This window comes from Deinococcus phoenicis (assembly GCF_000599865.1).
Lineage (GTDB): Bacteria > Deinococcota > Deinococci > Deinococcales > Deinococcaceae > Deinococcus > Deinococcus phoenicis.
The window spans coordinates 54,958-111,233 of record NZ_JHAC01000033.1; the positions used below are offsets into that span (position 1 = coordinate 54,958).

At 70.1% G+C, this 56,276-nt stretch carries 54 protein-coding genes and 1 riboswitch (2 of these 55 only partly in view); of the genes, 24 read left to right on the plus strand and 30 right to left on the minus strand.

The features are described 5' to 3' along the window. On the minus strand, positions 1 to 70 hold the 5' portion of the coding sequence (locus tag DEIPH_RS11020) for a tetratricopeptide repeat protein (RefSeq protein ID WP_034357924.1). The gene continues 779 nt to the left of window position 1, outside the view; only the first 70 of its 849 coding nucleotides appear in the window; it begins with the start codon at positions 68 to 70; its stop codon lies off the left edge, out of view. 87 nt (positions 71 to 157) lie between these two features. Between DEIPH_RS11020 and rsmA the strand changes: the two genes are divergently transcribed. The 3 genes from rsmA (at position 158) to DEIPH_RS11035 (ending at position 3,861) form a co-directional block, all read left to right on the plus strand. Then, positions 158 to 1,039, plus strand: coding sequence for a 16S rRNA (adenine(1518)-N(6)/adenine(1519)-N(6))-dimethyltransferase RsmA (gene rsmA, locus DEIPH_RS11025; RefSeq protein WP_034357925.1), 882 nt, complete (start codon positions 158 to 160; stop codon positions 1,037 to 1,039). Positions 1,040 to 1,136: 97 nt separating this feature from the next. Beyond that, complete coding sequence (locus DEIPH_RS11030) at positions 1,137 to 2,069, plus strand: carbohydrate kinase family protein (RefSeq protein WP_034357926.1); 933 nt, start codon at positions 1,137 to 1,139, stop codon at positions 2,067 to 2,069. Positions 2,070 to 2,322: 253 nt separating this feature from the next. Further along, a complete protein-coding gene (locus DEIPH_RS11035) occupies positions 2,323 to 3,861 on the plus strand; it encodes a gamma-glutamyltransferase family protein (protein ID WP_081790894.1) in 1,539 nt (512 codons plus the stop codon). Positions 3,862 to 4,105: 244 nt separating this feature from the next. Here the strand turns inward: DEIPH_RS11035 and DEIPH_RS11040 are convergent, their stop codons facing one another. From DEIPH_RS11040 to gap, 12 genes are all read right to left on the minus strand, one after another. Continuing rightward, positions 4,106 to 4,930, minus strand: a complete 825-nt coding sequence (locus tag DEIPH_RS11040; protein WP_034357929.1) for an SDR family oxidoreductase — start codon at positions 4,928 to 4,930, stop codon at positions 4,106 to 4,108. A 201-nt stretch (positions 4,931 to 5,131) separates the two neighbouring features. Further along, on the minus strand, positions 5,132 to 7,480 hold the full coding sequence (gene recG, locus DEIPH_RS11045; protein ID WP_034357931.1) for an ATP-dependent DNA helicase RecG: 2,349 nt from the start codon (positions 7,478 to 7,480) through the stop codon (positions 5,132 to 5,134). Between the two features lie 121 nt (positions 7,481 to 7,601). Further along, a complete protein-coding gene (locus DEIPH_RS11050; protein WP_034357933.1) occupies positions 7,602 to 8,540 on the minus strand; it encodes a DUF808 domain-containing protein in 939 nt (312 codons plus the stop codon). Positions 8,541 to 8,676: 136 nt separating this feature from the next. Beyond that, positions 8,677 to 9,471, minus strand: coding sequence for a Cof-type HAD-IIB family hydrolase (locus tag DEIPH_RS11055; protein ID WP_034357935.1), 795 nt, complete (start codon positions 9,469 to 9,471; stop codon positions 8,677 to 8,679). 20 nt (positions 9,472 to 9,491) lie between these two features. Next, positions 9,492 to 10,217 (minus strand): 2-phosphosulfolactate phosphatase, encoded by a 726-nt coding sequence (locus tag DEIPH_RS11060; protein ID WP_034357936.1) that lies wholly within the window; start codon positions 10,215 to 10,217, stop codon positions 9,492 to 9,494. A gap of 3 nt (positions 10,218 to 10,220) precedes the next feature. Next, complete coding sequence (locus tag DEIPH_RS11065) at positions 10,221 to 10,811, minus strand: hypothetical protein (protein ID WP_034357939.1); 591 nt, start codon at positions 10,809 to 10,811, stop codon at positions 10,221 to 10,223. A 62-nt stretch (positions 10,812 to 10,873) separates the two neighbouring features. Next, the gene (locus DEIPH_RS11070) at positions 10,874 to 11,362 is read right to left on the minus strand and encodes a hypothetical protein (protein WP_051517321.1); all 489 of its coding nucleotides are present in this window, start codon (positions 11,360 to 11,362) and stop codon (positions 10,874 to 10,876) included. 68 nt (positions 11,363 to 11,430) lie between these two features. After that, positions 11,431 to 11,515, minus strand: a riboswitch (cyclic di-GMP riboswitch). Positions 11,516 to 11,570: 55 nt separating this feature from the next. After that, positions 11,571 to 12,458 carry a PhzF family phenazine biosynthesis isomerase gene (locus DEIPH_RS11075; RefSeq protein WP_034357941.1) on the minus strand — a complete coding sequence of 296 codons (888 nt, stop codon included), beginning with the start codon at positions 12,456 to 12,458 and terminating at the stop codon, positions 11,571 to 11,573. Between the two features lie 134 nt (positions 12,459 to 12,592). Further along, positions 12,593 to 13,939: an asparagine--tRNA ligase gene (asnS, locus tag DEIPH_RS11080; protein WP_051517322.1), complete on the minus strand. Its 1,347-nt coding sequence runs from the start codon at positions 13,937 to 13,939 to the stop codon at positions 12,593 to 12,595. Between the two features lie 143 nt (positions 13,940 to 14,082). Then, positions 14,083 to 14,829, minus strand: coding sequence for a triose-phosphate isomerase (gene tpiA / locus DEIPH_RS11085; RefSeq protein WP_034357943.1), 747 nt, complete (start codon positions 14,827 to 14,829; stop codon positions 14,083 to 14,085). Next, a complete protein-coding gene (locus DEIPH_RS11090; protein ID WP_034357946.1) occupies positions 14,826 to 15,995 on the minus strand; it encodes a phosphoglycerate kinase in 1,170 nt (389 codons plus the stop codon). Before DEIPH_RS11090 ends, tpiA begins: the two co-directional genes overlap by 4 nt. 82 nt (positions 15,996 to 16,077) lie before the next feature. Then, a complete protein-coding gene (gap, locus tag DEIPH_RS11095) occupies positions 16,078 to 17,073 on the minus strand; it encodes a type I glyceraldehyde-3-phosphate dehydrogenase (protein ID WP_034357947.1) in 996 nt (331 codons plus the stop codon). A 198-nt stretch (positions 17,074 to 17,271) separates the two neighbouring features. On the opposite strand from gap, the gene DEIPH_RS19840 reads away from it, so the two are divergent. The 6 genes from DEIPH_RS19840 (at position 17,272) to DEIPH_RS11125 (ending at position 22,001) form a co-directional block, all read left to right on the plus strand. Beyond that, positions 17,272 to 17,613, plus strand: a complete 342-nt coding sequence (locus DEIPH_RS19840; protein WP_034358142.1) for a hypothetical protein — start codon at positions 17,272 to 17,274, stop codon at positions 17,611 to 17,613. Between the two features lie 83 nt (positions 17,614 to 17,696). Continuing rightward, positions 17,697 to 18,146, plus strand: coding sequence for a DUF1775 domain-containing protein (locus tag DEIPH_RS11105; RefSeq protein ID WP_034357949.1), 450 nt, complete (start codon positions 17,697 to 17,699; stop codon positions 18,144 to 18,146). 139 nt (positions 18,147 to 18,285) lie between these two features. Further along, positions 18,286 to 18,684 (plus strand): copper resistance CopC family protein, encoded by a 399-nt coding sequence (locus DEIPH_RS11110; RefSeq protein ID WP_034357951.1) that lies wholly within the window; start codon positions 18,286 to 18,288, stop codon positions 18,682 to 18,684. 3 nt (positions 18,685 to 18,687) lie between these two features. Next, entirely contained in the window at positions 18,688 to 19,494 is an 807-nt protein-coding gene (locus DEIPH_RS11115) for a CopD family protein (protein WP_034357953.1), read from the plus strand. Positions 19,495 to 19,570: 76 nt separating this feature from the next. Beyond that, positions 19,571 to 20,983, plus strand: a complete 1,413-nt coding sequence (locus DEIPH_RS11120; protein ID WP_034357955.1) for an aspartate kinase — start codon at positions 19,571 to 19,573, stop codon at positions 20,981 to 20,983. A 7-nt stretch (positions 20,984 to 20,990) separates the two neighbouring features. Further along, on the plus strand, positions 20,991 to 22,001 hold the full coding sequence (locus DEIPH_RS11125) for a PIG-L deacetylase family protein (RefSeq protein ID WP_051517323.1): 1,011 nt from the start codon (positions 20,991 to 20,993) through the stop codon (positions 21,999 to 22,001). A gap of 51 nt (positions 22,002 to 22,052) precedes the next feature. Here DEIPH_RS11125 and DEIPH_RS11130 read toward each other — a convergent pair whose 3' ends face one another. Continuing rightward, a complete protein-coding gene (locus DEIPH_RS11130) occupies positions 22,053 to 22,736 on the minus strand; it encodes a GNAT family N-acetyltransferase (protein WP_235183230.1) in 684 nt (227 codons plus the stop codon). A 175-nt stretch (positions 22,737 to 22,911) separates the two neighbouring features. Continuing rightward, positions 22,912 to 23,583 carry a phosphatase PAP2 family protein gene (locus DEIPH_RS11135; RefSeq protein WP_034357957.1) on the minus strand — a complete coding sequence of 224 codons (672 nt, stop codon included), beginning with the start codon at positions 23,581 to 23,583 and terminating at the stop codon, positions 22,912 to 22,914. 184 nt (positions 23,584 to 23,767) lie between these two features. Here DEIPH_RS11135 and DEIPH_RS20195 point away from each other — a divergent pair, with 184 nt between their 5' ends. After that, positions 23,768 to 23,929 carry a hypothetical protein gene (locus tag DEIPH_RS20195; RefSeq protein ID WP_161636062.1) on the plus strand — a complete coding sequence of 54 codons (162 nt, stop codon included), beginning with the start codon at positions 23,768 to 23,770 and terminating at the stop codon, positions 23,927 to 23,929. Between the two features lie 320 nt (positions 23,930 to 24,249). Here DEIPH_RS20195 and uvrC read toward each other — a convergent pair whose 3' ends face one another. The 3 genes from uvrC to DEIPH_RS11150 are packed head-to-tail and all read right to left on the minus strand — an operon-like array spanning position 24,250 to position 27,782. Further along, a complete protein-coding gene (gene uvrC / locus DEIPH_RS11140) occupies positions 24,250 to 26,100 on the minus strand; it encodes an excinuclease ABC subunit UvrC (RefSeq protein ID WP_034357959.1) in 1,851 nt (616 codons plus the stop codon). A 3-nt stretch (positions 26,101 to 26,103) separates the two neighbouring features. Further along, positions 26,104 to 26,748, minus strand: coding sequence for a hypothetical protein (locus tag DEIPH_RS11145; protein WP_034357961.1), 645 nt, complete (start codon positions 26,746 to 26,748; stop codon positions 26,104 to 26,106). Next, the gene (locus tag DEIPH_RS11150; protein WP_081790883.1) at positions 26,748 to 27,782 is read right to left on the minus strand and encodes a fatty acid desaturase family protein; all 1,035 of its coding nucleotides are present in this window, start codon (positions 27,780 to 27,782) and stop codon (positions 26,748 to 26,750) included. The genes DEIPH_RS11145 and DEIPH_RS11150 overlap by 1 nt, the downstream gene beginning before the upstream one ends. 53 nt (positions 27,783 to 27,835) lie before the next feature. Between DEIPH_RS11150 and DEIPH_RS11155 the strand changes: the two genes are divergently transcribed. After that, positions 27,836 to 28,447, plus strand: coding sequence for a histidine phosphatase family protein (locus DEIPH_RS11155; RefSeq protein ID WP_051517325.1), 612 nt, complete (start codon positions 27,836 to 27,838; stop codon positions 28,445 to 28,447). 193 nt (positions 28,448 to 28,640) lie between these two features. Continuing rightward, positions 28,641 to 29,798, plus strand: coding sequence for an alanine--glyoxylate aminotransferase family protein (locus DEIPH_RS11160; RefSeq protein ID WP_034357966.1), 1,158 nt, complete (start codon positions 28,641 to 28,643; stop codon positions 29,796 to 29,798). Between the two features lie 40 nt (positions 29,799 to 29,838). Here DEIPH_RS11160 and DEIPH_RS11165 read toward each other — a convergent pair whose 3' ends face one another. After that, positions 29,839 to 30,543 carry a metallophosphoesterase family protein gene (locus tag DEIPH_RS11165; protein ID WP_034357968.1) on the minus strand — a complete coding sequence of 235 codons (705 nt, stop codon included), beginning with the start codon at positions 30,541 to 30,543 and terminating at the stop codon, positions 29,839 to 29,841. An 83-nt stretch (positions 30,544 to 30,626) separates the two neighbouring features. Between DEIPH_RS11165 and lnt the strand changes: the two genes are divergently transcribed. Next, positions 30,627 to 32,090 carry an apolipoprotein N-acyltransferase gene (gene lnt, locus DEIPH_RS11170; RefSeq protein ID WP_034357971.1) on the plus strand — a complete coding sequence of 488 codons (1,464 nt, stop codon included), beginning with the start codon at positions 30,627 to 30,629 and terminating at the stop codon, positions 32,088 to 32,090. Positions 32,091 to 32,106: 16 nt separating this feature from the next. Here the strand turns inward: lnt and DEIPH_RS11175 are convergent, their stop codons facing one another. Both DEIPH_RS11175 and DEIPH_RS11180 read right to left on the minus strand, forming a co-directional pair. Then, positions 32,107 to 33,171: a tyrosine-type recombinase/integrase gene (locus DEIPH_RS11175; RefSeq protein ID WP_051517326.1), complete on the minus strand. Its 1,065-nt coding sequence runs from the start codon at positions 33,169 to 33,171 to the stop codon at positions 32,107 to 32,109. A 479-nt stretch (positions 33,172 to 33,650) separates the two neighbouring features. Then, the gene (locus tag DEIPH_RS11180; protein WP_081790884.1) at positions 33,651 to 34,631 is read right to left on the minus strand and encodes a diacylglycerol/lipid kinase family protein; all 981 of its coding nucleotides are present in this window, start codon (positions 34,629 to 34,631) and stop codon (positions 33,651 to 33,653) included. 38 nt (positions 34,632 to 34,669) lie between these two features. Between DEIPH_RS11180 and DEIPH_RS11185 the strand changes: the two genes are divergently transcribed. The 8 genes from DEIPH_RS11185 to DEIPH_RS11220 all read left to right on the plus strand — a co-directional run bounded on the left by DEIPH_RS11185 (position 34,670) and on the right by DEIPH_RS11220 (position 43,114). Then, positions 34,670 to 35,035: an IPT/TIG domain-containing protein gene (locus DEIPH_RS11185; protein WP_034357973.1), complete on the plus strand. Its 366-nt coding sequence runs from the start codon at positions 34,670 to 34,672 to the stop codon at positions 35,033 to 35,035. A 108-nt stretch (positions 35,036 to 35,143) separates the two neighbouring features. Beyond that, positions 35,144 to 36,448: a histidine--tRNA ligase gene (gene hisS / locus DEIPH_RS11190; RefSeq protein ID WP_034357976.1), complete on the plus strand. Its 1,305-nt coding sequence runs from the start codon at positions 35,144 to 35,146 to the stop codon at positions 36,446 to 36,448. After that, positions 36,445 to 38,178, plus strand: coding sequence for an aspartate--tRNA ligase (gene aspS, locus DEIPH_RS11195; RefSeq protein WP_034357979.1), 1,734 nt, complete (start codon positions 36,445 to 36,447; stop codon positions 38,176 to 38,178). Before hisS ends, aspS begins: the two co-directional genes overlap by 4 nt. Before the next feature lie 129 nt (positions 38,179 to 38,307). After that, a complete protein-coding gene (locus tag DEIPH_RS11200) occupies positions 38,308 to 38,994 on the plus strand; it encodes an HAD family hydrolase (RefSeq protein WP_034357981.1) in 687 nt (228 codons plus the stop codon). Further along, complete coding sequence (locus DEIPH_RS11205) at positions 38,991 to 39,992, plus strand: dipeptidase (protein ID WP_051517327.1); 1,002 nt, start codon at positions 38,991 to 38,993, stop codon at positions 39,990 to 39,992. The genes DEIPH_RS11200 and DEIPH_RS11205 overlap by 4 nt, the downstream gene beginning before the upstream one ends. 22 nt (positions 39,993 to 40,014) lie before the next feature. After that, the gene (locus tag DEIPH_RS11210) at positions 40,015 to 40,896 is read left to right on the plus strand and encodes a C40 family peptidase (RefSeq protein ID WP_034357985.1); all 882 of its coding nucleotides are present in this window, start codon (positions 40,015 to 40,017) and stop codon (positions 40,894 to 40,896) included. Next, positions 40,884 to 41,912, plus strand: coding sequence for a dipeptide epimerase (locus DEIPH_RS11215; protein ID WP_051517328.1), 1,029 nt, complete (start codon positions 40,884 to 40,886; stop codon positions 41,910 to 41,912). The genes DEIPH_RS11210 and DEIPH_RS11215 overlap by 13 nt, the downstream gene beginning before the upstream one ends. Then, the gene (locus tag DEIPH_RS11220; protein ID WP_034358163.1) at positions 41,909 to 43,114 is read left to right on the plus strand and encodes a Gfo/Idh/MocA family protein; all 1,206 of its coding nucleotides are present in this window, start codon (positions 41,909 to 41,911) and stop codon (positions 43,112 to 43,114) included. The genes DEIPH_RS11215 and DEIPH_RS11220 overlap by 4 nt, the downstream gene beginning before the upstream one ends. Before the next feature lie 69 nt (positions 43,115 to 43,183). On the opposite strand, the gene DEIPH_RS11225 is transcribed toward DEIPH_RS11220, so the two are convergent. The 8 genes from DEIPH_RS11225 to fsa all read right to left on the minus strand — a co-directional run bounded on the left by DEIPH_RS11225 (position 43,184) and on the right by fsa (position 50,279). Then, positions 43,184 to 43,924, minus strand: coding sequence for an alpha/beta fold hydrolase (locus DEIPH_RS11225; RefSeq protein ID WP_034357987.1), 741 nt, complete (start codon positions 43,922 to 43,924; stop codon positions 43,184 to 43,186). Beyond that, positions 43,921 to 44,658 carry an alpha/beta fold hydrolase gene (locus tag DEIPH_RS11230; protein WP_034357990.1) on the minus strand — a complete coding sequence of 246 codons (738 nt, stop codon included), beginning with the start codon at positions 44,656 to 44,658 and terminating at the stop codon, positions 43,921 to 43,923. Before DEIPH_RS11230 ends, DEIPH_RS11225 begins: the two co-directional genes overlap by 4 nt. 60 nt (positions 44,659 to 44,718) lie before the next feature. Continuing rightward, positions 44,719 to 45,327 (minus strand): pyridoxal 5'-phosphate synthase glutaminase subunit PdxT, encoded by a 609-nt coding sequence (gene pdxT, locus DEIPH_RS11235; protein WP_034357993.1) that lies wholly within the window; start codon positions 45,325 to 45,327, stop codon positions 44,719 to 44,721. 18 nt (positions 45,328 to 45,345) lie between these two features. After that, complete coding sequence (gene pdxS / locus DEIPH_RS11240) at positions 45,346 to 46,239, minus strand: pyridoxal 5'-phosphate synthase lyase subunit PdxS (RefSeq protein ID WP_034357996.1); 894 nt, start codon at positions 46,237 to 46,239, stop codon at positions 45,346 to 45,348. A 66-nt stretch (positions 46,240 to 46,305) separates the two neighbouring features. Further along, the gene (locus DEIPH_RS11245) at positions 46,306 to 46,704 is read right to left on the minus strand and encodes a response regulator (RefSeq protein ID WP_034357999.1); all 399 of its coding nucleotides are present in this window, start codon (positions 46,702 to 46,704) and stop codon (positions 46,306 to 46,308) included. Next, positions 46,701 to 48,113: a peptidoglycan DD-metalloendopeptidase family protein gene (locus DEIPH_RS11250; protein ID WP_051517329.1), complete on the minus strand. Its 1,413-nt coding sequence runs from the start codon at positions 48,111 to 48,113 to the stop codon at positions 46,701 to 46,703. Before DEIPH_RS11250 ends, DEIPH_RS11245 begins: the two co-directional genes overlap by 4 nt. Positions 48,114 to 48,264: 151 nt before the next feature. Then, complete coding sequence (gene rho / locus DEIPH_RS11255) at positions 48,265 to 49,542, minus strand: transcription termination factor Rho (protein ID WP_034358002.1); 1,278 nt, start codon at positions 49,540 to 49,542, stop codon at positions 48,265 to 48,267. Beyond that, positions 49,539 to 50,279, minus strand: coding sequence for a fructose-6-phosphate aldolase (gene fsa / locus DEIPH_RS11260; protein ID WP_034358005.1), 741 nt, complete (start codon positions 50,277 to 50,279; stop codon positions 49,539 to 49,541). Before fsa ends, rho begins: the two co-directional genes overlap by 4 nt. Before the next feature lie 559 nt (positions 50,280 to 50,838). Here fsa and ileS point away from each other — a divergent pair. The 3 genes from ileS to DEIPH_RS11275 all read left to right on the plus strand — a co-directional run bounded on the left by ileS (position 50,839) and on the right by DEIPH_RS11275 (position 55,330). Then, on the plus strand, positions 50,839 to 54,138 hold the full coding sequence (gene ileS, locus DEIPH_RS11265) for an isoleucine--tRNA ligase (RefSeq protein ID WP_034358008.1): 3,300 nt from the start codon (positions 50,839 to 50,841) through the stop codon (positions 54,136 to 54,138). A 119-nt stretch (positions 54,139 to 54,257) separates the two neighbouring features. Next, positions 54,258 to 54,446, plus strand: coding sequence for a ChaB family protein (locus DEIPH_RS11270; protein ID WP_034358011.1), 189 nt, complete (start codon positions 54,258 to 54,260; stop codon positions 54,444 to 54,446). 116 nt (positions 54,447 to 54,562) lie between these two features. Next, positions 54,563 to 55,330: a methyltransferase domain-containing protein gene (locus tag DEIPH_RS11275; protein WP_034358012.1), complete on the plus strand. Its 768-nt coding sequence runs from the start codon at positions 54,563 to 54,565 to the stop codon at positions 55,328 to 55,330. A gap of 101 nt (positions 55,331 to 55,431) precedes the next feature. On the opposite strand, the gene DEIPH_RS11280 is transcribed toward DEIPH_RS11275, so the two are convergent. Then, a protein-coding gene (locus tag DEIPH_RS11280; RefSeq protein ID WP_034358015.1) for a DegV family protein crosses the window boundary here: on the minus strand, positions 55,432 to 56,276 show its 3' portion. It continues 1 nt past the right edge of the window; 845 of the gene's 846 nt are visible here — the last part of the coding sequence; its start codon straddles the right edge of the window (only 2 of its three bases are visible, at positions 56,275 to 56,276); its stop codon occupies positions 55,432 to 55,434.

Below are 56,276 nucleotides of genomic sequence, written 5' to 3' on the forward strand. Positions count from 1 at the left end.
CCCGGGCGAAGGTGCCCCAGTCGGGGGGAGCGTCGAGCGGTGGGCTGGGGGAACGGCCGGGGTCGGTCATGCGCGGAGTATACTGACGCGCCCGCGCGCCCTGCCGTCCCGCTTTTCCCGGAGCCGTGGACACCGGGCCGCGCCGCCCGAGGACCCCTTGACCCAGCCCGAAGCCACCCCCGCCACCGACCCGACCGCCACCCTCCCGCTGTACTCGCCCGCCCGCGTGCGCGAGCTGCTCACGCGCCACGGGCTGCGCCCCACCAAGAGCCTCGGGCAGAACTTCCTGATCGACGGCAACATCCTGCGCGCCATCGCGGAGGCGGGGGGGGCGGCACGCGGCGTGCCCGTGCTGGAGGTCGGTCCCGGGCTGGGCGTCCTGACCCGCGAGATCGCCTCGCGCGGCGCGCAGGTCACGGCGCTGGAAAAGGACGAGCGCCTGAAGCCGGTACTGACCGAGACGCTGGCCGGGCAGGACGTGAACGTGATCTGGGGCGACGCCCTGGAGTTCGACTACGCCGCGCTTCCTGCCGGTACCCGCGTTATCGCCAACCTGCCCTACTACATCACCGGCGTCCTGCTGTCGCGCTTCATGCACGCGCCGAACGTCCTCTCTGCGACCGTGCTGGTGCAAAAGGAGGTGGCGCAGCGCCTCGCCGCCCACCCCGGCGAGGACAACTACGGCTTCCTGAGCGCCCTGGCCGCCCTGCACGGCACCGTCCGCCACGTGCGCGACGTGCCGAGGGGGGCTTTCCTGCCCGCCCCCGATGTGACCAGCAGCGTCGTGCGGCTGGACTTCGACCGGTCGCGCCCCCTGCCCGACCCGGCTTTCTTGAAGTTCGTGGAGGCGGCCCTGCACCACCGCCGCAAGACCCTGCGCAACAACCTGCGGCTGGCCGGATACGCGGGCGAGGCCGTGGGCGCCGCCCTGGAGGCCGCCGGTCTGCGCGCCGACGTGCGTGCGGAGGACGTGCCGCTGGCCGACCTGCACAACGTCGCGGAGCGGCTGGGTGTGACCGGGCCGGGCGTGATACGTTAGGAGCCGCGTTTCAAACGCCAACTTGTTGACCCAGCGTCCCCGTTCCCCGGAACGCGGTGCATTCAAGGGCTGCCCGACCTGGCCCGGAGGTTCCCACGTGAAGTTTTTCGTTATCGGTGACGTCACCGTCGATCACCTCTACCACCTCGACCACCTGCCCACGCCGGGCGAGGAAGTCGTGCCCGCGCGCGCCACCATGAAACCCGGCGGGGCGGGCGGCACCATCAGCGTGACCCTGGCGCGCCTGGGCCACGCGGTGACGCTGGCCGCCCGCGTCGGCCATGACCCTTTCGCCGAATATGCCCTGAGCAGCGTGCGCGAGAGTGGTGTTTCCCAGACCGCCATCCAGCAGGACGCCGACCACCTCACCAGCACCATCACGGTCATGCAGACCCCTGACGGGCAGCGCGCCATGATCAGCGACGGGGCCGCCAACCGCCAGCTCGACCCCGCCAAGCTCAAGAAAAAGGACATCGAGGGGGCCGACGCGGTGATCGTCAGCGCCTACAGCCTCACCGAGGGGCCGCAGCGCGACTACACCCTGAAGGCCATCGAGACGGCCCAGAAGGCGAAGAAGCCGGTGCCCGTCTTTATCGACCTCGGCACCGGGGCCGTCAACAAGGTCGGCACCGACCTGATCGAGAACGTGATCGGCGCCGATTACCTGACCCTGAATCAACACGAACTGCTCGCCCTGACCGATACCACCAGCATCAGCGCCGCCCTGGCCCAGCTGGGCGACGCCGGGGCGCGGCGGGTGGTCGTGAAGGTGGGCCGCATGGGCAGCATCGTCTGGACACCCACCGAGACGGAACTGGTGGACGCGATCAAGCCCGAGGGCAAGGTCGTGGACTCCACGGGCGCGGGCGACACCTTTACCGCCGCCTTCGCCCACGCGGTCCTGACCGGCCAGTCGCTGGCCCAGGCAGCCCGCACCGCCAACGCTGCCGGGGCGCTCGCCGCCACCCGCGTCGGTGCGCAGGCCCGCCCCATCACGCCCGCCGACCTGGAAGCCGCTCTGGCACGGTAGTGAAGCGTGTTAGTCAGCGCCCCGGCCCCTGGTGGTCGGGGCGCTGGTCTTTCCAGGCGTCTCCCTAGAATATATACAAGGCACTTTGGTGATGCAGCAAGATGAGGGAAGGCAAAGAAGCTAACCCCACCCGACGATCGGACACCTGTTCCTGGCGGGAAGGCAGCCCAGCCCCATTTGCCTTAGCCTGTCTTCCGTGACCTTCCAACCTGATACCCCCACCGTCCGGCAGCCCGTGTATGCCCAGCGGGGCATGGTCGCCACCAGTCAGCCCCTCGCCGCGCAGGCCGGGCTGAGGACGCTGCAAGCCGGGGGCAACGCCGTGGACGCCGCCATCGCCACCGCCGCCGCCCTGACGGTCACCGAACCCACCAGCAACGGCCTCGGCGGTGACCTGTTCGCACTGGTGTGGGCGGGGGGGCAGCTGCACGGCCTGAACGCCAGCGGCGCGGCCCCCGCCGCCCTGACCCTCGATGTCCTGGCGGGCGGCGACATGCCGAAGCATGGCTGGACGCCCGTCACCGTCCCCGGCGCGGTGCGCGGCTGGGCCGACCTGCACGCCCGCTTTGGCCGCCTGCCTTTCGCGGACGTGCTGGCCCCTGCCATCAGCTATGCCCGGGGGGGCTACCCCCTCTCGCCCGTCCTGGCGGCGAACTGGGCACGGGCCATCCGCAGCTACCGGAGCCTGGGCCTCCCGCTGCTGGAAGAGTGGTTCCGGGTGTTCGCGCCGGAAGGCTTCGTGCCCGCCCCCGGCGCCCTGTGGCGCAGCGAGGCCCACGCCCGCACGCTGGAAAGAATCGCGCAGACACACGGGGCCGCCTTTTACGAGGGCGAACTGGCCGGGAGCATCGACGCCCACGCCCGCGCGACGGGTGGCCTGCTGCGCGCCGCCGACCTCGCCGCCCACCGCTCCGAGTGGGTCACCCCCATTCACGCCCGCTACGGCGATCACCTCGTCCATGAGATTCCGCCGAACGGGCAGGGCATCGCCGCGCTGATCGCGCTGAACGTGCTGCACGGCCTGGACCTCCCCGACCGCCGCGACGATCCCCAGGGACTGCACCTCCAGATCGAGGCGATGAAACGCGGCTTTACCGACGCACATGCCCAGGTGGGCGACCCCCGGCACGTCCCGGTGGACGTGGAACGGCTCCTCTCGGACGGCAATGCCGCCGCGCACCGCCGTTTCCTGGGGGAGACGGCCCACGATCCCGCCACCCGCGCCCCCAGCACAGGCGGCACGGTGTACCTCGCGGCGGCAGACGACCAGGGGCAGATGGTCAGCCTGATCCAGAGCAACTACATGGGCTTCGGCAGCGGCGTGGTGGTGCCCGGCACCGGCATCGCGCTGCACAACCGGGGCCACAACTTCCACCTCGACCCCGCGCATCCCAACGCCCTCGCGCCCGGCAAGCGGCCCTATCACACCATCATCCCCGGTTTCCTGTCGCGCGTGGACGGCACGCCGGTCGGCCCCTTCGGCGTGATGGGGGGCTTCATGCAGCCCCAGGGCCACATCCAGGTCGTGCTGAACACGCTGCGCTACGGCATGAATCCCCAGCAGGCCCTCGACGCGCCCCGCTGGCAGTGGCTCCAGGGCCGGGCGGTGGAGGTCGAGCACGCGCTGGGCGCGCAGATATCACGTGCCCTGGCCGCGCGGGGCCACGACGTGAGGGTGCAGCTCGACCCCGGCTCCTTCGGACGCGGCCAGATCATCTGGCGTCGGCCCGAAACGGGCGTGCTGGAAGGCGGCACGGAAAGCCGGGCAGACGGACACATCGCGGTGTACTGATCCCGACTGGCTTTGATTCCAGAACATCCGGACAAACCATCAGAGGGCGGTGCTCAGAAAGGTTGCCGCGCCCCTTCTGAGCCAAACGGCGCGAGAAACCGTGATGAGGGCGGCGTGCCGTGAAGTTGCCGCCGTGACATGCGGCGACGTAACAGAACGCCGCACTGGGGTCTTCCATCGCCGCCAGCCGGTCTTTTCTTATTCTCGCCTCTCGTCTTCGACTCCTCTTAAGTCCGCCTGAGAGCTACCGCTCCCCGACCTGCGCCTCGCTGAGCTGCCATAACCTCAGGGCCGCGCCGTCGTCGAGGGCGCGCGGAGCGGGCCGCACTTCCCGCCCGGCGCTGAAGTACCGCCCGCTGACCGTCAGCTCAGGGGCGCTGGCGAGCAGCACGCTCGTCCGCGCGCCCTCCTCCGGCGTGATGCCGAAGCGGTCCACCAGGCGCCACAGGCGGCTGATGCCCCCGCCGTTGTTGTGCGCGAAGCCCGAGCGGACCAGGCCCGGATGCAGGCTGTTGCTTTTGACGCCGGGTTCGCGCCGCGCGAGTTCCCGGGCAAACAGGATATTCGCCAGCTTGCTCTGGCTGTACGCCGCCCAGCCCCGGTAGCCGCGCCGGAACTCCGGATCGTCCAGGCGAAGCCGCCCGCTCCGGTGCGCGTCCGAGGCGACCGTCACCACCCGCGCGTCAGCGGACGCCCGCAGCAGCGGCAGCAGCTCCCGCGTCAGCAGAAAGGGAGCGAGGTGATTCAAGGCCCAGGTGCGTTCGGTCCCCTCCTGCGTCTCCTGCCGCTTGCCGAAAAAGGCCCCCGCATTGTTCACCAACACGTCGAGCTGTCCCACCCGCTCGCGGAACTCGGCGGCGGCGCGGCGCACCTGTGCGAGTTCCGACAGGTCGGCCACCAGCGTCTCCGCCGCGCCGATCTCCCGCGCCACCCACGCCGTCTTCTCCGCGTCGCGGCCCACGATCACCACCCGCGCGCCCGCCCGCGCCAGTTCCCGCGCCGTCACCTGCCCGATGCCGTTCGTCGCGCCCGTGACCAGCACGGTCTTGCCACTCATGTCCTGCGTCATCCCGCCAGCATAGAGGGACCTCGCGGGCGGCGGCCCTGGAGCCAAAAGGCAAGGCTGACCCACGTGGAGTCAGCCTCCCGGCGCGCGGACTTCACCCGGCCCGCATATGTAGCTTGCGCTGATGCCCTCAGTCTAGGGGCACGCTGTCACAACACTATGACGCTGTCCTCAACCGGACCTCACCGGAATGAACGGGCAGCCTCAAATCACCTCACGGAAGGCTACGCTCTGGCTGCGGCTCTGCAACTCGCTCTTCAGGTATTGCAGCCGGGGATGCTCCAGCCGGGGATCGTGCGCGAGGATGTACTTGGCGAGTTCGCGCGCCCGCTCGATGACCTCCACGTCGCTGGCGAGGTCGCCCAGCCGCAAATCCGGGATGCCGCTCTGGCGGGTGCCGCGAATCTCGCCGGGGCCACGCAGCTTCAGGTCGGCCTCCGCGATCACGAAGCCGTCGGTGCTGCCCTCGATGATCTTGAGGCGCTGCCGCGTCTTCTTGCTGTGCTCCCCCGCGATCAGCACGCAGTAGCTCTGCGCGCTGCCGCGTCCCACCCGGCCCCGCAGCTGGTGCAGCTGCGCGAGGCCGAAGCGTTCGGCGTTCTCGATCACCATCACGCTGGCGTTGGGCACGTCCACCCCGACCTCGATCACGGTGGTGCTGACCAGAATGTCGAACGCACGGGCGCGGAACCGGTCCATGACATGGTCCTTTTCTGCCGCCGTCATCTTGCCGTGCAGCAGCTCGATCCGCGCTTCCGGCAGGATCACTTTCAGATCGTCCGCGAGCTGGGTGGCCGCCAGCAACTCCAGATTCTCGTTTTCCTCGATCAGGGCCGTGACCACGAACGCCTGCCGCCCCTCCCGGATCTGCCGCATCACGAAGCCGTAGGCCTGCTGCCGGTGCGTGTCCTGGATCAGTTTGGTTTCGATCGGCGTGCGCCCCGGCGGCAGCTCGTCGATGACCGACAGTTCGAGGTCGCCGTACGCCGTCAGCGCCAGGCTGCGCGGAATCGGCGTGGCACTCATCACCAGCACGTCCGGGCGCCCCGCGAGCAATTTGCGCCGCTGCATCACGCCGAAGCGGTGTTCCTCGTCCACCACCGCCAGCCCCAGGTTGTCGAAGCGCACGTTTTCCTGAATCAGCGCCTGCGTGCCCACGACCACGTCCACCTCGCCCTCCGCGATGCGCGTCTGCATCTCCAGTTTGGCTCTCGGCGTCATCGCGCCGATCAGAAGGCCCACCCGCACGTCCAGCTTACCCAGGTACCCGACCAGATTCGCGTAGTGCTGCCGCGCCAGAATCTCGGTCGGGGCCATCAGCGCGCCCTGATAGCCGTCCCGAACGGCGAGGTACAGCGCGCAGGCCGCCACCGCCGTCTTGCCACTCCCCACGTCCCCCTGCACCAGCCGCGCCATCTGCCGCTCACTGCGCATGTCGTCGGTGATCTCCAGCAGCACCCGCCGCTGCGCCCCGGTGAGCTGGAAGGGGAGAGCTGCCTCGAAGGTGGCGATATCGTGCCCGGTCGCCTGGAAGCGTTTGCCCAGCAGCACCACGTCCTCGCCTTGCAGCAGCACGCGCAGTTCCAAAAAGAGGTACTCGTCGAAGCGCAGGCGGGCAAAAGCGCGTTCGAGCTGCGCCTCGTCGTGCGGGAAGTGCATGCCGTGCAGCGCGTCGCCCAGGTCCGTCAGCCCGTATTTCTGCCGCCAGTGTGCGGGCAGGTAATCGTCCAGCGGCACCGCCTGAAGCGCCCGGAACGCCGTCCGCCGCAAGAATTCCTGGCTGATGCCGTCCTTGCTGTCGTACACGCCCACGATCCGCCCGGTGCTGAGGCTGCCCTGCGCGTCCTCCACCGTTTCCAGATGTTCCACCCCGAGCTGCACGCTGCGCCCGAACGTTTTGACCCGGCCCGTCAGCACCAGCCGCGCGCCCTCCTTCAGCTGCCGCTCGACCCAGGGCTGGTTGAACCAGCTGGCCTTGACCCGCCCGCCCGAGGGCGTTTCCAGCGTCACGTCCAGAATCAGCATGTTGGGTTTGGGCTTGCGCCTCGACTTGGCGATGACGGTGCCTTCCACCGTGACCTTCTGGCCTTCTTCCACCTCCGAGAGATCCGGCAGGGCGCGGCGGTCCTCGTGACGGTGCGGGTAGGCGTGCAGCACGTCGCGCAGGGTCCGCAGGCCCAGCGACTGGAGCTTGCGCGCGCCGCCCGGCCCGCTGTCCAGCCGCGTGACCTCCGCGTCCGGGGGGAGCCGCTCACCGGGCGCCGCCGTCGGAACTGCCGGTTTTGCGGCGGGCCGGGCCGGTCGGGGCGCGCTCGCCGCCTGGTCCTGGCCGTCCAGCAGCGCCAGCGCCGCCCGGAGGGCCTCGGCGCGGCCCGCCTCGTCGTGGCCCGCGTAGCCGCGCAGCGCCTCGCGCACGCCCGGAAAGGGATTTGCCAGCGGCGAGGCCAGCAGCCGTTCCACGCCGCCCGCCACCACCCGGTCGGCACACCCCGCCGCGAGTTCCGCCGCGAGTGGCCGCCGTAACCTTTCCCGCATCTCCGCGACCGTCGCCATACCAGGGGGCAGGCTAACAGACGCGCGGCGGGCGCTTGGTGTCCTGTTGCGCCCGGCCCAGCTCAAGGGGCCGCGCTTTACCCCGCCGTGTCCCCCTGAAGCTGTTCTGGGGCCACCGCGTTCAGTGGGCGTGCTGGCGGGGCACGAGGTGCATCACCGCCACGATGACCGCGCCGATCAGCATGCCGATCATGGCCGAGCCGAGCGTCTCCACCAGCCACGCCACCACGCCCGCCGCGAAGGGCAGCGCGTGGCCCGCGGCCACGGCGTCGTGGTGCAGCGCGTGGGCCAGGCTGCCCAGGCCGAAGGTCTCCAGCCCGGCCAGGATGATGTGGCCACCCACCCACAGCATGGCGACCGTGCCGATGACGGACAGCGCCGACATCAGGACCGGCATCCCCCTCACCAGCCCGCGTCCCAGCGCGCGCGAGGCGCCTGCGCCGCTCCGGGCGAGCCGCAGGCCCAGGTCGTCCATCTTCACGATCAGCCCGACCACGCCGTACACCAGCGCGGTGATCAGCAGCGCGACGATCACCAGAATCACCGCCCGCAGGAAAAAGGTCTGATCGGTCACCTCGGCCAGCGCGATCGCCATGATCTCCGCCGAGAGGATGAAGTCGGTGCGGATCGCCCCCGTGACCATCTGCTGCTCGTGCGCCTGGCTGGTCAGCTTGTCCGTTTCGGCCTGGGGGGTGTCGGGGTGGCCCGCTGCCGCCTCGTACAGTTTCTCGGCCCCCTCGTAGCAGAGGTAGGCCCCGCCCAGCATCAGCAGCGGCGTGATCGCCCAGGGGAGGAACTGGCTCAGCAGCAGCGCGGCCGGCAGGATAAACACCACCTTGTTCCGCAGCGATCCCCGGGCGATGCGCCAGATGATCGGCAGTTCACGGTCCGGCGTGAAGCCCGTCACGTAACGCGGCGTGACCGCCGTGTCGTCGACGACGACCCCGATGGCCTTGACGCCCGCCTTGCCGGCAGCCGCGCCGATATCGTCGATGGAGGCGGCCGCCAGCCGGGCAATGGCCGCGACATCGTCCAGCAGGGCGACCAGTCCGCCGCTCATCGGTCATTCCTGGGCGAGCGGTGGCGTGTCGTGGGGACAGTGGGCGCGGTGTCGGAGCCTGGGCGCGAGGTCATCAGGCCCACAGCCTAGCAATGCCGCCCGGAGCTTGCGCCGCCTGCCCCCCCGGGAGCCGCCGCTACAGCCTCAGCGCCAGCCCCACCGCCTCGGCCAGCCCGCCCGCGTCCACGTGCCCGACATGGGTGCGGGCGGCGGCGCGGGCCTCGGCATCGGCGTTGCCCATCGCCACCGGGTACCCGACCACCCGCATGGCCGAGACGTCGTTGTGGCCGTCTCCGACCATCATGACGCGCTCCAGCGGCACGCCGTAGGCCGCCGCGATCCGGGTGACGGCGCTGCCCTTGCTCACGCCCGCGCGGGTCACGCTGATGAACATCACGTCCGGCATGGCCGGGCTGCCCGCCGGGTGCAGGTCCAGCCCCGCGTGGGGTTCGGCCTGCACCGCCTCCGACTGCGCCGTGGGCACCACCCACTGCGCCCGGACGCGTGTGCCGGTCAGCGCCTCCGGGTCGCGGGGCACGTAGGGGATGCCCAGCAGCTCCGCGTGTCGCCGCGCCAGGTCGCCGGGCTGCGTGACCCCGTAGGTGTCGTCGGTATAGACCTCCAGCAGCCGCCCCGTCTCCTGCGCGCGGGCCAGCAGCGCCGCCAGCGGGTCTGGCGGCAGCGCCTCGGACAGGCTTTCCCCGGTCGCCACGTTCACCACGGACGCGCCGTTCTGAAAGACGTGCCAGCCCTGCGGGTCGAGCCGCCGCGCATAGGCCAGCGCGTTGCCGAAAGCAGGCCGCCCGCTGCACAGCGCGAGGCGGACACCACGCGCCCGCGCGTCCGCCAGGGCGGCCCAGACGTCCTCCCGGACGGTGTTGTCGGTGCCGATCAGCGTGCCGTCCACGTCCACACAGATGAGTCCCAGCATCCGGGCAGTGTACGCCGCCCTCAGTGCGCCGCGTCCACGAAGGCCCCGCCCCGCAAGAGCGGCACGCTGCGGCTCACGTTCAGCTCCGCTGCCAGCGTCAGGTCCTCCGGAAAGCCCCGCTCCGTCAGCTCTGTGCCGGACGAGCAGGCCGCCAGCACCCCGGGCAGCCGCTCCCGCAGCGCCCGGAACACGGCCCGCGCGCCCTCCGCCTCCGGGGAAGGGGAGAGGCCCAGCGCATTGACCACCGCGCCCGCGCCCAGCAGGTCCTCCAGCGCGGGCCGCAACGTGCCGTCCGGCCAGCGTTCCCCCGCCGGGACGACCAGCACCCGCGAACAGCGTTCACGGAGCCACGCTCCCACCGCCGCCGCATTCCTCAGGCACGCCGCGAAGACCGCCGCCCCACCTGCCTCCTGCGCCAGTGCGCACAGCGTCCCGCCGTTCGGCGAGGGCAGCACCAGCCGCGATCCCGGCGCGAGGCTCAGCAGCGAGGCGGGCGACAGCGACGGTCCACCGACTGACCTCTCGCCCGCCAGCCACGCCCCCCGTTCTGCCGCAAACGCCGCCGCCCGCGCATCCCGCCAGCGGAACGGCAACACCGCCGCGCCACGCGAGACACCCACGTCCACACAGGTCGAAAAGGACAGCACGTCCACGATCACCACGGCGTCAGCCAGGGGCGCGAGGTGCCGCACGCCTGCCTCGCCCCATTCCAGCCTGACCCCGAACCCGGTCTGCTCCCCGAACACGCGTTACCAGCTCACATTGAGGCCCACGCTCCCGCCCACCTTGCCCTCGTTCGGCCTCACGTTCAGGTTGACGTTCATGCTCCAGCGCGGGTCCAGCGGCGACTGCGGATTTCCCGACACCGAGTAGCTGAGCGCCCCCTGATTGTTGCCCGGCGTGTAATAGAGAGACATGCTCTGATTCAGTGTCTTCGCCGGAGCCACCGTGTAAGGCACCGTTTCCAGCACCCGGCCTTCGCGGTTGCTGACGCTGATGGTGCCGCTGTGCGCCCCCAGCGCCACGAAATTGACGCTCTGGAGGGTATAGGCGTTCAGCCTCAGCATGCCGTTCTCGCTGCCCCGGAACACCAGGCGCGGGTCACTGGCCTTCAGCACGACTTCGGTGTTGACCTCGCTGAAGAGGGTAAAGTTCAGGGTACCTGTGGTGTAGCCGGTTTGCAGCCGGGTTTCCAGTTTGGAGGGCTGCACGAGGACTTTGTGGGCAACTTCCAGCGGCGCGGGTTGGGCGGTGGTGGGAGTGATGCTGATGCCCGGAGCAGTGAACTGTGCGTGAGCAAATCCCAGCAGCCCCAAAAGCAAGAAGAGAACGCGCTTCATTCAGGCTCCTATGCGAGCAGGACGAGCGGGGCGGCTCGTCCTGTTGGAAAGGATGGGGGAGATTATTTGCCGAAAGTCAAGTCTTTTTCGGGGCCGTCATCCGCCGTCGCGGTAACAGTGAACGTGACGGAGACATCGCCCGTATAGACCGCCTCCCCCGGTACTGCATCGGCAAACTTGAAGGTAAAGGTCAGGTCGCCTTTTCCTCCGGCTGTGATGGGAACATTGCTCGCTGCGACGGGTGTAACAGTTAGTTTGCTGGCAAGGTCGCCAGTCTTTTTGCTCTCAACACCGCTTACGTTGATCTTGCGGTTGGTAGTGGGGTTGCTAACGGGAACCGTTACGGTAAAGGTTGCGCCGGGGCGAACCTGAGCGGCAGGAATGGTCAGGGTTGTCTGCGCGATAGTAAATTTGACGGCGTCGAGGGGCGTCCCGCTGGTCGTCAGTTCCATCGACGCGTTGTTGTGATCGGTATTCGTGCTGTCGTCCGCGAACGCCCCGCCGCCAACCATCAGAGCCGTAACCAGCGCCAGAGTCTTGAAGTAACGCATTATAAACTCCTCCCCGAAAAGCTATCTTTCCGGTGAATCAAAGCCGACCGCATCTGCAAAGGCGGCGGAAAACGAAAAGCCGGTCGCATCACTGGCTCACCCTGTCCGAGATGCCCGATTTACAGGACAGAATTCAACGCCTCTCTTCGTTAGAGGAAGTTCTCTTAACGAAGTGCATTCAATTTACTGCGGAGCACATACAGAAGTCTTACTTTTCCCAGGTCCAGGAGCCTTCACGGTCCAAGGCGGCGCGGCCTCCCACCCGGACTTCCTGCACCGTCTGCCCGGCGAGCGTGACCTCGACTTCCACCTCGCCGGGCGTGCCCAGCGCGTGGCCCTGGTACACCACGCCCCCGGCCCGATCACCGCGCACCGGCAGGCGGCCTTCCCGCGCCAGCAGCGCCAGGAGTGCCCCGGCGGCGCTGCCGGTCACCGGGTCCTCGGGAATGCCGACGGCCGGGGCAAAGTCCCGCGCGGCAAAGCGGTTCACACCCACTGGGGCATAGGCATACACGCTGACGACGCCCAGCGCGTCACTCAGCGCATGGATGCGGGGCAGGTCGGGTTCCAGGCCGTCCAGAATCATGCTGTCGAGCAGCGGCACGAAGACGCTCCACAGGCCGGTGCTGGCCGACGCGAGCGGCAGGCCCCGGTGGATCATGCGCTCATCCAGCCCCAGCGCCTCCGCGAGGTCCCGGCGCAGCCCCAGCGCGACCGGGCGGGTCTCCAGACCCCGCTGGCCCATCCAAACCCGTGCCGGCACGCCCGCCTCCGCTTCCAGCGTCAGGGGAATACGGCCCACCAGCGTTTCCAGCACCAGTGGCCCACCCGTCCAGTGCCCCGCCTGCGCCAGCCTCAGGCCCAGCGCGACCGTCGCGTGTCCACAGAAGTCGATCTCCTGCGTGGGGGTGAAGTACCGCACCCGCACCGCGCCGTCCTGCATCCGGGTCACGAAGACCGTCTCGGGTGCGTCCAGAAAGGCGGCCAGCGCCTGCATCTCGGCTTCGGACAGCGCCCCGGCCTCCAGCACCACGCCCGCCCGGTTGCCCTGCCCGGGCGTATCGGTGAACGCGCTCACCTCGCAATACGCGATCATGACGGCACTCTAGCGTATGCGTTAAAAAGCCAAGCAACAAAAGAATCACGAGCAGATTTATCGTGAATAAAATCACTTAATAACAGAAGGAAAAGCCGGGCATGCCCGGCCCTTTCCAGCAGAAGGGGAAAGCCTCAGGGCACCATGCGCGTCAGCATCCGGGGGAAGGGAATCGCCTCGCGGATGTGGTCGATGCCCGTGATCCAGGCCACGGCGCGCTCCAGCCCCATGCCGAAGCCCGCGTGCGGCACGCTGCCGAAGCGCCGCAGGTCGAGGTACCACTCGAACGCCGAAAGGGGCAGGCCCTCGTGCTCGATGCGTGCGCGAAGCAGTTCGTAGTCGTGGATACGCTCCGAGCCGCCGATGATCTCGCCGTAGCCTTCCGGGGCGATCATGTCGTCGCACAGCGCCAGCTGGGGGTCTTCCGGGTCGGGCTGCATGTAGAAGGCCTTGATGGCCGCCGGGTACTTCTCGACGATCACGGGGCGGTCGAAGTGGTAGCCCAGGATCGTCTCGTGCGGCGCGCCCAGGTCGTCGCCCCATTCGACCGGTTGCACGTCCGCCTGCACGTTCGGGGGCAAGTCGCCCTCCTCGATGTGCTTCCGGATGATCTCCAGCGCCCCGGTGTACGTGACGCGCGGATAGTTCCCTGAAGCGGCGGGCCGCAGCTTCTCCAGGTCGCGCCCCAGCACCTCCAGCTCGGTCTGGCATTCCTCCAGCGCGCGGCGCACCAGGAAGCTGACGAACCGTTCCTGGAGGGCCATGTTGTCCGTATGGGTGGCGGGCGCGACCTCCGGCTCGATCATCCAGAACTCCAGCAGGTGCCGCCGCGTCTTGCTCTTCTCGGCGCGGAAGGTCGGCCCGAAGGTGTACACCTTGCCGAACGCGAGCGCGCCCGCCTCGGCGTGCAGCTGCCCGGTCTGCGAGAGGTACGCCTTGTCTTCCCCGAAGAGGTCGATCTCGAACAGTTCGGTGGTCCCCTCGGCGGCGTTCGGCGTGAAGAAGGGCGCGTCGAAGCGCACGAAGCCTTCCTGATGGAAGAAATCGGTGACGGCCCGCTGCACGCAGTCGCGCACCCGCAGAATCGCCCAGGGCCGCCGGTGCCGCAGCCACACGTGCCGGTGGTCGAGCAGGAACTCGATGCCGTGTTCCTTGGGCGTGATCGGGTACTCGCCCGCGTTCTCCGCATAGGGCGAGAGGTCGCGCACCGCCAGCTCCACGCCGCCCGGCGCCCGTTCGTCCGCACGAACCTCGCCGGTCACGCGCACCGCCTGCTCCTGCGACAGCCGTCTGGCCGCCTCGAACACTTCTTCGGTCACGTCGTTCTTGAACACGGTCGCCTGCACGAAGCCGCTGCCGTCACGCAGCTTCAGAAACTGGATCTTGCCTTTGCCGCTCTTGTCGGTCAGCCACGCGGTCAGCGTCACCGTCTCGCCCACGTGCGCTTTCAGATCATGAATAGGAGTGCTGGTTGAAGTCACGAGCGGAATTATAGGGGGAAGGGGAAAATCTTCCAGCGAAAGCGGCAAAAAAGTCACGAGCAAACTATATCGTGAATCTATTCACTTGCCCTGACAAACCATTGCCCCCACCCATTCCAGCAGTGGGGGAGAGGTTCAGCGCCCTACTTCAGCGCGTCGTTCAGGCCGATCACGTCGGTGACCTTCAGGCTCGCGCCGCCGACCAGCGCGCCGTCCACGTTGGGCCGGGCACACAGGGAGGCGATGTTGTCCGGCTTGACGCTGCCGCCGTACAGCACGCGGAAGTCCCTGGCGGTGTAGAGGCCCTCCAGCGCCCCGCGAATCGCGGCGGCCATCTCCTCGGCATCGTCCGCAGTGGCGGTCCGGCCGGTGCCGATGGCCCAGACGGGTTCGTAGGCGACGATCAGGTTCTCGCCCACGCCCTCGGTGCTGGCACGCAGCTGGTCCAGCGTGAAGTCCACGTGTTCGCCGCGTTCGCGCACGTCCAGGCGCTCGCCCACGCAGACGATGGGCGTGAGGCCGCCCGCCTGCGCCTGCCGGGCCTTGGCGGCCACGACCGCGTCCGTCTCGCTGTGGTACTCGCGGCGCTCGCTGTGGCCCACGATCACGTAGGTCGCGCCCACGTTGCGCAGCATCGCCGCGCTGATCTCGCCGGTGTACGCGCCCGCGCCGTGTCGCGAAACGTCCTGCCCGCCGTAGGCCACGCCCGGCGGCAGGCCCGCCGCCAGGGCCGGGAGGTCGATCGCCGGGGCCAGCACGGCCAGTTCGGCGGCCCCCGGCGTCAGAGCCGCAGCGAGATCCGCCGCCCAGGCCGCCGCCTCGGCGGGCGTCTTGTTCAGTTTCCAGTTGAGGGCCAGTAGGGGACGCGGCCGGGAAACAGGCGTGGTCATTTCATCGCCTCCACGCCCGGCAGCTTCTGGCCTTCGAGCAGTTCCAGGCTGGCCCCGCCGCCCGTGCTGATGTGGCTGACCTTCTCCGCCTGCCCGCTCTTGTTGATGGCGCTGACCGAATCACCGCCGCCCACGACCGTATACGCCCCGTCCCCCAGGTCCGCGACCGCCTGCGCCACCGCGTTCGTGCCCGCCGCGAAGGCCGGGAACTCGAAGACGCCCATCGGGCCGTTCCAGAACACGGTCCGCGCGCCCTTCAGGGCGTCCGCGTAGGCCCGCTGCGTCTCCGGGCCGATGTCCAGGCCCATCCAGCCGTCGGGAATCCGGCCCGCAGGCACAACCTGCGTCCGGGCATCCGCCGCAAAGTTGTCGGCAGCCACCGCGTCGGTCGGGAGCATCAGCTTATCGCCGTACTGCGAGAGCAGCTGCCCGGCGTAGGCCACCTGATCTTCCTCGACCAGGCTGTTCCCGATCTGGCCGCCCTGCGCCTTGAGGAACGTGAACATCATCCCGCCGCCGATCAGCATCCGGTCCACCTTGGGCAGCAGGTTCTCGATCACCTTGATCTTGTCGCTGACCTTGGCCCCGCCGATGATGACGACGTAGGGCCGCGCCGGGTCCGAAAGCAGCCTTGAAAGCGCGTCCACTTCACGCTGAAGCAGCAGCCCCGCCGCGTGCGGCAGCCGTTCGGCCACGCCGCTCACCGACGCGTGTGCCCGGTGCGCGCTGCCGAACGCGTCCAGCACGAAGGCGTCGCCCAGGCGCGCGAGCTTGCCAGACAGCTCGGGGTCGTTCTTCTCCTCGCCCGGCTCGAAGCGCACGTTTTCCAGCAAGGCCACCTCACCCGGCTGGAGGGCCTGCACTTCCCGCAGCGTCTCCTCACTGGAAGGCAGCGACCCGATAAAGCGCACGTCACGCTTCAGGGCCTTTTCCAGCACGTCGGCCACCGGCCGGAGGCTGTATTTCTCCTCCGGTCCGTTTTTGGGGCGGCCCAGGTGGCTCATCAGCACCAGCGAGGCCCCCCGCGAGAGCAGCTTTTGCAGCGTCGGCAGGCTGGCGGTGACCCGCGTGTCATCCTGCACGACGCCGTCTTTGAGCGGCACGTTGTAATCTACGCGCACCAGCACGCGCTTACCGTTCACGTCCAGTTGGTCGAGGGTTTGCATGGTTCCTCCTTGGGAGACGTTAGGAGTTAGGGATTAGGAATTAGGAAAAACCTAACGCCTAACCCCTAACTCCTAAAACCTTTTAAGCGCCCTTCGCCTGCACCAGCTGCACCAGATCGGCAATCCGGTTGCTGTAGCCCCACTCGTTATCGTACCAGCTGAAAAACTTCACCAGGTTGCCCATCGCCATCGTGAGGCCGCCGTCGATGATCGCGGAGTGCGGGTCGCCCACGATGTCTTGCAGCACGATGGGGTCCTCGGTGTACTTGATGATGTTCTTGAGCTTGCCCTCCGCGGCCTCGCGGAACACCGCGTTGACCTCGTCGGCGGTCACGTCGCGGCCCAGGATCACGACCACGTCGCTGATCGAGCCGACCGGCGTGGGCACGCGCAGCGAGGTGCCGTCGAACTTGCCCTTGAGCTTGGGGTACACCTGCGAGACGGCCTTGGCCGCGCCCGTGCTGGTGGGGATGATGTTCACGGCGGCGGCGCGCGCGCGGCGCAGGTCCTTGTGCGGCAGGTCCAGCACGCGCTGGTCGTTGGTGTAGGAGTGGACGGTGGTCATGATCGCCTTCTCGATGCCGAAGGCCTCGTCCAGCACCTTCATCGGCGCGCCCAGGCTGTTGGTGGTGCAGCTCGCGTTGCTGATGATGTGGTGCTTGGCGGGGTCGTACTCCTGCTCGTTCACGCCCAGCACGACGCTGAGGTCCTCGTTCTTGGCGGGCGCGGTGATGATGACCTTCTTCGCGCCGCCCTGGAGGTGCTTGCTGGCGCCTTCGCGGTCGGTGAAGATGCCGGTGGACTCGATCACCACGTCCACGCCCAGCTCACCCCACTTGATGTTGGCGGGATCGCGCTCGGCCAGCACCGCGACGCGCTGTCCGTTCACGGTGATGCTGCTGTCGTCGTATTCCACGGTACCCGGAAAGCGCCCGGCGGTGGAGTCGTACTTCAGGAGGGTGGCCAGCGTCTTGGTGTCGGTCAGGTCGTTGATGGCCTCGACGTCCACACCACGCTCGACCAGATTGCGGAACACCAGACGCCCGATGCGGCCAAAGCCGTTGATGCCTACTTTCATACTGCCTCCTTCAACGCTCTACGTGAACTGTGAGAACTGCTCCGAGGCGGAACCTGCCCCACGCACCAGCGAGTGTAACCCACCTTCCCGCCCGCCCATGTCCCTGTGTCCTGAACAGCGGAAGAACGTGCACCGCGTCCAAGCCGGCCTGCCGGTGCAGGACACCTGCGCCCGGGGGTGAGCTTTACAGTGGACCCCGTGCCGTCCCGGAGACCCGTCCTGCCCGTCCGCCTGCTGGCGGCGCTGCTGACGATCCTGGCCGGATTCGCCTACCCGCTGCGCACCCTGCCGGTAGGTGTTTTTCCGCAGAGCCACGCCCACCACCACGCCCCCCACGGCAAGCCGGCCACCCCCACCGAGGGTGGCCACGGGCCGCACTGCCTGTTCTGCCTGACCGGCGCGTTTTCCGCCGATCCCACCCCCGGGCCGAGTCTCCCGGTCCGGGTCGGGCGACTGCCCCCCGCCCCCGCCCCGGTCCCGCGCGCGGCCCACGTCTTTGCCCTTCACCCGGATGCCCGCGCCCCACCGCCGCTGGCCTGAAGCGTTTCCCACTCCCTTCACCCGGAGGACGCCCCGCTCAGCTCCGGGCGCCATCTCCCGTCTGCCCCTGTTCAGGAGACTCCATGCCCCACCCACGTGCCCTCCCCCTGCTTCTCGCCCTGCTGCTGCCCGTCGCCGCCGCGCACGCCACCGTCCGCACCGAGGCGGGCCTCACCGAATCCGCTGCCGGAAAAAGCGAGACCTACCGCCTGAACGTGCCCACCGAGAAGAACATCGGCACCACCCAAGTGCGGCTGCTGGTTCCGGCCGGCGTGACGATCACCCGCTTTCAGGTCACGCCCGGCTTTACCCGCAGCGTGCGGCTGAATGGCGCGGGCCTGGTGACCGAGGTGATCTGGAAGGGCCGCATCGCGCCGCTGGAATACGCGCGCTTCTTCTTCCAGGCGCGCAACCCCGACCAGCCCGCCGCCCTCAGCTGGAAGGTCTACCAGACCTACGCCGACGGCTCGGTCGTCGCCTGGGACGACACCGACGCGGAAAAAGCGCCCGCCAGCCAGACGACCGTCAAGTAATGACGAACCCGGGTGGAATCGTTGACGGAGTGATTCCATCTGAGCCGACGCGAGAAGAAGAAAAGACGGGTTCCGGCCCTGTCCCGGAAGTCGGGCCAGCTCCCGGAATCCGTCTCCCTCCCCACCGAAAGGACCTTTGATGCGCTTCCTGCTTTCCCTGCTCGCCGCCCTGACCCTCGCCTCTGCGCTCGCGCACACCGAGGTCACGGGCATCACGCCCGCCGCCGGTGCCCGCGTCGTGGCCCCGAAAACCGTCACCCTGACCTTTGGTGAACCGGTCAATCTGCGCTTTTCCACCTTCAAGGTGGTCCCGCTGCCTGCCGGGGCGGACGCCGCGCAAACGGCGGCGGCGGCCCTCGCCCGCAAGGACGACGCGAAGCTGCGCGCGGATACCGCCCCGGTCCTGACCGGCATGGCCGCCCGGGTGACCCTGCCGCTGCACAGCGGACTGAAGCCGGGCACCTACCTGATTCTCTGGCGCCTCCTCTCGGAAGACGGGCATCCCGTGACCGGGCATTCCACCTTCCAGGTGCGGTAGCGGGTGATTCTCGTCCTGGCCGCCGCCCAGGCCCTGACCTTCCTGGGCAGTCTGCTGCTGCTCGGCGGCACCTTCGCCCGCCGCGCCCTGACCCCCGCGCACCCCGCGCCGCGCTGGCTGGGCCTGGGAGGGGTGCTGCTCGCGCTGGGGGCGGCGCTGGAGGTGGGCGGGACCCTGGCCGGCCTCGGCTTCCTGACGCCCACAGATACCCTCGCGTATCTGACGGACACCGGACCGGGCCGCGCCGCCCTGACGCGCGTGATGGGGGCCGCCCTGCTGCTGGCCGCCGAGCTGTCCGGCTGGCCGGTCCTGTTCCCGGTGCTGGCGTCGGGCGTGCTGCTGTGGGGCGAGGCGGGCGGGGGCCACGGCGGCGCGCACGGCCTCGCCACCCGTGCCCTGACCGCCCTGCACGCGGGCGGGATGGGCGTCTGGCTGGGCGGCGTCCTGGCCCTCCTCACCCACCCCGCCCCCACACCGGCCCTCGCGCGGCGCTTCACGCCGGTCGCGCTGGGCGGCGTGGCCCTGCTGGCGGGCACCGGCCTGCTCCTCACCCTCGCGCACGCCGGGAACCTCCTGACCCTGCCCGGCAGCGCCTATGGCCGCACGCTGCTGCTCAAACTGGCGTGCGTGGCGCTGGCCCTCCTCGCCGCCGTGGTCGTTCGCCGCGCCTTCGCCCACTCGTCGAACGTCCGCCCCCACCTCGCCCTGGAAGCCCTGCTGCTGCTGGCCGTGCTGGGCGTGACCGCCGCCCTGGTGACCACGCCCCCGCCCACGCACGTGCACCCACAGGCCCGGCTCTCCCGGCCCTGACCCCTCCTGTCCAGCCCATTCCTGCCCAGACGCCCGCCCGCGCCCCCCGCGAGGCGGGCCGTATCATGCCGGGCATATGGCGCACCCCCTCCTCGTGATGAAGTTCGGCGGCACCAACATGCAGGATGCCCAGGCCATTCGCCACAGCGCCACGCTCGCGGCGCGCAGCATCCGCGAAGGCGTGAAGGTGGTCGTGGTGGTCTCCGCGATGGCGGGCGTGACCAACCAGCTTTTGCGGCTGGCCGACGCCGCGCAGGGCGGCGACATCGCGGCGGCCAACGACGAGATCGCCCTGATGCGGACCCGGCACTTCACGGCGGCGCAGGACCTCGGCGCGGCCCCCGACTCGGACACGGTGCGTGAGATCCGCGAGCTGCACGAGACGCTGCGCCAGTCCATCTACGGCGTCTACCTGCTGCGCGAACTGACCCCCCGCAGCCGCGACCTGATCGTGGCCTTCGGGGAGCGCCTCAGCGCGCCGCTGATGGCCCTGGCGCTGGAAGGTCAGGGCCTGCGCGCCCACCACCTCACCGGCGGGCAGGCGGGCATCATGACCGACGCGCACTTCGGCAACGCCCGGCCCCTCCCCGGCAGCTACGAGCGCATCAGCGACCGCCTGGGCGGCCTGCTCGGCGCGGGCGTCACGCCGGTCGTCGCGGGCTTCATGGGCGAGACGGAGGAGGGGGCCATCACCACCCTGGGGCGCGGCGGCACCGACTTTTCCGCCACCATCATCGGCAAGGCGCTGGACGCGGACGAGGTCTGGGCCTGGAAGGACGTGGACGGCGTGATGAGCGCCGATCCCCGCGTGGTGGGGGACGCGCGCAACATCGAGGTGCTCAGCTACGGCGAGGTGATGGAGCTGGCCTACTTCGGCGCGAAGGTGCTGCACCCGCTGGCGGTCACGCCCCTCCAGGAAAGCGGCATCCCGCTGCGCGTCAAGAGCGCCGCCGACCCCGACTTTCCCGGCACGCTGGTCCAGGAAGCCCCCCACAACGAGGCCGGGCAGCCGGTCAAGGCCGTGACCGCGATCCGCCGCGTCAGCGTGATCAACGTGACCGGCGCGGGCGTGCTGGGCGTGCCCGAGGTGGTCGCCAGCCTCTTCGACGCCATCGCCCGCGAGAACATCACCCTCCTGATGGTGTCGCAGAGCAGCTCCATGAGCAACGTGTCGCTGGCGGTGCAGAGCGCCGACGCGGCCCGCACCCTCGCCGCGCTGCGCCGCACCGTGACCGGCGAACTCCGCATCGAGGAGCAGCCCGGCGTGGCCGTCCTCGCCATCGTGGGGGCGGGCATGCGCGGCCAGAAGGGTGTCGCGGCGCGGCTGTTCGGCGCGCTGGCCGGGGACGACGTGAACATCCTGATGATCAGCCAGGGGTCGAGCGAGCTGAACATCAGCGTCGCCATCGAGGACGCGCAGGTCGAGGGGGCCACCCGCGCCGTCCACGCCGCCTTCCGGCTGGGTGAACCGGCAGCGGCGGCGAACTGAGCGGGCCGTGCCGCGCCGCCTGCGCCCCGCCGTCCTGACCGCTGCTCTGCTGCTGCTGCTGGCCTTCGTCATCAACACCACGGGTGCCCTGCGGCTCTTCTACCCGCGTGCGGCGGCGGTGGTGGACAGCCTGCCCGCCGCCGCGCCCTACCACGCTGGGCAGCGCGTCCTGATCGTCTCGCCCCACCCCGACGACGAGACCCTGTGCTGCGCGGGCAGCATTCAGCAGGCGCAGGCGGCGGGTGCCCAGGTGTGGGTGGTGTGGCTGACCAGCGGCGACGGCTTCGAACTCGACGCGGTGGTGCTGGGCCGCTCGCCCCGGCCCAGCAGCGCGCAGCTCGCCGGGCTGGGCCAGCGCCGCATCGGGGAGGCCAGGCGCGCCATGCACGTCCTGAACGTGCCGCAAAGCCGCCTGATCTTTCTGGGGTATCCCGACGGCGGCCTGCTGCACCTCTTTCTGGAGCACTACGCCCAGCCGTTCACGTCCCGCTACACGCACGCCACCCATGTCCCGTATCCGCAGGCGCTCTCGCCCGGCGCGCCCTACACGGGCGAGAGCGTCGAGCACGACCTGCGCCGGGTCCTGGACCGCGTGCAGCCGGACGTGGTGCTGGCCCCCAGCACCCAGGACGCGCACCCCGACCACCGCGCCGCGAGCTATTTCGTCACGCGCCTGCTGGCCCAGCGCGGTGAGGCGGGCCGCCTGCGCTTCTGGATCGTGCACGGCGGCCTGGAATACCCGCTGCCCAAGGGACTGCACGAACGCTTTCCGCTGCTGATCCCGCCGCGTGGCCGCCACCTCGCCTGGGAGCGGCTCGACCTCACCCCCGAGCAGGAGGACGCCAAACTGAGCGCCCTGCGCGAACACCGCTCGCAGATGGACCTGATGAGCCGCTTCCTGCTCGCCTTCGTGCGCGAAAACGAACTCCTGACGCCCCAGCCCGCCCCCGACCGGCCCCTGCCCTGGCGGCCCGGCCCGCCTCCCGTGCCCGCCCCGGAGAGGTCGCCCGGACGCTGAGCCACGCGGCCCCGGACCTTTTGCAGACGGCGCGAGCGACCGGAATCCAGGTCACTCCGGCGGGCCGCCCAGCCTCCGCGTCATCACGAGGTGGATGGCCGGGCGGCCCAGCCAGGGCTGCCACAGCGCACTCTCGCGGGCGCTCCAGACGGTCAGGCCACGCCGCTCGTACAGCGCCACCGCCGAGCGGTTCTCCCGCGTGGTGGAGAGTTGCAGGCCCGGGACGCCCCGCGCTCTCAGCGCCCCCAGATAGGCGTCCAGCAGCGCCCCGCCCAGGCCCAGCCCCCGGCTTTCCGGCAGCAGGTTCAGGTGCAGGTGGGCCGGGTACTGCGCTTCCGGCGCGTGCAGCCCCGTGTACCGCACCAGCCGCAGCAGATAGGGCAGCGACCCCGGCAGCGCCGGATAGCCACCCCGCAGCGCCCGGGCGAGAATGCCCGGCAAGGTCCGCGCGAACGCCCGCCGGTACGTGCCCCAGTCCGGCGTGCCTACCACGTACCCCAGCAGCTCGCCCCCCCGCTCGGCGGCGAACCCGAACGGGGCACCCACGAAATAGGGCCGCACCCACAGGTCCCCGAACAGCCCCCGGTCCGGGAAGGAGCGCGTGGCCGGTGCCCCGAAGAACCCGGTGGCGTAGGCGACCCGCGCCACCTCCGCAAAGTCCGCCGCCCGCAGCGCCCGCACCGTGACGGCCTCTCCCGGCGGGAGGCGGGGCGGAAGCTGCGGACCGGTCGGCACCGGCTCAGCGTAGCAGCCCGCGGCCCCTGGGGAAGCGCTAGAGCGCTTGGGAGAATGAAGCCGTTGGAGCCGCTTTCCCTGGTTCACGCGCTGGCCTGGGCATCGTCGTGAACGGACGCGCATGAGCCAGCCTGCCCCGCTCGGTCATAAAGCAGGTCCCTTTCTGACCCCTGCTCTAGCGGTCCGCCGGGGCCTGCCGCAGCCTGCGCCAGCGCTGCCCCAGGATCAGGTACAGGCCCGCCACCCAGACCACCGACGCTGCGAAGCCCGCCAGCACGTCGCTGGGGTAATGCACGCCCAGATAATTGCGGCTCGCGCCCACGGCGAGCGCCCAGGCGATGCCCAGCACCGCGACCGGCCAGCGCCCCCGCGTATGCCAGAACACCAGCGCCAGCGCAAAGCCGAAGGCCATATTCGCCATCGCGTGGCCGCTGGGAAAGGAAAAGCCCGGCTCGACCAGCACCGCCCCCAGGTCCGTGGGGCGGGGCCGCTGGAAGATGACCTTCGCCAGCACGTTCAGCAGCGCCGCGCCCGCGACCGCCCCCGCCAGAAACCAGGCGTGCGCCCGCGCCCCGGCGCGCGCCAGCCCCAGCACCAGGGCCGCCGCCACCAGTGGCAGGACCCCCAGCCCACCCAGCACCGCGAGCGCCTCGCAGACGCGGGTCAGCCCCGGCGTGCGGTGCGCCGCGTACCACGCCAGAATCGTCCGGTCCCAGGTGAAGCCGCCCCCCCGGAACACGTCTTCGGTCAGGTCGGCCAGCAGCAGCAGCGGCACCAGCACGCCCAGCAGCAGCAGGGCCAGCTGTGTCCAGTGGCGTACGGGCAGCTCGGGCAGATCACGGTGCATCCCTCCACTGTAGGCAGGCCCGCCCGGAAACGCCGCACGGCAAACATTCAGAAATGCCTGCCCCACCCTGAGCCATTCGGCGCACCCGCCCTGCGCCGCCCTGCGGATGCCCCGGCGGGGCTGACCGGCGCACCATGGGGGCAGCCGGGAAGCGAGCGCGCCGAGCGGCGGAAAGGAAGCCCAGATGTACCTCGATCTCCAGCTCAACTGTGACCGTGCCCAGGCCCTGCGTGCCGAAGCCCAGCGCGACCGCGACGCCCGCGCGGCCCGGCCCGCACCGCCCGCCCAGCCCCGCCTCGCCGCCCTCCTGAGCGCCCTGCACCTGCGCCCCGTCCGGCCCGCATGACACCGGCCCGACCCACCTCAGATGAAGCGCCCCCTCAGTTTCAGAGGGGGCGCTTCACGTGGCTGACTAGGGCGGCGCTCCGTTGCGTTGCCGCGCGTCCTAGTGGATGACCACAGGCAAGGGCATCCTTATTTTTCTGGGAGGCCTTGCCCGTTCACCCCCTCCCGGCCTCCCCCCTCAAGGGGGAGGAGCAAAAGGAAATGCCTCCACATCGCTGTGGTCATCCACTAGGCGTCCACTCCACTGCGCGCCGCCCTTTTTGCGCTTCTCGCTTCGCTCGGAAAGGTTGCCAAAAGGCGGCAACCTTTCTGCGCCCCGCCCTAGGCCGGCGTGCGGCTGGCCCGCTGCATCAGGAAGTCTTTCACGCTCTGCGCGGCCCTGAGGTTCATGCCCGGCACCCGCGCGATCTGCTCGACCGGGGCGGCGGCCAGGTCCTCCAGGCTGGTGAACTGCTCCAGCAGCGCGTCCCGGCGCTTCTGCCCGATGCCCGGCAGGTCGTCGAACACGCTGCGGAGCATGTCCTGGCCGCGCAGTTTCCGGTGGTAGCTCACCGCGTAGTGGTGCACCTCGTCGCGCACGCCGATCAACACGCGCAGGGCCGGGTGCGCGTGCGGCAGCAGCAGCTCACGGTCCACGCCCACCTCGCTGCCCGTCTCCAGCCACCACTGCGCCCCGTATCTCCCCGGCAGGATGATCCGTTCCTCGCGCTTGGCCAGGCCCACCACCGGCACCCGCACGCCCGCCTCCTTCAACGCGTCGAGTGCGGCGTTCACCTGCCCGCGCCCGCCGTCGATCAGCACCAGGTCGGGGAGGGGCAGTTTGTCGGCCAGTGACCCGGTAAAGCGGCGCGAGATGGTCTGCTTCATCGCCGTGTAGTCGTCCGGGTGCTCCAGCCCCCGCACCTTGAAGCGGCGATGCTCGCCCCGCCGCGCGCGCCCGCCCTCGAACACCACCATCCCCGAGACGATGTTGGTGCCGAAGAGGTTGGAATTGTCGTAGCCCTCGATGCGCCAGGGCCGCTCGGGCAGCGCCAGCACCTCGCGCAGCGCGTCCAGGCCGGGATGGTCGCCCCGGCGCTCCAGCAGCGCCAGTTCGGACTCCAGGCCCGTCTGCGCGTTGCGCTGCGCCATGTCCACCAGGTCCACCTTGTCCCCGCGTTTGGGGGTGCGCATCTCCACCCTGCGCCCGGCCTTTTCACTCAGAAAGGCGCTCCAGACCGGCGCGTCCTCGAAGTCGGCGGGCAGCAGGATCAGCGGCGGCACGTGCGTCGCCTGGGTGTAGTAGTCCTGCACGAAGGCCTCGACAATTTCCCCCAGGTTGCTCTCGCCGCCCTCCGCGTCGGTCAGGAAGCGCTTGTCGCGGCCCACCACTCGCCCGCCGCGCAGCCGGAACAGCTGCACCATCGCGTACTCGCCCGCCTGCGCCGCGCCCAGAAAATCCAGCTCGGTCTCGTCGCTGACGTAAGCGTGCTGCTCGGTCCCGAACAGCTTCTCGACCGCCTGCACCCGGTCCCGCAGCCGGGCCGCCTGCTCGAAGTCCTGCCCGCGCGCGGCCCCCTGCATGTCGCCTTTCAGCCGGGCGATGACCGGGGCGGCGCGGCCTTCCAGCAGCGCCTTGACATCCTCGACGGTCCGTCCGTAGGCTTCCGGGTCCGCCGCGCCGATGCACGGCCCCAGGCAGCGGCCCATGTGGTAATTCAGGCACGGGCGCGGCTTTTTCTGAAGGGGCAACCCCGAGTTCTTGCGCAGCGGGAACATCGTGTCGATCAGGTGCTTGACCCGCCGCACCGCGCCCGCGTCCGGGTACGGCCCGTAATAACTCCCCCCGTCCTTCAGCACCCGCCGGGTGACCACCAGCATCGGAAAGGCCTCGTTCGTCAGCTTCAGGAACGGGTAGTGCTTGTCGTCCTTGAGCAACACGTTGTAGTGCGGGCGGTGCTGCTTGATCAGGTTGGCTTCCAGCACCAGCGCCTCGACCTCGTTGCGGGTAGTAATGAACTCCAGCTGGTCGGCCAGCGCCGTGAATTTGCCGCTCTTGCCGCCCGCCTTGAAATGCTGCGCCACCCGCGAGCGCAGGTTCACCGCCTTGCCGATATAAATCGGCGTCCCCCCCTTGCGGAAGAGGTACACGCCGGGCGAGGCGGGCAGCACGGGCAGATCGTCGAAATGCACGGCTCAGGATAGGACGGCGGGCGCGGCGGGACCGGATGGAACGTCACCAGCGCCGGCGGCCCGTGCCAGATACCGGCTCAGCGGGGGCCGCGCCCGCGCCGCCTGATAGGCCCCCACCGTCAGCAGGTGAAGCTCCGACGTGATCGCCACCCCCTGATACGTCTCCGCCAGCGTGCCCACCGGCACGAAGCCCGCCGCCCCCAGGAAGGGCAGCATCGCCCGGTTCGGCACGGGCCGCAACACGGTGGCCGCGCCGATCAGGTCGTGCCCGCGCAGGGCCAGTTCCAGCGTCGCCAGCGCCAGGCCGCCCGCGTGTGCCCGCGCCCCCGGCCGCACCGCCAGCTGGTCCACCAGCGCGAGCCGTTGCCCGGACAGCAGCGCCCCGGCGTCCACGTCCAGCCTCGCCCCCGCCAGCGTGTCCAGCACCCCGGCCGCGCGCAGCCAGGCGTCGTCCAGCGTCACGCTGAAGCCCTGCACGCCCGCCGGGCTGTCCAGCACCCGCACCCGGCCCGCTGCCACCAGCCGGGCATATTCCGTGAGACTCGACCCCAGCAGAAAGCCGCCGCTGCTCCCGGCGCGCAGCGGAAGCGCGGCCTTGATCTCCAGCACGGCGGGTACGTCCGCCAGGGTCGCCGCCCGGACGCGCATCAGTCCTCCCACCGCACGAAGAGGTGCGGGACCGGGTTGGGGCCGTCCCGGCGGAGGATGGTCGGGCCGCGCCACTGCTGCCACACGGCCCGCCAGAAGGGGAGCCGCTCGTTCACGGCCTGGTAGGCGGGCGGCAGTTCGGCGCGGCGTTCCTGCAAGGCGTACCAGGGAATATTTGGGTACATGTGGTGCGTGGCGTGTTCGTGAAAATCCAGCAGCAGCCACGACCAGAAGGGGTCGCGCCGCACGCTGCGGGTGTTGAAGCGCGCCTGCGGCCCGATGCTGGTGTGAAAGTGGAACATGTACATCAGCAGGGACCACACCCAGGCGAAGACCAGCATCGGGAACCCCAGCGCCAGCACCCACGCCCAGGTCCCGAATACGGCGGCGAACCCCACGTGAAAGGCCACGCACGCCAGAAACTGCCCCCAGGCCCGCCGCCGCTCCCGCGCGCCCCACTTGCGGAAGGCCGGACTCAGCCGCAGCGCCAGCCGCGTCGGCAGACACAGGAACACGACCACGCTCGCCACGCTGTGCAGGTAGAACCCGCCCGCGAACACGCCCAGCAGCCACAGCGTGTGGAAGTAGGCCCGCTTGAGCGGCGTGATCTCCCCGCGCGTCACGAACACGTCCAGCGCGCTGGTGTGCTCGTCCTTGCGGTTGAACCCGTGGTGAAAGTCGTGGACGCAGCGGTACACCGCCACCGGAATCAGGGTGGGCAGCGTCAGCCCCTGCCCCACCGCGTCGTTCCAGCCCAGGTGGCCGGGAATCAGCTTGCGGTGCGCCACCTCGTGCCCCACGATGTACATCCGCTGAAGCATCAGCCCCTGCATGACGGCCAGCCCCACCGCCAGCCCCGTGACCCACGGGCTGCCCCCCTGCCGCGAGAGCCACACGCCCAGCGCACACAGCGCCCCGGACAGCACCACCGTCTCGACCCCCACGCGCCACGCTTCCCGCGTGTGCCTGCGGGCGTTCACCTGGGTGCGGGTGCCCCTTTTGAGGACGGGTGGCCGTGTTCTCGTGGTCGTCATGCCTCCAGCCTAGCGGCTGTTTCAGGCAGTCGTTCAGGCAGTAGCCTGCCCGCATGCCCGCCGACCGCCTGTTCCTGCTTCGCCACGCCCGGACCGCCAGCAACGTCGCCCAGACCCTCGGCGCGGGCCACGACGACCCGCTCGACGCGGTGGGGGAGGCGCAGGCCCGCGCCGTCGCGGCCCACCTCGCGGCCCTGGACCTGTCCGCCCCGCGCGTGTATTCCAGTTCCTACCGCCGCGCCCGCCAGACCGCTGAAGCCGTCGCGGACGCCCTCGGCGTGGCCCCGGCAGTGCTCGACGGGGTGCAGGAGTTCCACACGGGAACATGGGCCGGCCGGCCCTACGCCCACCTGCACACCCATCTCCACGAGTGGCGGCACGAGGACGGCACCCCCGGCTTTCCGGGTGGTGAGAGCCTGGGCGGTGTCGCGGCACGTTTCCTCGCCGCCCTGGAAAGGACCACCGGGCTGGAGGGAACCCCGATCATTGTTTCGCACGGCGGCGCACTGTCGGCCGCACTGGCCCGCCTCCTGCGCGCCGACCCCGCGCAGAGCTGGCGCGAGGGGCGGTTTACCCACGGCAACACGGCGGTCACGGAACTACTGGCGGATCAGGGCCAGTGGCGTGCCTGCCGGGTCGCGGATAGCTCGCATCTGAATGACTAAAAAAGTCACGAATAGATCTATCGTGAATAGTTTCACTTAAGAGTCTACCGCTTCATCCCTCCAGAGCTTCAAGCGACCCTTGCGAGTCCAGATCGAGAGAGGAGAGCAACCTTATTGCTTCACAAGTGCAATTTAGACAGGCGTCAGCAATCCGATTGCCCGCACGCCTTCCACCGGTGCTACACTCAAGGTCATGTTCGAGGAGACCCAGGACCTGTTTGCCCAGCACATCCTCCTGACACCCGGCCCGACGCCGATCCACCCCCGGGCACAGCGGGCGCTGCAACGCGGGATGCTCGGGCACATGGACCCGGAGGTCTTCGCCCTGAACGGCGAGATCCAGCAGGGGCTGCGCGAGATGTACGGCACGGCCCCGGACACCTTCACGGCACTGCTGGCCGGAACCGGGAGCCTGGGCATGGAGGCGGGCTTCGCCAATCTGGTGGAACCCGGCGACGAGGTGCTGGTCTGCGTGAACGGGTCCTTCGGGGCGCGGATGGCGGAGATGGCGGGCCGCTACGGCGCGCGTGTCCGGCAGGTCACCGCGCCCCTGGGTGAGGCCATCAATCCCGCCGATGTGGCCGCCCAGCTCGGCGGCGCGGCCCTGGTCGCGGTGGTCCACGGCGAGACGAGCACCGGCGTGCTGAATCCGGTCCCCGAGATCGCGGAACTGGTGCGCCGGAGCGGCGCGCTGCTGACCGTGGACGCCGTGACGACCGCCGGGATGGAGCCGTTCCGGATGCGGGACTGGGGCATCGACTACGTGTACACCGGCGCGCAGAAGTGCCTCTCGGCCCCTCCCGGCCTCGCGCCGGTGGCGATCAGCGACCGTGCCCTGGCCCGCTACGCGGCGCGGCGCACGCCCACGCCCCTGTGGTACTGCGATTTCGGCGGCCTGCGCGACTACTGGGTGGACCACAGCTACCACCACACGGTCCCGGTGAATCTGCATTACGCCTTCCACGCTGCCCTGAACGCCGCCCTGGAAGAGGGCCTGGAAGCCCGCCGGACCCGCGTGGCGGAGCTGGGCCGGGCCATCGTGACGACCCTCGCGCCGCTGGGCTTTACCCCCTACGTCACGGATCCTGCCACACGCCTGCCCACCGTCCTGGCCCTGCGCCTGCCGCAAGGCTTCGACGACGCGGGCATCCGCAGGGCTTTGCGTGCCCGCGAGATCAGCGTGACGGGCGGTCTGGGGCCGACGGCGGGCCTGATCTGGCGACTGGGCCTGATGGGCGAGGCCGCGCGCCCCGCGCCCTACCGCGCCCTGATGGCCGCGCTGGAAGACCTGCTGGGCGAGCGCGGCCTGGTCCGCCGCTTCGAGGACGCCCTGAACGCCGTTCCGGCCTGAAAGGGGAGGGATGAACCTTCATTCACCCCTCTGACCCCGCCTACGCCATGCGCCCGGTGCGGATCACGTCCGCGATCACGGGCGGGAGGTTCCACGCCATGATGTCGAAGGCGGACGAGGCGTAGTCGTAGCTCACCTTGTGGAGCGCCACCTTGGGCTTGCGGCCCACGCAGTCCACCAGGGCCACGTCCGCGCCCGGCTCGTGGTTCAGGCTCAGGCCGACCGAGCCGGGGTCCACGAAGGTCGTGTCGCCGACTACCCGGACAAACGGCACATGCGAGCCGCCCACCACGATCACCCGCGCGCCCAGGGCCTCGGCCAGGGCTTCCAGCTCACGCTCGGGGGCCATCAGGTCCAGGCGCTGCTCGGGGGCGTGCGGAGAGCCGTGAAAGAACCGGACGCGCCCCACCGGCGTCATCAGCCGGCCTCCCGGGGGCAACCGGCGCAGAAACTCCATCTGCTCCGGGGACAGCACCTTGCGGGTCCAGCCCAGGACCTGATCGGCGACGCCGTGCCGTTCCGTGCCTCCGCCCAGCTCCAGCGCCACCCGGACGTCGCTGGACCCCAGGCCCGTCTGCCAGCCCTCGCGCCGCACGAAGTCGATCACCGGGCCGGGCGACGCGCCGTAGCCGACCAGATCGCCCACCACGATCACCCGGTTCACCACCTGTTCGGCCAGAAAACGCCTCACCGCAGTCAGGGCGTGGATATTGCCGTGCAGATCACTGATAAACGCCAGTCTCAAAGTGATCTCATCCTAATGCAAAGCCGGTGCGGCGCGGGCCGGATTCCCCCGACCGGGGGCCTCCCGGCCCGTATCATGGCGCGGTGCCGTCCCTGCCGCCCTTCCTGATCGCCGCGCTGCTCGGTGTCTTCCTGGCCGCCTGCGGGCTGCCCCTCCCCTGGAGCTTCCTGACGCCGCTGCCGCTCGCGTTGCTGCTGGCCTTTGTCGCGGGCGCGGGAACGCCCCGGCAGGCGGCGGGCCGGATGTGGTGGGCCGGCAGCGCCTACAGCGCCGTCCACCTGTGGTGGCTCACCGCCTTTCTGGGAAAGATTTTCCAGTTCGCGCCGATGGGTGTCCTGGCCCTGGCCCTGTACGCGCTGGAAGGCGCTTTCTTCGCCCTGACGGCGTATCTGGCCGCCCGGCTGGTCCGCACCCCGGAAGCGCGCGTCTGGGCACTGGCGGGCGGCTGGGTGATCCTCGAATGGCTGCGTTTCCTGGGGCCGCTCGCCTTCCCCTGGCCCACACTGGGTTACACCCTGCTTCCCACCCCCGCCATGCAGATCGCGGACCTGGGCGGCGTGCTGCTGGGAAGTGTGCTGATCACGGCCACCGCCGCCTCGTTCGTCAGCGTGCGCTGGGGCAGCCGCTGGCCGCACCGGCTGATCACTTTCGCGTGGCTGGCGGCCCTGGCCTACGGCATCACGCGCGTGCCGGGCAGCGGACCGGAGCAGCCTATGCTGGTGCTGCGGACCGACTTCGATTCCTTCGGGCGGGCCACCCGGCAACTCACGCCGGAGCAGCAGCTGGAAGTGCAGCGCCGGCTCAGCGCCTCCCGCACCCCCGGTGAGGTCGTCATCTGGAGCGAGACGGCCCTGACGGCGGCGGGGCTGCCGACCTTCCTGCCCGCCTTCCCCGGTCCCGGCATCAGCGGTCTGGGCACCCCCTACGGCGACGCGCCGCACCGCAACAGTGTGGTGGGCATCGCGGCCACCGGCCAGGTCACCGCCCGCAACGAGAAGGCCAAGCTGGTCCCCTTCGGCGAGTATTTCCCCCTCTACCAGCCGCTGCACGCCGCCTACCGGGTGATCGAGCAGGCCATCGGCTTCGAGCTTCCCGCCGTCGCCCCCGCCCGGAACGTCCAGCCTCTTGCGCTGAATGGTGTGCCGTACGGGGCCTACATCTGCTACGACAGCGTCTTTCCCTGGGTCGCCCGCACACTGGTGCGCCAGGGCGCGCAGGTGCTGGTCAACCCCAGCAACGACGGCTGGTATGACGGCTGGGGCGTGCAGCAGCACTTCATGATGGGGCGGGTCCGGGCCATTGAGACGCGGCGCTGGCTGGTCCGCAGCGTGAACAAGGGCATCGCCGGGTCGGTGGACGACCTCGGCCAGCCGGTGCGGACGCTCTCACGGGGTGAAGGTGCCCTGCACGTCCGTCCGCGGCTGCTGAGCGGCCAGACGGTCTACGTGCGGGTCGGGGACCTGCCCGCGCTGCTGCTGGCAGCGCTGATGCTCGTCTATGCCGTCCGGCTGGACCGCCGGGAGACCGTCCCGGAAGATGGCCGGTGAGTGGGGGAGAGGCCCCTCAGCTTTCCCCGCCCTCCGGCCCGGCCCGCAGGCGCTCCATCGCCTCCACCGCCTCGCGCCGCACGTCCACATCCATCTTGGCGTAGATGGCGCTGGTGGTGACCGAAGCATGCCCCAGCAGGTCGGCCACCACGTGCAGGTCGCGGGTGGCGCGGTACAGGTGCGTTCCCGCCGTGCGCCGCAGCGTGTGCAGGCCCCACATCTCAGGCGGGAGGCCCAGCTGGTGGTAGTAGGCGTGGGCGATATCGCGCGCCCCCTTGGTGGTCAGCCGTCCGCCCAGGTTCCGGCGGGTCAGGGACGTGAGCAGCGCACCTCCGGCCTGGTCCATCAGGGCCTGCCGGGAAGTCAGCCAGGCCCGCAGCGACGCGGTCAGGCCACCCGTCAGGGGGACCAGCCTCGTTTTCCCGCCCTTACCGCGCACTGTGAGCTGCCGCAAGTGCAGGTTGACATCCTCGACGTTCAGGCCCACGATTTCCGCCGCCCGCAGGCCGCCACTGCCGCCCAGTTCCAGCAGCACCCGGTCCCGGTTGGCGCGGAAGGTGTCGCCCTCGTGCAGGGTGTGCGGGAGCGTCAGCAGTTCCTGAAACTGGTCCATGGGAATGGCCCGCTTTCGACCGTGGGCCGGGTTGGTTTCGGCGGGGGGCCTGACGCCCGCACTGGGGTCACTTTTCAACACGCCCGCCCACACCAGAGCCTTCATCAGGTTGCGGACCCCGTACAGGTGCCGCTTGACGCTGCTGGCCGACAGCCCCTGCGCCTGCAATGCCAGCAACCAGACCTCGAAGTCCTCCGCCTCCAGTTGGTTCAGGGCGCGCACCGGCGCTTCGGGTGGCCCCGTGAAGGCCAGGAACCGCCGGGCCGACTCCGCGTAGTGACTCAGGGTGGCCGGGCTGGTCCGGCCCGCGCGGGACGACTTGAGCCGCATGTAGGTTTGCAGCAGGTCCGTCAGCACTTCCGCGTTCTGCTCGTGCGCCGCGCGCAGGCCCTCGCGGCGGCGGTTGGCGGCATTGGCCCAGCGGGAAGCGAGGACCAGGGCGTGACCACCGGGGGATGCCCCACTCAAAGCGTCGCCTTTTTAGGTTCCATAATTTCACTTATAGCACTTATAAGGTGTCGTTTGCCCATGCGTGCACTGGTTGCCGCTTGAGCAGTATCCCAGAGCAAAAGCACCTCGCCCGCAGAGCGCCCGCTTCATGAACAGTTCCGTCACCCGGCGCACCACAGTGAAAACCTTACTTACTCCCCTCATTCGCTCCGCTCAGGCTTGCGCCTACGGCCACAGTGCGCTCGACCTGTTCGGCTGCGCGGTGGCACTCAGAGCCTGGGCGACGTCGCCTGCGAGCTGTGTAACCTAACCGGCTCCCCGGTGCGTTCCAGTTCTGGCCGGAATCGCCACCCGTTTTCCCCCGACCTGAACCCCTCGGAAACATGCCGAGGCCCCTTCCTGGCCTTCCTGTGAGGCCACCAGAAAAAGCCTGATTCAGACAGCAAAAAGGGAGCAGCCGGCAGAGACGGCGCGACCTGCTCCCTTTCATCCCCCGGTCAGGTGTCCAGATCGGCCTTCCTGGCCGGCGTCAGGAAACGGATGGCTCCGGGCAGGATGCGGGCGGTGAAGGGCGTGGTTTCCACGTGCAGTTCACCGTCGTACTGGAGGGGAAAGGGATCGTCGGCGTCCACGGTGACGGTGCGGGCCTCCAGCGTTTCCAGATTGCCGCTGAACAGCGGATCACCGAGGTTCAGTTTGGCGCGGACCGAGTCGATCAGGTTGGGCACCAGACGCAGGATGTTGCCGGCCTTGAGCAGCACGACGGTGAAGCGGCCGTCGCTGGGGCTGATGTCACTGGTGATGGGGAGGCGGTAATTGGCCATACCGAAGTTGGCGACCATCACGCCGATGCCCTCGAAGGTGCGCTTCTGGCCGTCGATATCCAGGTGAAAGGTGGTCTTCTTGGGGTTGAGCTGCTTCATGGCGCTCATGACGTAGGCCATCGCGCCGAACCGCTCCTTGAGGTCCTCGGAGTCGCGGATCATGGCCGCGTCGGCCCCCGCACCCGCGAGCATGGCGAAGCCGTTCTTCTCGCCCTGCACCTCGACCTCGCCCAGATCGACCCGGACGGAGTGGCCGTCCTCGACGATGCGGGCGAGGTCCGAGGGGTCGCGGGGCAGGTCCAGATTCTGCGCGATCAGGTTGGCCGTTCCTGCCGGGTAGGCGAGCAGGGGCACATTCTGGTAGCGGGCGGCGTAGGCCAGGCTGCTGACGGTGCCGTCGCCCCCGGCCCCGACCAGATAGTCGTGGCTTTTCAGGTCGCTGAGATACTCGGTCATGGCCGTTTCGGGCTGGAGTTCGCGTTCGGTGACCTGCGCGCCCGCCTCCTGAAGCCGCTGCACGAACTCCGGCAGGGTGCTTTCACCGTGGCCGCTTTTGGGATTGAAGACGATCAGCACACGCTTGCCTTGCAGACGCGGGTCGGGGGGAGTGGTCGCGGTGGGGGCGCCGCCGGGGGGGGGAGTTTGACCCGTCATGACGCGCTCATTAGACTGCCTGCACGGAGGCTACTGCTATGGTGCGTTTCTTCTTTGCTTCTTTACTGTTCATGGGTGCCCTGGCCTCCTGCGCGCCGCGTCAGCAGGCGGCTCCCGGCGTCACCGTCACGCCCCTGCTGGTCAAGGTCTCGGAACCGGCGGCGCGGGGCGGCACCCTGACCATCCAGGGCCGGTACCTCGGTGGCCCGGCGACGGGCCGCGTCCGGCTCGGGGCTGACATGTCCGGGGCCGGGGGCTATGTGTTTCCCGCCAGCGCCGTGCGGTCCTGGACCGACAGCGAGATCGTCCTGGCCATTCCCGACAACGCGCCCGTCGGGGGATCGTGGCTGTTCGTGGAAGTCGGCGGGATGACCTCCACCGGCCTGCCCTACAGCGTCCGGTAGGCGGCCCCCGTTCTCACAAGGAAGGGCGGTCCGCTGGCGGTGGGCCGCCCTCTCCCCTGTTCCGCTGGCGGCTGGCCGCGGGCCGCCGGCTGCTACACTCCCAGGGTTATGGCGTTACAGCGCCCCAAGGGCACCCAGGACCACCTGCCGGACGGCAGTCCGAAACTTTCCAGGGACGTGCAGGCGTCCGCCTTCGCCTTCGTGCAGGACACGGCCCGGCGTGTGCTGGAGCGGGCGGGCGCGCAGTTCATCGGCACGCCGCTCTTCGAGGAGGCCGAACTCGTCCGGCGCGGCGTGGGCGGCTCGACCGACATCGTGCGCAAGGAGATGTTCACGGTGTACTACTTCGGCGACCACGGCGGGTACGTGCTGCGCCCCGAAGGCACCGCTAGCATCGTCCGCGCCTACCTCCAGAACGGGTTGAAGCAGCTTCCCGCGCCGCTGAAACTCTGGACCCACGGGCCGATGTTCCGCGCCGAGAACGTGCAGAAAGGCCGCCTGCGCCAGTTTCACCAGGTCGATTACGAGGTGCTGGGGTCCACGGACCCGCTGGTGGACGCCGAGGCGATCTGGCTGATGTGGGCGGTCGTGCGCGAACTGGGTCTGACGGGCGTGCGCGTGAAGCTCGGCTCCATCGGCGACCCCGAAGACCGTGAGGCGTACAACAGCTACTTGCGCGAACTGTTTACGCCACACGAGGGGCGGCTCTCCGACGACAGCAAAGACCGCCTGACCCGCAACCCGATGCGGATTCTCGATTCCAAGAGCGCGGAGGACCAGGCGCTGATCCGCGAGCTGAACGTGAACCCGATGCTGGACTTCCTGGGCGAGGCTGCGCGGGCACATTTCGCGGCGGTGCAGGCCCACCTGACGGCCTGGGGCGTGCCGTTCGACCTCGACCCCAGCATCGTGCGCGGGCTTGACTATTACCGGCGCACGGCCTGGGAACTGCACCACACCCAGGTGGGCGCGAAGTCGGCGCTGGGTGGGGGCGGGCGGTATGACGGGCTGGCGGCGCAACTGGGCGGGCCGGAAGTCCCCGGCATCGGCTGGGCCTTCGGCATCGAGCGGCTGCTGCTGGCGCTGGAGGCGGAGGGTGTGGCCCTGCCCGGGCAGGCCGGACCGCTGCTGTTCCTGGCCGCGCTGGACGAGGAGAACGTCGGGCTGGCCGCGCGGCTGGCCCTCCAGGGCCGGGCCGTCGCCCGCGTGGAGTTCGCCTACCGCGCCCTCAAGCCGGGCAATGCCTTCAAGGAGGCCGACCGCCGCCGCGCCCGCTACGCCGCCGTCATCGGCAGCAATGAGGCGGCGCGCGGAGTGTTGAACGTCAAGAACCTCGCGTCGGGCGAACAGCGGGAAGTGCCGCTGGAAGCCCTGAAGACCTTTCTGGAACAGGCAGAACTGGAGCAAGCATGAAACGCACCTCGTATATCGGAGAGCTGGGCCAGGCGCAGGTCGGGACCACCGTCACCCTGCAAGGCTGGGTCAACCGCCGCCGCGACCTGGGCGGCCTGATCTTCCTGGAGCTGCGCGACCGTTCGGGCACCGTGCAGGTGCAGGTGGAGCCGGATTCTGCGGCCTTTGCCGCCGCCGACACGCTGCGCGCCGAGTACGTCGTGGAGGTCGAAGGCCGCTTCCAGGCCCGGCCCGAGGGGCAGCGCAAGGGCGGCCTGGCGGACTTTGAAGTGATCGCCTCGCGCGTGACCGTGCTGAACGCGGCCAGAACGCCGCCCTTCGAGCTGGAAAAGGGGGAGCAGGTCGCCGAGGACATCCGCCTGAAGTACCGCTACCTCGACCTGCGCCGCCCGGAGATGCAGCGCCAGCTGATGCTGCGCAGCAAGGCGGTGGCGGCGGTGACGGCCTTTCTGGACGCCGAAGGCTTCGTGCAGGTCGAGACGCCGATGCTCACCAAGTCCACGCCGGAGGGCGCGCGCGACTTCCTGGTGCCTTCCAGGCTGAACCCCGGCGAGTTCTACGCGCTGCCGCAGTCGCCCCAGCTGTTCAAGCAGCTGCTGATGATCTCGGGCCTCGACCGGTATTACCAGCTGGCCCGCTGTTTCCGTGACGAGGACCTGCGCGCCGACCGCCAGCCCGACTTCACCCAGCTCGACATGGAAATGAGCTTCGTGACGCAGGAGGACGTGCTGGAGGTGCAGGAACGGCTGATGGCGCACGTGTTCCGCGTGGTGCTGGACACCGAGCTGCCCCTCCCCTTTCCGCGCCTGAGCTACCACGAGGCGATGGACCGCTACGGCTCCGATAAGCCGGACCTGCGCTTCGACCTGAGGTTCGTGGACGTGACCGACCTGTTCCGGGGCGGCGAGTTCGCGGCTTTTGCCGGTGCGGAAACGGTGAAGGTGCTGGCCGCGCCCGAGCTGACCCGCAAGCAGATCGACGAGCTGGAGCGGGTGGCGAAGCAGAACGGGGCGAAGGGGCTGGCCTGGGTCCGGCGTGAGGGTGACAGCTTCACCGGGGGCATCAGCAAATTCGTGGGGGGGCAGGCGGCGGCGTTGCTGGAGCGCAGCGGTGTCCAGCCGGGCGGCACGCTGCTGTTCGCGGCGGGCGACTGGAAAAAGGCCGTGACGGCGCTGGGGGCGGTGCGGCTGGCCCTGCGTGACCTTTTCAACCTGGCGGCGGACGGACCGCAGTTCCACGCCGCCTGGGTCCTGGACTTCCCGCAGCTCGAATGGGACGAGGATTCCGGGACCTGGACCTACATGCACCACCCCTTCACGGCTCCCCACCCGGAGGACATCCCGCTGTTCGGCACCGACCGGCAGGGCGAGATTCGCGCGCAGGCCTACGATCTGGTGCTCAACGGCTACGAGGTGGGCGGCGGCAGCATCCGCATCCACGACCCCGCCGTGCAGGCGCAGATGTTCCAGGCTATCGGCTTCAGCGAGGCGGAGGCCCAGGAGAAGTTCGGCTTCTTCCTCGACGCGTTGGAATACGGCACGCCCCCACATGGCGGCATCGCCTGGGGCTTCGACCGCCTGGTCATGGTAATGGCGGGCGCGGGCAGCATCCGCGAGGTGATCGCCTTCCCCAAGAACAACCGGGGCGTGGACCTGATGGCCCAGGCGCCCTCCCCTGTCGAGGACGCCCAGCTGGCCGAAGTGGGGGTGGTGGTGCGGGATCAGGAATAAGGAGGGGGGGAGGCGTTCTCCCCTTTTCTTCTGGGAACTCAAGTGAAAGTATTCACGATAAATCTGGTCGTGACTTTTTTAGTCACACGCCTGAAAATCAGGTTGCCAAAGCGTCTAGAATCCCGGGCAATGAACGACGCACATGCTCTCCGGGCCGTCCTGTTTGACCGTGACGATACGCTCGCCTCTACCGATCAGGGGGTCTACCGCGAGGCGGCGCAGTGGCTGGCCGGGCGCTTCGGCCTGGACGCCGCCGAGGCGGGGCGGGCGCTGGCCGCGCAGTGGCAGGAACAGGCGTCCGCGTGGTGGCACCTCAGAACGCATGAGGACGAGGCGGCGTTCTGGGCACGCTACGGCGAGGCGCTCAGCGCGCGGCTGGGGCTAGACGCGGCAGAGATCCCGCACCTGCTGGCGGCCTTTCCCTACGAGCGGTACATGAAACCGGTGGCCGGGGCGCGGGACGTGCTGACCGAGCTGCGTGCCCGGGGACTGAAGATCGGCGTGCTGAGCAACACGCTGCCGAGCATCGACCGGACGCTGGAGGCGCTGGGCCTGGCGGACTTGGTAGACGTGGCGGTGGCGACCTGCACGGTCGGCGTTCACAAACCGGAGCCGGGAGCATTCTACTTCGCGCTGGAACGGCTGGGGCTTCCGGCAGAGGCGGTGCTGTTCGTGGACGACAAGGCCGAGAACGTGGAGGCGGCGCGCGCCCTGGGCCTGCGGGCCGTACGGATCGACCTGCACGGGCAGGCGGCGGACGCCATTCACGATCTGCGGGCGGTGCTGGCGCTGGTGGGAGAACCGGTGACCGCTTGAGTGCCCCCTCTCCCCTGCTGGTGGACGGACACCTCGACCTGGCCTGGAACGCGGTCCGGGGCCGCGACCTCACCCTGGGGCTGGAGGCGCTGCGGTCCCGCGACCCGGTCACGGACGAGACGGCCACGGTCACGTTCGGAGAATTGAAGGCGGCGGGCACGCGGGTGTGCTTCGGCACGCTGTTCGCCCTGCCCCGCACGGCGGACAGCCCGCAGGGCTACACGGATCAGGCGGGGGCACGGATGCAGGCCCTCACGCAACTGGACCAGTACCGCCGCTGGGAGGGCGCGGGCCACGTCCGGCTGCTGCGCAGTGGGGCGGAGGTCACGGCCCACCTCGCCGCCGGGGAGGGGCCGCTGGGCGTGGTGCTGCTGATGGAGGGGGCGGACCCGCTGCGGGACCCGGGCGACCTGCCCTTCTGGGTGGGGGCGGGCGTGCGCGTGATCGGTCCGGCCTGGGGGCGGACGCGCTACGCGGGCGGCACGGAGGCTCCCGGTCCCCTGACGGACGCGGGCCGCGAGCTGGTCACGGCGATGCGGGACCTGAACGTGACGCTGGACGCCTCGCACCTCGACGACGCCTCGTTCTGGGAGGCTGCGGAGCTGGGAGCGCGCATGATCGCCACGCACGCGAACAGCCGTGCCCTGGTGCCCGGCAACCGGCACCTCAGCGGCGAGATGGCGCGGGCCGTCGCGGCAACGGGGGGCATCGTCGGGCTGGTCTTTCTGAGCACCTTTATCCGGGCGGGGTGGGACCGGACGCAGCCCCGCGCCGGGCTGGAGGACCTGGCCGCGCACGCCCGGCAGTACGCCGGGCAGGTGGGCTGGGCGCACCTCGGGCTGGGCACCGATCTGGACGGCGGTTTCGGGCGGGAGAAAGCCCCGGCGGGCGTGGAGCGCTACCGGGACGTGCCGCGGTTCCTGGACCTTTTGCCGGAAGACCACCGCGCCGGGGTGGCGGGCGGCAACTGGCGGCGCTGGCTGACCCGCTGGCTGTGAGGGAACACGCTAGCCTGGGGGCATGACGGCTTCTGCCCCCCCGGACCCCCGCACGCACGCCTTCGACTCCGCCGCCCGGCTGGCCGAGGAGGGCCTGCGCGGGCGGCTGGAGGGCGAGGGCTGGCGCTTTGTCACGCCACGTGCGGCACGGGCCGGGAATGCCCGCGTGAGCCTGCGCGCCCGCCCCGAGGCGCACGCCCCGCAGGTCACCGAGGCGTTGCCGGGCGAGGCCCTGGAGGTCGTCGCGCAGCGGGACGGCGGCTGGGCCTGGGTACGCACCCTGCACGACCGGTATCTGGGCTGGGCGCGGGCGGAGGCCCTGTTGCCGCAGGCTGCCAGAGGCGACTCCCTGCGGGTGACCGCGCTGCGTGCCCACGCCTTTGCCGGGCCGCAGGTCAGCCGCCCCATCCTGGCCGAACTGTGCGCGGGGGCCGTGCTGACCCGCGCGCCGGGCGAGATCGCCAGCGAGGGGGGCCGCCGCTGGGTGCCGGTGCAGTTGCCGGACGGGACGGGGGCCTGGGTGGGCGAGGGGGTCTTCTCGCCTGCTCCTGTCCTGGACGCGGCGGAATACGCGCTGCGCTTTCTGGACACCCCCTACGTGTGGGGCGGGCGCAGCGCGTGGGGGCTGGACTGCTCGGGGTTGACGCAGCTCGCCTACGCGGCGCGGGGGCGCGCCCTCCCACGGGACGCGGACCAGCAGCAGGCTTTCCTGTCCCCGGTCGCCACCCCGGAGCGCGGGGACCTCGCCTTTTTTCCCGGCCATGTGGGCGTCATGCTGGATGGGCGGCGGATGGTCCACGCCAACGCCACGCACCTGCGCGTGACGGTGGAGACGCTGGGCGAGGGCGAGTACGGCACGCGGCTGCTCGGCAGCCTGACGGGCTTCGGGCGGTGGACGGCGTGACGGTCCGCTGGGAAACGCTGGACCTGCACACGGCGCAGCCTTTCGGCATCGCGCGCTGGACGCACTCGACCTATCCGCGCACCTTCGTCACCTTCGAGCAGGGCGGCCTGACCGGGCGGGGTGAGGCAGCCCCGAACGCCTTTTACGGCGAGACGGGGGCCACGGTGGAAGCCGTGCTGCCGCTGCTGGCGGACGCCCTGACCGACGGCTGGGACTGGGACGGCCTGCACGAGCGGCTCCTGGCCCGGATGCCGCTGGGCCACCCCAGCGTGAAGTGCGCGCTGGAGATGGCGGCGGCCGAGTGGGCCGCGCGGGCGGCGGGCGTGCCGGTGTGGCGGCTGCTGGGGCTGTCGCCGTCCCCACTGCCCGAGAGCAGCTTCACGGTCAGTCTGGGGCCGCTGGAGGACATGCGGCGGCAGGCGCGGGAGGCCGCCGCGCGCGGGCAGGGCGTGCTGAAGGTGAAGCTGGGCACCGCGCAGGACGAACAGATCGTGGAGGCGCTGCGCGAGGAGGCCCCGGACGTCGCGCTGCGGGTGGACGCCAACGCCGCCTGGACCCGCCCGCAGGCCAAGCGGCTGCTGGCCGTGCTGGCGGTGGCCCGGGTGGAGCTGGTCGAGCAGCCGCTGGCGGCCGGGGATCTCGAGGGGCACGCGGAGTTGCGCCGCCTGGCCCGCGTGCCGCTGGTGGCGGACGAGAGCCTGCACCATGTCTCGGACGTGCCCGCGCTGGCGGAAGCTTTCGACGGCGTAAATCTCAAGCTCGCCAAGCTGGGCGGCCCCTTGCAGGCGCTGCGGGCGCTGCGGCTGGCCCGCGCCCACCGCATGCAGGTGATGATCGGCTGCATGATCGAGAGCAGCCTGGGCATCGCGGCGGCGGCCCACCTCGCGGGCCTGTGCGACTGGGCCGACCTCGACGGGGCGCTGCTGCTGGCGGACGACCCCTTCACGGGCCTGAGCTGGACGGCGGGCCGACTGGAACGCCCGGCCGGAACGGGGTGGGGGGTGGAGCGGCGGTGACGCCCACCGTCGCCATTCTCGGCTGTGGCAACCGGGGAGCCGACGTGTACGCCCGGCACCTGACGGCGCAGGGGGCGCGGGTCACGCACCTGGTGGACTCCCGCCCTGCCCGGCTGGCGGAGGTCGCGGCCCGGCTGGGCCTCGCGCCGGAGGTGTGTTTTCTGGACGAGGCCGCTTTTTTCGCGCTGGGCCGGGTGGCGGACGCCTTGGTGATCGCCACGCCCGACGACGCCCATGTGGAGCCGTGCGTGCGGGCGCTCTCTCTCGGGTACGACGTGCTGCTGGAAAAACCCGTCTGCCTGGCGGAAGCGGACCTGGGCCGGCTGCTCGCGGCGGAGGCGGCGTCGGCCGGGCGGGTGACGGTGTGTCACGTGCTGCGGGCGACGGCCTTTTTCCGGGCGGTGCGGGGGGTGCTGGACTCGGGCCGGCTGGGCCGGCTGGTCGGGATTCAGCACGTGGAGAACGTGGCGTACTGGCACTACGCGCATTCCTACGTGCGGGGCAACTGGGCGCAGTCGCCGCCCGCCGCCCCCTTCGTGCTGGCGAAAAGCGGCCACGACCTCGACCTGCTGCGCTGGTTCGCGGACGCGCCGCCCCTGCGGGTCAGCAGTGAGGGCCGCCTGAACCACTTCCGGCCTGAGGAGGCCCCACCGGGCGCCTCGGACCGCTGCGTGACCTGCCCGGTGCCGGACTGCCCGTATGACGCGCGGCGCATCTACGCCGGGCGCGACCCGGCCCACTGGCCGGTCACGGTGCTGACGGCGGGGGGTGTCTCCCTCGCGGACGCCCTGGCCCGGGGGCCTTACGGGCGCTGCGTGTACGGCGCGGGCAACACGGTCCCCGACCACCAAGCCGTCACCGTCACCTTTGCGAACGGCGTGACGGCCCAGCTGACCGTCAGCGCCTTCACGCACAACAACACGCGCACCCTCAAGCTGCTGGGCACCCACGGCGAACTGCGCGGCCACATGGAACGCGGCGAGATCGAGGTCCACGACTTCCGCACCGGCACGGCCGAGCGCCTGCGTGTGGACGCTAGTGGCAACCACGGCGGCGGCGACGAGGCGCTGGTCGCCGCCTGGCTGGCCTTTCTGAGGGGAGAAGCCGGGGTGCCCACGCCCCTGGCCGAGTCGCTCGACTCGCACCGGATGGCCTTTGCCGCCGAGCGGGCGCGGGCAAAGGGGACGGTGGAGCGGGTGTAGGGGCATTTTCTATATTGTAAGTGAAAGTACTCACGATAAACTTAGTCGTGATTTTTTTGTTTCATGGCTTTAATGCTCGACGGCTTGCAGAAAATCGAGCGTGTACCTCGCCACCGCTTTGGGGAAGGTGTCAGTCACGGCGTGGGTGCCGCCGGGGATCTCGGCGACTATGGCGTGGGGAATGACGCGGCAGAGGGCGTCCACGGTCCAGGCCTGGATCACCGGGTCGCGCGTGCCGTCCAGCAGCAGCGTGGGAACACGGACGTGGGGCAGCAGGGGGCCGGTCTGATGGTGGCTCTGGTTCTCGGCCAGGCGGTACATCAGGGCGGGGCCGCTGCGGAGGTAGGCGGCCACGCCGGGGAGCAGCAGTTGCGGGCGCTCGCGCGGCAGGTCGCGGGCGAGGCGCAGCAGCTGCCGGGACACGTGGGGGTTCTCGGGGATGCCGGTGGGGGCGCAGGCAATCAGGGCCGTGGTGGAACCCGGGAAGCGGGCCGCCAGGTCGAAGATCACTTCCCCGCCCAGCGAGTGCCCCAGCAGGGGGGCGCCGCGCAGGCCGGACGCCTCCAGCCACGCGGCGAGGTGGTCGGTCAGGTCCTCGATGGTGCGGGGGTAGCCGGGGCGGCCCTGGCTGAAGCCGTGGCCGGGGGGGTCGTAGGCGTAGACGGTGCGCGTGCGGGCGAGTTCGCGGCAGACCCGCACGTACATCCAGGACGCGCACCCCAGCCCCGGCACCAGGACCAGCGGCGGACCCGCGCCCCGGACCCAGGCACGCGTCCGGAGGCCCTCCACCCGGACCGTGTGGAGGCTCAAGCCTCCCCCGCCCCTTCCCGCAGGAAGTCCAGCACCAGGGCGTTGAACCGGGCCGGGGCGTCCACCATCACCACATGTCCGGCGCGGGGGATCTCCTCGTACCGGGCACCCGGGATCGCCTGCGCGAGGGCGCGGCCCAGAGCGGGGGGCACCAGGGCGTCCCGGCCCCCCCAGATGACCAGCGTGCGGGCCGTGAGCTGCGGCAACAGCTCCTGCACGCTGTCTTTCAGCAGGTCGGTGGTGCTGCGCCACAGGTTGCGGGGACCGCTGCGGGCGGCGTCGGCCAGGATCCGGGGCACGAAGGTCAGGCGGCCCGTGAGCGCGGCGCGGGGCAGGTTCAGGGCCACCCGGTAGAGGCTGCCCCGGAGCAGGCCGCTCGCGCAGGCCAGCACCAGATTCTGCACGCGCCCGGGGCGCAGCGCCGCCACATGCATGGAAATATGCCCCCCCAGCGAGTGCCCGATCAGGGTGACGCGCCGGAGGTCGAGGCTGTCCATCCAGGCGGCGATCAGCGTGGCCGCGTCCCGCACCCCCAGCGCACGCTGGCGGTAGGCCTGGCCGTACCCGGCGAGGTCCAGCACGTAGACCCGGTGGGCGGCGGACAGCGCGGGGATATTGCGCCGCCACCAGCGGCCTGACCCGCTCAGCCCGTGCACCAGCACGATGGGGTCGCCCTGGCCGGTCTGGTCGTAGCGGAGGGTCGCGCCACGGGAGCGGAATTCCAGGGATCGCACCCGGGGAGAATAGTGGAAAGGCCCCCACCGGAGCGGGAGCCTTAAGAAAGAGGACCGGAATCAGGCCGGGACGGCGGTGTAGGCCAGTTCCAGAAACAGGGCGTGCAGGCGGGCATCGGGCGTGAGTTCGGGGTGAAAGGAGCTGGCGAGCAGGCGGCCCTGGCGGGCCAGGACGATCTGGCCGGCGTGGCGGGCCAGAATCTCGACCCCTTCTCCGACCCGCTCGATGACCGGCGCGCGGATGAAGACGGCGGGAAAGGGGGCCGTCAGGCCGCGCACGTCCAGCGGCGTATGGAAGGAATCCACCTGCCGCCCGAAGGCGTTGCGCCGCACGGTGAGGTCCATCAGGGCGAGGCTGTCCTGGTGGCCGCCGAACTGTGGGGGCGCGCCCCCGACCTCACGCGCGAGCAGGATCGCGCCCGCGCAGGTGCCCCAGATGGCCCCGCCCGCCGCGTGAAAGTCGCGGACAGGTGCCCACAGCCCGAAGTCGGTCATCAGACGGGCGATGGTGGTGCTTTCGCCGCCGGGAATGACCAGGCCGCCCAGCCCCACGAGGTCGCCGGGGAGCCGCACCTCACGGACCGGGGCACCCAGCGATTCCAGACGCTGCCGGTGTTCACGGAAGGCCCCCTGGAGGGCCAGGACGCCGATGGGGGTGGGTTGGGTCATAGGGAAGGCCGCTTCCGTTTACCAGCCGCGCGTGGCGAGGCGTTCTTCGGGGATCAGCGAATCGATGTTGATGCCGGTCATGGGCGCGCCGAGGTCCTCGCTGATCTCGGCCAGCACGTCGGGGTTCTGGTAGTGGGTGACGGCCTTCACGATGGCGTGGGCGCGGCGCTCGGGGTTGTCGCTCTTGAAGATGCCGCTGCCGACGAACACGCCGTCGAGGCCCAGGTGCATCATCAGGGCGGCGTCGGCGGGGGTGGCGACGCCACCGGCGGCGAAGTTCACGACCGGCAGCTTGCCATGCTGGTGGACGTACTGCACCAGGTGGTAGGGGGCCTGGAGGTCACGGGCGACCGTCATCAGCTCGTCACTGGGGCGGGCCTGGATGGAGCGCAGCTCGCCCAGGACGGTGCGGGCGTGGCGCACGGCCTCGATGATGTTGCCGGTGCCCGCCTCGCCCTTGGTGCGGATCATGCTGGCCCCCTCGCCCACACGGCGCAGGGCCTCGCCCAGGTTCTTCGCGCCGCAGACGAACGGCACGGTGAACCGGCTCTTTTCGATGTGGTACTGGTCGTCGGCGGGGGTCAGCACCTCGGACTCGTCGATGAAGTCCACGCCGAGCGCCTGGAGAATCTGCGCCTCGACGAAGTGCCCGATGCGGACTTTGGCCATCACGGGGATGGTCACGGCGGCGATGATCTCCTTGATCATCTTGGGATCGCTCATGCGGGCCACGCCGCCGTCGGCGCGGATATCGGCAGGAACGCGCTCCAGGGCCATCACGGCGGTCGCCCCGGCGGCTTCCGCGATGCGGGCCTGTTCGGCGGTCACCACGTCCATGATGACGCCTCCCTTGAACATCTCTGCGAAGCCCTGCTTGATCTGGGCGGTTCCGGTCTGCGTGGGTTCGGTCATGCGGGCAGTATGCCGCGCAACTGGCCCCAGAAGCAGGGCCAGTTGCGCGGACATCAGGGGGTCAGTTCAGCGGGAGCGGGCCTGCACGACGCGGCGGATACTCTCCACGAGTTGCGAGGGACGAAACGGCTTGACCAGGTACTCGGTCACCAGGTCGGGGACGTGTTCGGGGCGGCTGAGGCCGGAGAGGAACACGACCGGGGGCATGGCGCACCCGAGGGCGGCGTGCAGGCGGCGGACCGTCTCGAAGCCGTCCCAGGGCGTCATCAGCACGTCCATCACGATCACGTCGAAGGTGGCCGCCTGGGCGGCGGACAGGGCGTGGGGGCCGCTGCGGGCGGTGGCGACCCGGAAGCCGTGCAGCCCCAGGGTGAGGTCGAGCAGTTCGAGAATCTGCGCCTCGTCGTCCACGACCAGCAGGCGCAGGCCCTCCGGTTCGGCCCGTCCGTCCGCCGGGTCACTCATGGCAGCAGCGCCAGCGGGTCCACGGCCTGCCCGTCCAACCGGATCTCGAAGTGCAGGTGGGGACCGGTGCAGATCCCGGTGCAGCCGACATACCCCAGCAATTCGCCCTGCTGGACCGTCTGCCCGGCGGCGACGGCGGTGCGGCTGAGGTGGCCGTAGACCAGGGTGCTGTTGCCCTGAACCGTGTAGACGTTCATGCCGTACGCACCATACCCGCTCTCGGTGACGGTGCCGGCCGCAGAGGCGTAGATGGGCGTTCCGGCGGGCGCGGCCAGGTCGACGCCGCCGTGAAAGACCTGTTTGTGGAAGTCGATGTCGGCCTCGCCGTAGCGGCTGGTGACGCGGTAACTGTGCATCGGCCAGGCCAGGCCGCCCCCGGCGGAGACGTTCACACCCGCCGCCCGGGTGCTGAGCGGCTGCGCGGCGGCCTGCTGGCGCTGCCGGGCACGCGCCAGGGCCTGCGCGGCCTCGTACTGCACCTGCCGCTCGTATTCGGCGACGCGGCGCTGACGCTCGGGGCTGCTTTTCCAGGCGAGGTACGCCTCGTACTGGGCCTGACGGGCGGCCTGTTCTTCCCGGCGCGCGCGTTCGCGGTCCCGTTGCCAGCTGAGGTAGCGCTCGTACTGGGCCTGGACCCGCGCCTGCCGCTCGGCTTCGGCCTGGGCCGCGCGGCGCTCGATCAGCCGTTTGTGGAAGCTCTCGGCCTGGATGCCGGGCAGCAACAGGTAGTCGCCCACGGTCAGGGCCGTGGGAAGCCTGCCGTTCGCGCGGGCGGTGCGGGTCAGGTCCGCGCCGTAGGCCGCGATCAGGGACAGCGCCGTCTGGCCGGGCTTGATCCGGACCAGCAGACCGCGCTCGGCGGTGGGAATCAGGAGCCTCTCGCCCGGCGTCAGGTCGTCGAGGCTCTCGCGGCCCAGGTTGGCACTCAGCAGGTCCACCAGACTCAGGTCGTGGCGGGCCGCGACGGCGGCCAGCGTTTCACCGGGACGAACCGTGTGGGTGAGGACCGAGGCGGGGAGGGCGGGGGGGCGGGCCAGCTCGGGTAGCGGCAGCCGGACGCGCAGGACACGCGCTTCCTCGCCCGCTGGGCGGGGCAGGGCCGCGACCGCCGCCGGGGCCACGCCGTAGCGGGCCGCCACACGCGCCGCCGCCTGCGCGGTGACCACCAGCAGGCTGGACGGCTCGGTCAGCCGGGTCAGGCGAACGGCGGGGAGGGCCGCGCTCAGCTGCTCGGCGGGCGCGGGGATACCCAGCAGGGTGGCCAGATGTTCCGAAGTCTCAGGGGCTTCGGGCCGGGCCGCGGCAGGCGGAACGAGGGCGGACAGCCCCCACAGCGCGAGGCCGGTCAGGGCCAGCCGCCGGGACAGGCGCGAAGAACCCCGGGGGGGGCAGGTGGGAAACTCAGGCACGGGGCCTCCAGGGGCGCGGCACCCACCCGGGGGCGGGACCGCTCGGCGACCTCCCGGCATGGCCAAAGGGCCAGCCAGGCAGGCACAGAAACGAAAAGGAACAGCCGAAAAGACGCCCGTCACCGGGGACGGGGGCTGGGCGCAGCCGGAGTCAGCCGCCCGCGAGGGCTTGCAGGAACTCGACGTTGTTGCGCGTCTTGCCCATGCGGCCCAGCAGCATCTCCATCGCGTCGGCGGGGTCCATGTCGCTGATCACCTTGCGCAGGAGCCACATCTTCTTGAGCACTTCGGGCTGAAGCAGCAGCTCCTCACGGCGGGTGCCCGACTTCAGGATGTCGAGCGCGGGGAAGATGCGGCGCTCTTCCAGGCGGCGCGAGAGGACCAGTTCGGCGTTGCCGGTGCCCTTGAACTCCTCGAAAATCACGTCGTCCATGCGGCTGCCGGTTTCCACCAGCGCGGTCGCCAGGATGGTGAGGCTGCCACCCTCGCGGATGTTGCGCGCGGCGCCCAGGAAGCGCTTGGGCCAGTGCAGCGCGTTGGAGTCCAGACCGCCCGAGAGGGTGCGCCCGGTGGGCGGCGTGACCAGGTTGTTCGCGCGGGCCAGGCGGGTGATCGAGTCGAGCAGGATCACCACGTGGCCGCCTTCCTCCACGATGCGGCGGGCGCGTTCGTGGACGAACTCCGCGACGCGGACGTGGTGCTGGGGCGGCTCGTCGAAGGTGGAGGCGATCACCTGGGCGCCCTGCACGCTCTCGCGGAAGTCGGTGACCTCTTCGGGGCGCTCGTCCACCAGCAGGACCATCACCGTCACGTCGGGGTAGTTCTTGACGATGGAGTTGGCGATTTTTTTGAGCAGGGTGGTTTTCCCGGCTTTCGGCGGCGCGACGATCAGCGCCCGCTGCCCGCGCCCGATGGGCACCAGCAGGTCCACCACGCGGAGCGACAGGCTGTCGTCCATCAGCGGGTCTTCGAGCACGAGCTGCCGGTCGGGGAAGGTGGGCGTCAGGTCGTCGAAGCGGGGGCGCTGGCGGGCGGAGTCGGGGTCCAGGCCGTTGACCGCCTCGACCTGCACCAGCGTGCCGTAGCGCTCGTTCTCGCGGGGCCGGCGGGCACGGCCGATGATCTCGTCGCCGGTCCGCAGGTGGAACTGTTTGATCAGGCCCGCCGTGACCAGCACGCTGCGCGACGCGGGGTCGAGCAGGTCCGATTGCAGGAAGCCGTAGCCGTCGGAACTGATCTCCAGGAAGCCGCGCGCCAGGACCTGCCCCTCGGCCTCGGCCTGACGCTCCATGATGGCGAGCGCCAGGGCGTCCTTTTTCAGCTTGCGGTAGTTCTCGATCCCGGTCTGGGCGGCGATCAGGTGCAGCTCCGGCAGGATCTTCTGCTGGAGTTCGTGAAAGGGCAGGGGGGCGAGATGGGGTTCGGTCACTGCTTCTGGCCTCCCTGGACCGGCTCACCCTGGGCCGTCACGCCGCCCTGCTGCGGGTTGGTGCCCGCCTCGCTGGAGGGGGTTTCCGGGCTGGCCCCGGCGCGCTTGGCCCAGTCCTTGAGGAAGGCGTCCAGGCCCGCCTGCGTCAGCGGGTGCTTGATCATCTGGGTAAAGACCTTGTAGGGCACGGTCGCCACGTCGGCCCCGGCCAGCGCGGCCTGCACAACATGTTGCGGGTGGCGGATCGAGGCGGCCAGCACCTTCGTCTGGATGTCGCCCAGCACGTAGGCTTCCTTGATCTGGCGGACCAGCTCGATGCCGTCCCAGCCGATGTCGTCCACGCGGCCCGCGAAGGGGCTGATGTAGGTCGCGCCCGCGCGGGCGGCCAGCAGCGCCTGCGGCACGCTGAAGCACAGGGTGATATTGGTCTTGATGCCCTCACTGGAAAGCGTCTTGCAGGCTTGCAGGCCCGCCGGGGTGAGGGGCAGTTTCACGACGACGTGGTCGCTCCAGCCCGCCACCTCGCGGCCTTCCTTGATCATGCCTTCCGCGTCGAGCGCGGTGACCTCGGCGCTGATCGCGCCGCCGACCAACTGGGCAATCTCCTGAATGACTTCCCTAAAGTCGCGGCCCGAGGAGGCGACCAGGCTCGGGTTGGTGGTGACGCCCGACAGGACGCCCCAGGCGTTGATTTCACGAACCTCGTCGATGATCGCGGTGTCGATGAAGAATTGCATGTTGACTCTCCTTGGAGGGATTGTAAGGGGCGCACCGGGTGGCCCGCCAGAGCCACCGGGTCAGCCGGCAGCTTCCGGCTTCCCTGCTGCCTGACAGTTCACCATATCTGCCTGGGCCGGAATGCGTCACCTGACGGATTGACCTGCCCATGCTGCGCGCCTACCATGAGGGGCACCCCCCAGCGGGGGTGAGCAACGCACAGGCGAACGCGAGAAGAGTACGCGGGGTTTATGCGGCCACGAGCGAGTCAGGGACGGTGAAAGCCTGACGGTCCGCCCCCCGCCGAAGATCATCTCCCGCGCCGACGGAAGAACGGCCCCCTCTGCCGGGGTGGGACCCAGTAGACCCGTCCGGAAGCCCCCCGGCAGAGGGCAGGAGCGAGGCCGCCGTTTCAGGTGGTGAAGTTGGGTGGTACCACGCGCGAGAACGTTTCCAGGCGCGTCCCAGCACCGAAGGCTGGGACGCGCTTTGTTTTTGGTCTGTCAAACCGTCCGACCGCCGAACAGCCCCCGTTAGACCCTTAGACCGTCAGACGGTTAGACCCGCCGAAGGAGCCACATGACCACCACCGACCCCAGGCCCACCACCTCTCCCACCACCCCTTCGGACACTCTTTTCCAGCCCGTCAACTCGCAGCCCAGCTTCCGCGATCTGGAAGCGGAGGTGCTGAACTTCTGGCAAGAGGGCCATATCTTCGAGCAGACGCAGGAGCGCCAGGAAGGGCAGCCGGAATTCGTCTTCTACGAGGGGCCGCCCACCGCGAACGGGCGCCCGGCGCTGCACCACGTCCTCGCGCGCTCCTTCAAGGACCTGTTTCCGCGCTACAAGGTGATGCAGGGCTACCACGTCACCCGCAAGGGCGGCTGGGACACGCACGGCCTGCCGGTCGAGATCAGCGTGGAGAAGAAGCTGGGGCTGTTGGGGCGCAACCACGGGGCGAGCCGGGCGGAGCTGGAGGAGTTCAACCGGCTGTGCCGCACCTCGGTGTGGGAAACCATCCAGGAGTGGAACACCTTCACCGAGCGGCTGGGGTACTGGGTGGACCTCAGTGACCCCTACATCACCTACGAGAACGAGTACGTGGAGAGCGTGTGGAACCTGCTGAAGCGGTTGCACGCCCAGGGGCTGCTCGCGCAGGACTACAAGGTGGTGCCGCTCAGCCCGCGCATCAGCACGACCCTGTCACGCGCCGAGCTGGGCGAGGTGGACAGTTACCGCATGGTGGACGATCCCAGCGTGTACGTGCGCTTTCCGGTGATCTGGGACACGCTGCCTGAGCGGGCACACGCCGCGCTGAGTGGGCTGACCGGCGAGGACCGGCAGAACCTCGCGCTGGTGGTGTGGACCACGACGCCCTGGACACTGCCGAGCAACACGCTGGCGGCGGTGAACGCGGACCTGACCTACGTGGTGGCGCGCAGCGAGGCGGGGCCGATCATCGTGGCCCAGGAGGCGGTGGAACGCCTCAGCGGTTTGCACAAGAATGCGCCGCTGGAGGTGCTGACCACCTTCCGGGGCCGCGACCTGGAGGGCGTGGAGTACGAGCCGCCGTTCCCGGAAGTGGCGACCGAACTGGGCGTGGTCAGCGAACTGCACGAGCGCAACGCGCAGGGCCGCCCGGTGATGCACTTCGTCACGCTGGCCGACTTCGTGTCGGCGGAGGACGGCTCGGGCGTGGCGCACGAGGCCCCGGCCTACGGCGCGGAGGACCTGGAGCTGGCCCGCAAGTACGGCGTGCCGCTGATGTTCGGCGTGGACGACCACGGCATCCTGCGGGTCACGGGCGAGCGCGGCAAGTTCTTCAAGGACGCGGATAAGGGCCTGATCGCGGACCTCAAGGCGCGGGGCCTGATGTTCTGGGCGGGCACGCTGCGCCACCGCTATCCCTTCCACGACCGCACGGGCGACCCGATCCTCTACTTCGCCAAGAAGGGCTGGTACATCCGCACCAACAGCGTGGCGGACCGGATGCTGGAGGAGAACCAGAAGATCAACTGGGTGCCGGCGAACATCAAGAACGGGCGCTTCGGCAACTGGCTGGAGGGCAACGTGGACTGGGCCATCTCCCGCGAGCGCTACTGGGGCACGCCGCTGCCCTTCTGGCTCAGCGAGGACGGCGACCTGCGCGTGGTGGGGAGCGTGGCGGAACTCTCGGAACTCACCGGGCGCGACCTCACCGACCTCGACCTGCACCGGCCGTACATCGACGACATCACGTTCGAGCTGAACGGCAATACGTACCGCCGCGTGCCGGAGGTGCTGGACGTGTGGTTCGACTCCGGCTCGATGCCCTACGCGCAGTGGCACCTGCTGACCGATGAAACGGGTGAGCACGCGCTGCCGGGCACCGAAGCGCAAAAGGAACTGTTCGAGCGCCACTTCCCCGCCGACTTCATCAGCGAGGCGATCGACCAGACGCGCGGGTGGTTCTACAGCCTGCACGCCATCAGCACCATGCTCTACGGCCAGCCCGCGTACAAGAACGTCATCTGCCTGGGTCACATCGTGGACGAACACGGCGCGAAGATGAGCAAGAGCAAGGGCAACGTGGTGGAGCCGCTGCCGCTGTTCGACCGCTACGGCGCGGACAGTGTGCGCTGGTACATGTTCATGGCGTCGGACCCCGGCGACCAGAAGCGTTTTTCCGAGCGGCTGGTGGCAGAGGCGCAGCGCAACTACGTGAACACGCTGTGGAACGTCTATTCCTTCTTCGTGCTGTACGCGAATCTGGACCGGCCTGAGCTGGGGGCCGCGCCCGACGTGAGTCAGCGCCCCGAGATCGACCGCTGGCTGCTCGCGCGGCTGGAGGAGACGGTGCGGGACGTGACGACCTCGCTCGACGCCTACGACGCGCGTGGGGGTGGCCGCGCGCTGGAACGCTTCGTGAACGACCTGAGCAACTGGTACGTTCGCCGCAACCGCAGTCGGTTCTGGGGCGAAGGCGGGCAGGTGGACGTATCGGCCTACGCCACGCTGCACGAGGCGCTCCTGACGGTGTCGCAGCTCACCGCGCCCTTCACGCCGTTCCTGGCCGAGGCCATGTACCGCAACCTCGGCGGCGGCGCGGGGGCACAGAGCGTCCACCTCACCCGCTGGCCGCAGGTCCGCGCGGAGCGGCTGGACGAGCGCCTGACGGCGGAAATGGCCGCCGTGATGAAGGTGGTCGAGCTGGGCCGGGCGGTGCGCGGGGCGCACAACCTCAAGACGCGGCAGCCGCTGGCGAGCGTGACCGTGCGCGCGAGTACGCCCGAACTGACGGAGGCGCTGCAACGGTCGCAGGAGCAGATCATGGAGGAACTGAACGTCAAGAGCGTGCGCTTCCTCGAAGGGGTGACCGACCTGGTGCAGTACAGCCTGCGCCCCAACCTGCCCGTGATCGGCAAGGTGTACGGCAAGGCGCTCCCCGCCGTGCGCGCGGCGCTGGCACAGGCGGACGCGGCGGCGGTGGCGCGCGCCGTGCAGCAGGGCGAGAGCTTCACGGTGGAGGCGCAGGGGCAGACCTTCACGCTGACCGGCGAGCAGGTGCTGGTGGACGCCAAGGCCCCCGAAGGTGTCGCGGCGGCGGAAGACGCCGGGTTCCTGGTGGCCTTCGACACCACGCTGACGCGCGAGCTGGTCCTGGAGGGCCTCGCCCGCGATCTGGTGCGCGGCATCCAGGAGGCGCGCAAGGCGGCGGGCTTCGAGGTGCAGGACCGGATTCGTTTGAGCCTGGACCTCCGGGGGGACGCGCGGGAGGCGGCGGAGATGTGGCGCGCGTTCATCGCCGGGGAGGTGCTGGCGACGGAACTGACCTTCGGCCCGGGCGAGGGTCACGCGTCCGAGGTGGAAGGCGGCACGGCGTATTTGACGCGGCTCTGAGCAGGGCGGCAGGAAGAGCGGCGGACCTTTCACGGTCCGCTCCTTCTTTCTGGTGACCTTGACTGGCTTCCCATCCAGGCCCCAGGGCCGCCCCTCAGGATGAGGGCCAGGAGGACCCCATGCCCTATCAGAGCATCTCGGACCTGCCGCAGTCGCAGGTGGACCAGTACGACCCGCACCAGCAAGAAGCGTTCCTGAAGGCGTTCAACAGCGCCCTAGAGGAGTACGGCGGGGACGAGCACCGCGCCTTTGCCGTCGCGCATACGGCGGCCAAAAAAGCGGGTGACAAGGAACAGCGCGGGCGGTAGCGGGCGGCAGAGGTTCGGCTGGGGTCGCGAAGGCGCCCAGCCGGGTCTTTTTGTCTGGCTTCACTGTTACCACCAGAGTACGGACACCGCTGGGTTCGACCGCCTACGCTGAGGGCATGTGGAACCCCGACCAGTATCACCGACACCGCGAGGCCCGCAGCGCCCCGGTCCGCGATCTGCTCGCCCTGCTTCCTGATCTCCCCTACCACGACGTCGTGGACCTGGGCTGCGGGACGGGGGACCACACGCGGACGCTGGCGCAGCGTTTTCCAGCGGCGCGGGTGCTGGGGCTGGACAGCAGCGCGGAGATGCTGGCGAAGGCGGACCGGCAGGGGGTGCCCAACCTCCGGTTCGAGCAGGGGGACATCCTGGCGCTCCAGGGCGAGTACGACCTGATCTTCTCTAATGCGGCCTTGCAGTGGCTCCCGGACCACCCGGCGCTGCTGGCACGGCTCTGGGCGCAGCTGCGGCCCGGTGGGGTACTGGCGGTGCAGGTGCCCGCGAACCACGACCACGACAGCCACCGACTGCTGACCGACACGGCCCGCGAGTTCGGAGCCGAGTTGGGGGGCTTCACGCGCTTCGGCACGGCGCAGGGAGCCTCGCCGGTGCTGACGCCCGCGCAGTACGCCGAGCGGCTGGACGAGCTGGGCGCTGTGGACCTCACGGCGCTCAGCCGGGTCTATCCGGTGGTGCTGCCGGGCGCGGAAGGCGTGCTGGACTGGACGCGCGGGACGGCACTGGTGCCTTACCTCTCCCGCCTCAACGCGGCGGACGGGGCGCGGTTCACCGCCGCCTATCTGGCGCGCCTGCGGGCACGCTGGCCGGGCGAGCGGATGTACTACGCTTTTACGCGGGTGCTGTTTATGGCGCGGAAGGGCTGAGGGCCTGTCCCCGGCGTTCCACTGTGCGGGCCACACCTGCTGTCTTGTCATGGGCCGCTGGAATGCCTGAGGTTTCTGCTGGCGGCCTTCCGGCCCCCGGGCTAGCCCGCGTAGGGCCGGGCCAGCAGACCGTAGGTGCCGGGGCCGACGTGGGCGCCGATCACGGGGCCGAGCAGTTGCACGCGGCCCCGGGCCACGTTCAGGTTGCTGGCCTTCATGGCCGTCTTGAGTTCGGCGATGCGCCCGGGGTCCCGCCCCGCGTGCCCGATGGTGACGGCCACGGGGTCGCGGCCGAACTGCGCTTCGAGCTGGCCGAGAATGTCGCGCAGGGCGCCGGAAGCCCGCACACGCCGCACGGCGCGCAGGCGGCCCTCTTCGAAGCGCAGCACCGGGCGCATCCCCAGCATGTTGCCGAGGACCTCCTGGGTGCGCGACAGGCGGCCGCCGCGCCGCAGGTACTCCAGGCTGGGCATGGTGAACTCGGCCAGCAGCTCGGCTTGCAGGGTCCGGACGGTCTTGAGGGCGGCCTGTAGGTCGCCGCCCGCCTGGACCGTTTCCCGCGCCGCGATGACGGTTTCGGCCAGGCCCAGCGAGGCCAGGCCGCTGTCGACGACCTGCACGCGGTCCCCGGCCTTCAGGGCCAGGGCCGCCTGGCGGGCGTGTTCGGCGGTGGCCGACAGGTGCGCGCTGAGGTGAATGCTGACGATCCCGTCGTGCGTAGCGAGCAGTTCGCGGTACAGGTCCTCGAACGCGGCCTGGGAGGCGGGCTGGGTGGTCACGTCCCCACCCCCACGCTGGTGGTCGTACACGGCGTCCGGGTCGAGGTCCTGCCAGTCGAGGAAGGACCGGCCCCCCAGCAGCACATGCAGCGGCACGACGTGGAGCCCGAAGGCGCGGGCCGTGTCGGGGTGAAGGTCGCAGGTGGAGTCGGTGACGACGGCTATCA

Coding starts and splice junctions, on each gene's coding strand:
- DEIPH_RS11050 (WP_034357933.1), bottom strand. CDS start 8,540: ATGAGCGGCGGACTGGTCGCCCTGCTGGACGATGTCGCGGCCATTGCC.
- pdxS (WP_034357996.1), bottom strand. CDS start 46,239: ATGACCGAACCCACGCAGACCGGAACCGCCCAGATCAAGCAGGGCTTC.
- tpiA (WP_034357943.1), bottom strand. CDS start 14,829: ATGACCACGCCTGTTTCCCGGCCGCGTCCCCTACTGGCCCTCAACTGG.
- DEIPH_RS11275 (WP_034358012.1), top strand. CDS start 54,563: ATGTGGAACCCCGACCAGTATCACCGACACCGCGAGGCCCGCAGCGCC.
- DEIPH_RS11110 (WP_034357951.1), top strand. CDS start 18,286: ATGCGCTTCCTGCTTTCCCTGCTCGCCGCCCTGACCCTCGCCTCTGCG.
- DEIPH_RS11245 (WP_034357999.1), bottom strand. CDS start 46,704: ATGAGTGACCCGGCGGACGGACGGGCCGAACCGGAGGGCCTGCGCCTG.
- DEIPH_RS11070 (WP_051517321.1), bottom strand. CDS start 11,362: ATGCGTTACTTCAAGACTCTGGCGCTGGTTACGGCTCTGATGGTTGGC.
- DEIPH_RS11150 (WP_081790883.1), bottom strand. CDS start 27,782: ATGACGACCACGAGAACACGGCCACCCGTCCTCAAAAGGGGCACCCGC.
- DEIPH_RS11145 (WP_034357961.1), bottom strand. CDS start 26,748: ATGCGCGTCCGGGCGGCGACCCTGGCGGACGTACCCGCCGTGCTGGAG.
- DEIPH_RS11155 (WP_051517325.1), top strand. CDS start 27,836: ATGCCCGCCGACCGCCTGTTCCTGCTTCGCCACGCCCGGACCGCCAGC.
- DEIPH_RS11270 (WP_034358011.1), top strand. CDS start 54,258: ATGCCCTATCAGAGCATCTCGGACCTGCCGCAGTCGCAGGTGGACCAG.
- DEIPH_RS11040 (WP_034357929.1), bottom strand. CDS start 4,930: ATGACGCAGGACATGAGTGGCAAGACCGTGCTGGTCACGGGCGCGACG.
- DEIPH_RS11090 (WP_034357946.1), bottom strand. CDS start 15,995: ATGCAAACCCTCGACCAACTGGACGTGAACGGTAAGCGCGTGCTGGTG.
- DEIPH_RS11210 (WP_034357985.1), top strand. CDS start 40,015: ATGACGGCTTCTGCCCCCCCGGACCCCCGCACGCACGCCTTCGACTCC.
- DEIPH_RS11135 (WP_034357957.1), bottom strand. CDS start 23,583: ATGCACCGTGATCTGCCCGAGCTGCCCGTACGCCACTGGACACAGCTG.
- DEIPH_RS11120 (WP_034357955.1), top strand. CDS start 19,571: ATGGCGCACCCCCTCCTCGTGATGAAGTTCGGCGGCACCAACATGCAG.
- DEIPH_RS11185 (WP_034357973.1), top strand. CDS start 34,670: ATGGTGCGTTTCTTCTTTGCTTCTTTACTGTTCATGGGTGCCCTGGCC.
- recG (WP_034357931.1), bottom strand. CDS start 7,480: ATGGCGACGGTCGCGGAGATGCGGGAAAGGTTACGGCGGCCACTCGCG.
- aspS (WP_034357979.1), top strand. CDS start 36,445: ATGAAACGCACCTCGTATATCGGAGAGCTGGGCCAGGCGCAGGTCGGG.
- ileS (WP_034358008.1), top strand. CDS start 50,839: ATGACCACCACCGACCCCAGGCCCACCACCTCTCCCACCACCCCTTCG.
- DEIPH_RS20195 (WP_161636062.1), top strand. CDS start 23,768: ATGTACCTCGATCTCCAGCTCAACTGTGACCGTGCCCAGGCCCTGCGT.
- DEIPH_RS11200 (WP_034357981.1), top strand. CDS start 38,308: ATGAACGACGCACATGCTCTCCGGGCCGTCCTGTTTGACCGTGACGAT.
- DEIPH_RS11105 (WP_034357949.1), top strand. CDS start 17,697: ATGCCCCACCCACGTGCCCTCCCCCTGCTTCTCGCCCTGCTGCTGCCC.
- fsa (WP_034358005.1), bottom strand. CDS start 50,279: ATGCAATTCTTCATCGACACCGCGATCATCGACGAGGTTCGTGAAATC.
- DEIPH_RS11035 (WP_081790894.1), top strand. CDS start 2,323: ATGGTCGCCACCAGTCAGCCCCTCGCCGCGCAGGCCGGGCTGAGGACG.
- DEIPH_RS11075 (WP_034357941.1), bottom strand. CDS start 12,458: ATGATCGCGTATTGCGAGGTGAGCGCGTTCACCGATACGCCCGGGCAG.
- hisS (WP_034357976.1), top strand. CDS start 35,144: ATGGCGTTACAGCGCCCCAAGGGCACCCAGGACCACCTGCCGGACGGC.
- DEIPH_RS11065 (WP_034357939.1), bottom strand. CDS start 10,811: ATGAAGCGCGTTCTCTTCTTGCTTTTGGGGCTGCTGGGATTTGCTCAC.
- DEIPH_RS11160 (WP_034357966.1), top strand. CDS start 28,641: ATGTTCGAGGAGACCCAGGACCTGTTTGCCCAGCACATCCTCCTGACA.
- pdxT (WP_034357993.1), bottom strand. CDS start 45,327: ATGACCCAACCCACCCCCATCGGCGTCCTGGCCCTCCAGGGGGCCTTC.
- gap (WP_034357947.1), bottom strand. CDS start 17,073: ATGAAAGTAGGCATCAACGGCTTTGGCCGCATCGGGCGTCTGGTGTTC.
- DEIPH_RS11055 (WP_034357935.1), bottom strand. CDS start 9,471: ATGCTGGGACTCATCTGTGTGGACGTGGACGGCACGCTGATCGGCACC.
- DEIPH_RS11180 (WP_081790884.1), bottom strand. CDS start 34,631: ATGACGGGTCAAACTCCCCCCCCCGGCGGCGCCCCCACCGCGACCACT.